Below are 57,671 nucleotides of genomic sequence, written 5' to 3'. Positions count from 1 at the left end.
CTCTATATATTCACTTATTACATACTTAAATTTTATCATTTTATCTTTTCTTAGTTTTTTATTTTCATCATCAATTAAACTAATGTCATCAATATCATAAAGTTCCACCCTTTTAAAATCCTTAATACTACTATCTACATCTCTTGGAAGAGCTAAATCAAAAATTACTAGCTTATTTCCATTACTTTCAATATGCTTTTTTTCTATAATTAAGTGTGGGGCTGAAGTACAAGAAATCACACAATCCATATTATTAATTATATTTCTTCCATCTTCATAATTCATTATTTTAACTCTGTCATCATCTATATAGTCAACTTTTTCAACTTGCCTAACTACTAAATTAATTTCCTCTATATGACTAGAAATAGCATACTTCACTACTAACTTTCCAACTTCACCATATCCTATTACCATAATTCTTTTTGAACCTTTTTGAATTGCTTCATTTATTGAAATAGATGCAGAAGATATTGGTATTTCATAAAATCTTCCTTCTGTTCTAAATCTTTTACCACATGTAATTGCTTCTTGAAATAGTCTTTGAAGATCATGTTTAACTGCCTTAATTTCAAGAGCTAATTGATATGAATCTTTTATTTGTCCAAGTATTTGATCTTCTCCTAATATTTTAGAGTGAAATCCACAGACTACTTCCATTAAATGCCTTACAGTTTCTTTTTCTTTTAAATAAAAACAATATTCTTTTAAGTTTATATCCCATTTTAATATTTCAAAAATCTTTTTTAATCCTTCTTCATCACTTAAAGAACCATTAAAATAAATTTCTGTTCTATTACAAGTACTTAATATAACAACTTCATCAAAATATTGTATTAATTTTTTTGTATATTCCTCTCTCCTTTTAGGAGACAAAGCTAACTTTTCTCTTATTTCCACCTTTGTATTTTTCTTAATTCCTAAAAGCTGAATCATAATACTACTCCTAATTTATTTTAATATCTATTTATCTCTAGTTTTTTATCATACCTTTATTATACTCTTATTACAAACTTTTTTCACACTTGTAATAAAATGCGAAGCATTTTTCAGTTCATAGTTCACAAGGCACAGTTCACAGTTGTTTTGATTTTATATGTAACAGGGAACAGGTATCAGGTAACAAGTACTAAATGTAAACTATAATTAAAAATTAAGAAACATCTAGTTCAAGGTAAGCTTAGGAACAGTAGTTAGTTTTGTGCAGCAAAACAACCTCAATTTTTTCATTCTTGTATTTATAAATTGCTTTGAAGTTTGTATCATAACCTGTTACCTTTTACTTTATTCCAAAAACTATGAATTATAGTGAGAAACTAGAAGTACTTGGTGAAGAAAAAATTGCTATGCCTTAGAGTTGTTGGTTTGTCTGAACGTAGTCGAGTTAACCAAAACTCTTGGCATAGCAATTTTTTGAAGCCTAGTACTTCTTTCGTAGCTATTAGCTTATGGAGCATCTTCTATTATTTTTGACTCTTGTTCAAAGCTTAAAATTATTAATATTTTACTCCGCTCCAATAAATATTTTCTTTAAGAATTGCTTTATCTGAAAGCTGAACTCCCTCAAGAGCCCACTTTTTGAATTCCATAAAACCTGTTCTATCAACGATATATCCTATGTGTTCTTTTCCTTCTGGGGCATCCTTTGCAATATATTCCTTAACGTATTTATAAGTATTTAATATTATTTGTATTATACTTTCTTCATCTACCCATATTATAAAATCTTCTGCTAATCTTGGATTTTTCTTTCCTGTTCTACCCATTATAGCCAATCTATAATATTTTTCTTTACTTCTGCTCCAAGCTCCCGTTGGACAACTAATAACACATTGTCCACATCCTATACATTTGCTATGATCCCTAACAGGTCTATAATTTTCTCCATGTAAAGCTCCTGTTGATTTTTTACTGCAAGCTTTAATACACGCTCCACAAGATACACATCTACTGCTATCGAATTGTGGCTCTGTCATTCCTATTATTCCAAAATCATGCATTCTAGCTTTTATACAATCATTAGGACATCCTGTTAAAGCTATTTTAAAATGTAGATCATTTGGGAATATTGCTTTTTCTATTTTCTTAGCAAAGTTTGTTGTATTATAATTACCAAATGGACATACCTTGTTTCCTATGCATGCTGATACATTTCTTGTTCCTGCTGCTGTATATCCCTTTCCTGGAACTTCTTGATTTATTTCTAATCCTTCTATTATAGGTTGTAACATGATATTAACTTCTGATATATCTTCCATATCTATTCCCGGAATTTCAAAGCCTTGTCTTGTTGTTAAGTGAACTGTTCCATTACCGTATTTATCTGCAATTTCTTGAATTAATCCTAAATATTCAGCCTTTAATAATCCACCAGGAACTCTTACTCTTGAAGCTGTCATTCCTCTTTCCTTTGTAACTCTAAAGGCATTTTTTTTAAGCTTTTTAGTATTGATATCCGTAGTACTTGTATTCATAGCAATTCCCCCTAGTCTATTAAATCTTTTCCTTTTGAATAATTAAACACAGGTCCTTCTAAGCAAATATATGTATCATCTATTTTACAATGTCCGCATTTTCCTATTCCACAACACATTTTTCTTTCTTGTGATATCCATATATTTTCTTCTTTAATTCCTAGCTTTAAAAATTCTAATACAGTAAATTTCATCATCATAGGAGGTCCAACCACAACAACTTGTACACTTTTTATATCTTTTATATCAAGTTCTGGAACATATTTGGTTACGAGCCCAACTTTACCCTGATATCCTTCTTGCGCTCCATCTACTGTTAATATTACATTTATATTCTTTTCCCAGGTTTTTATATCTTCTCTAAATAATATATCTTTAGGAGATTTAAAACCTGAAATTAAAGTGAAACTTTTACAATCATTTGTATTATTTGAAAAATAATCTACAATTCCTTTAACAGGTGAAAGTCCAGTTCCTCCAGCTACTACTATTACTTCCTTATCCTTATAATTATTTATATCGAATCCATTCCCATAGGGTCCTCTTAAAAATAGCTTATCTCCAATATAATTATTGAAAACTTCATCTGTAACTTTACCAACTCTTCTTATTGTTAAATCAACATAATTTTCACCTATTCCGCTTACTGATATAGGTGCTTCACCAAATTTCGGAATTGAAACTTCAAAAAATTGTCCTGGCTTCACATCTCCTTTAAAAGCCATTCTAAAAGTATATTCTATTTCTGTATGTTTAATAACATCTAATATTTCTGATATAAAAGGTAAATATTCATTTTTAGTCATTCTTAGTCACCTCATCCATAGCTTTTTCTAATTTATTTATACAATTTGAGAAGGATATATATTGAGGGCAAATATCGTCACATCTTCCACATCCTACACACATATGATGTCCCCATCTTTTTTTGTAATCATGAACTTTATGAAGAACTTTAAATCTCATTCTTTGACCTTTATCTTTCCTAAAGCTATGTCCTCCTGCCATATCAGTATATCCATCTACATGACATGAAGCCCAAACTCTTCTTCTTTCTCCAACCTTACCATTGTCTTTATAGAATATATCTTGCATAGTAAAGCATGTACATGTCGGGCATACAAAGTTACATCTACCACAAGCTATGCATCTTTCTGAATACTCATCCCACATAGTTGATTTCATAACCCTTAAGTCTAAGTTATCTGGTATGTTAACTTCAATTTCATTATCTTCTACAAAATCTGGAATTACATTTAAAGTTTTATTACTCAATGATTTAAATATATTTTCAAACTCTTCATCTTTTATATCTAAATATACTTCTTCACCAGTTTTCTTAATATAAGTATTATATTCATCTGTTTTATTTGTTCCCATACTTAAACAAAAACAACTCTTAAAGCTTTTTTCACATCCTATTAAAACAAACTTAGCTTTTTCTCTTAGCTTCTTATAATATGGATCTTCAAATTTATTGTTTAAATAGATATTATCTATTCTTTTTAAAGAATGTATATCACAACTTCTTAAAAAAATTAATATTGATTTTTCATCAATTTCTGACTCCTTCACTTCATTTTCTGTAAAGAAAAATAATGTTTGAGTTATTGGAAGCAATACTTCTTTGTATGAAAACTGTGACTTTTTATCAAATTCTATTTCTTCAACTTTTGATATTTCACCATATCTAACTATATCAGTATCTGAAAAGGTTCCTTTTCCTTCAAAAACCTTTGGTGCATATATCTTATACTTTTTTGATAATTCTTGTAATCCCTTATTAAATTCTTCTACTTTAAGCTTATATCCCATCTTAAACACCTCTTAGTTTATTTAATTAGTTGACTTTTTTCTTTCTAGATATTATGTAATAAGGTATTGCCATAAATACAATTCCTCCTACCATATTACCTAATGTTACTATTATAATGTTATATGCATATCCGCCTATGCTTACAGCTGTGCCTGCTGGTGAAAGTAATCCTATTGTTAATAAAGTCATATTGGCTACACTATGCTCAAATCCTGCTGTTATAAACACAAATAAACACCAAAATATCATTATAAGTTTAGATACTTCCTCCTTGCACTTAAAGCTGCACCATACAGCTAAGCAAACTAATATATTACATAATATTCCTCTAAAAAACAAATCACTAACTGGCAAAGACATTTTAGCTGCACTAGTTTTTGCTATAAAATCTCCAACTGGACCATTTGCTAATCCAGCCATAAAAAATAATGTTCCTGCAAGTATTGAACCTATTAAATTTCCAATAAAACTTACTATCCAAACCTTAATTGTTTCTAACCAAGAGACTTCTTTATTTAATGATCCTACAGCCATGATAAAATTGTTCCCTGTAAATAATTCAGAACCTGCAAATATTACTAAACTCAAGGCTACTCCAAATGATAATCCCATAACAATTTTAGTTGCTGATGAATTAGCTGAACTAAGTAATCCTCCAATTGTAAAAATCAACATAATTCCAAGTCCAACATATATTCCAGCAAGCATTGAGCTTATAAAGTAACCAATTCTGTTTTCTTTTAATAATTCTACTTTTGCTTTTGCTGCTGTTGATACTTTATTAAATTCTTCATTAAACATAATTTCCCCCTTATTATTGTGATTATAATCACAATCTCTATAACAAGATTATAAAGCTTAATAAAAATAAAAACTGTGATAATTATCACAGTTTCTCTATTTTTTATATTCTATTTAGTTTCTATTCCCTTGAAAAATTTTACAATTTTATCTTTATCTTTTACTACTATTCTTCTCTTTTCGTATGTTATTAAATTATTTTCTTGAAGAATTTTTAATGCTCTTGATATGGTTTCTCTTGGAGCACCAAACATATCTGCTAGATAAGTTATACTTATATTCAAATCTATTAAAGTACCTTCTTCAATTTCTTTTCCATAATCCTTACATAACTTCCATAGCTTTGCCGCTACTTTTTTTTCAACCTTTAAAGGCGTAGAGTTCTTTAACTGCCTGTACAATCTTCTCACCTTTATGCTTAAAGAAGATATTACTATTTTCGTTAATTCAAAATCTTTTGCCATAATTTCTTGAAATCTCATTCTATCAAAAGATAATATTTCTGATTTTTCAAATACTTCACAGTTTATAGATGCTGGTAAGTCATCTAAAACTACTGCATTAATAATAGTCTCTTTCCCTAATATAAATATTACTTTCTTTTGAGCAGACTCATTTAATTTATATAATGAAACTTTTCCACTACATACTATGTAAATTTTATTAATTTCTTCTTTATCTCTAAATATATGACTTCCCTTTAAGTAACATTTACTCTCGCCTATTTCGGCTAGTTCATATATTGTATTTGTGTCAATATTTTTAAATAAATCCATGTTGCTTAATTGACTTTTTACTAGTTCTTTCATTTTGTTTACCTATTCCTATTGAAATTACTTATCTTTCAAGTATTTACTTAAAAGATATCACATATATTAGCAATAAGTAAAGTGAGTATTGTCATAAAAATAAAAGGAAGTTTTCCTTCCTTTTAATAATTCATCAATGATTCTAAATCTAACCCCATATCTCCAGTTTTATATTTTATTAAAACTTCAATATTGTATTTATTTTTATAATATTCAATTATACTTTCTAGTGATTTTTCAATAGCTGAATATAAGTCCAATGAAATTTTATTTTCATCTTCTAAAGTCTTATTTATAAAATTTATAAATTTAGTACTTCTTGAATCTGTAAGAGCTTCTAAAATTAAAATAACCTCTGAATAGTCTCTATCAATGACTTCTTTAATTTCTGGTTTCTCACTTAAATCTATATTACACAAATTATATATTACCTTCGGTTCTATAGATTTAAGAAACAACTTTAAATGTTCTACGTTCCCATCAAGCCTTATTATAGTAACATCCTTTTCTATTTCCTTTAATATATCACTGTCTTCATTTTTCCTAATAATCAAATATGTTTCAATATTATTTAAAATAAGATATTTAGTAAAATATATTATAAACTTATCCGAACATCCAACTATAACTGCACTATCTTTCATAATATCCTCCAAATATTAAGCTTTCATAAGATTATTATATTATTTAATATAATAAAAGGTGAACATCTATAGCTTTACTCCCTTAATTGCTGCAATTTATTCAATATTTTCAAGTTTAAATGGAGTATTTTGATAAATACAATAATTTAGCCAATTTCCAAAGACTATATTTGCACTTCCTCTCCATCTAACCATTGGAGTTTCTTTTATATCATCCTTAGGAAAATAGTTTTTTGGTATATCAATATCTTTTCCATTATTAATATCTCTTAAATACTCACTTTTCAATGTGTCTCTATCATATTCTAAATGACCGGTTATAAAGATTTGTCTTTTATCTTTTGTAGCAATTATAAACAATCCAGCTTCTTCTGATTCCGATAATATCTCTAGATTCTCATTTTTCTCAATATCTTCTTTTGACGTTGTAGTATGTCTAGAATGTGGTGCATAGAAAATATCATCTAATCCTCTAGTTAAATCCTCATTAATTTTATTTACCCTATGTTGAAATACTCCAAATATTTTCTTTTTTAAAGCTTTTTTACTTATATTGTGATGATAATATAGTGCTGCTTGTGCACCCCAGCATATATGAAGTGTTGAGAAAACATTGCTTTTACTCCATTCCATTATTTCTTCAAGTTCATTCCAATATGTTACATCCTCAAACTCTATAGTTTCAACAGGTGCCCCAGTAATTATTAACCCATCAAACTTTTCATTTTTCACTTCATCAAAATACTTATAAAATTTTTTTAAATGCTCTATTGGTGTATTTTGAGATGTATAAGTTTTAGTTTGTAACAATGTTATTTCTACTTGAAGTGGAGTATTGGATAGATATCTTAGCAATTGATTTTCTGATTGAATTTTTATCGGCATAAGATTTAAAACTGCTATTTGCAAAGGTCTTATATCTTGAGTTTTCGCTCTTTCCATATTCATTACAAAAATATTTTCATCAGACAAGACAGTATAGGCTGGAAGATCTATTGGAATTTTTATTGGCAAGAATACCCCCTCCTTATAAATTATATTAAATCACAAAATATGGTAATTTAAAAGTTCTTTATTTTATTTATATCAGTACTATATATAATGAGATAATTTTTTTTGACAGTTTGGCTATTATTTCATATAATAGATAAAAATAACATTCTTATAAGCCTAATAATATGGTTTAGGCGTATCTACTATACTACCTTAAATAGTATAACTATGAAGTTTTAATCTAGATGAGGTTGTTTATTATTATATTTAAATATACTCTGAGGTGAATTTATGAATAAGAAAGATTTTATATCTCAAATTAAGGCTTCAAGTAAACATGAAATATGTGACTTAGTTATTAATAATATAACTATTGTTGACGTATTCCAAAACAGCTCCTTTGTTGACAACGTTGCTATTAAAAATGGTGTTATTGTTGGGTTTGGTAATTATAAAGGCATAGTTGAAATTGATGGTACTGGTAAATTTATTTGCCCTGGTCTTATAGATGCTCATGCCCATATTGAATCATCCCTTGTAACCCCAAAAGAATACTATAAAGCAGCTTTGTTACATGGAATCACATCTATAATTATTGACCCTCATGAAATTGCTAATGTACTAGGGGATAAAGGTATAAGACTTATTATGGACCTTGCTAAAGATACACCTTTTGATTATTACTTTATGCTTCCTTCATGCGTTCCAGCCACTTCTTTTGAAACTTCTGGTGCTATATTAGAAAGTGGTGACTTATTTCCATTATATAATGAACCTAATGTCCTAGGTCTTGCTGAAGTTATGAATTTTCCTGCTGTTATAAATTGCTCTAATAGTATGCTTAATAAACTTTGGGATGCCAAATCAAATAAGTTTATTATAGATGGGCATTGTGCAGGTTTCACAAATGATATGCTTAATGTATACGCTACTGCAAATGTGCTTACAGATCATGAATGCTGCTCTATAGAAGAAGTTACTCATAGGCTTAGACGTGGTATGTATGTTCATATTAGAGAAGGTTCCGTTGCAAAAAACTTAAATGAATTAATAAAATCTGTTTCTATTTCTAATAGTAGAAGGATATGTTTTTGTACAGACGATAAACATATAGATGACTTAATAAAAAATGGAAGTATAGATAGTTCTATACAAATGGCTATTTCTCATGGCTTATCACCTGAAACTGCTATACAAATGTGCACATTAAACACTTCAGAATGTTATTCACTAAAATACAAAGGAGCTATTGCCCCTGGATATATAGCTGATTTCATAATTTTAGATGACTTATCTAACTTTAAAATTAACTCAGTTTATAAGAAAGGTTCTTTAGTTGTAAAAGATAATAAATTAGTTGCTACTACTTCTAATAAAATCTCTAAATTCCCTAAATTAAATAATATTAATATAAATGAATTTACAGCAAAAGACTTAGAAATAAATTTGCATAATAAAACAAAGCTTAATGTAATTGGAATTAATCCAAATAAACTTGAAAGTGCTCATATAAAAATTGATATAAATACTTTAAAAAATACAAAATCATTTCAATGTGATGTAGATTTAGATTTATTAAAAATAGCTGTAATTGAAAGACATAAAAATACTGGTAATATTGGTCTTGGAGTAATAAAAGGTTTAAACTTAAAATATGGGGCAATTGCCACAACTGTTGCTCATGATTCTCACAACTTAATAACCTGTGGAACATCTGACGAAGATATCATATTTGCAGTTGAAGAGTTGAAAAAAATAAATGGTGGAATTATAGTTGTTAAAAACAAAAAAGTATTAGCATCAATTCAACTAGAAATTGCTGGATTGATAACTTCAAGAAAATCTCAAGAAGTTGTTGATGATTTAGAAAAGCTACATTTAGCTATAAAAGAAGTTGCTCCAGATATTAATTTTAATCCATTCCTGACTTTATCATTCTTATCACTGCCAGTTATTCCTGATTTAAAAATAACTGATAAAGGATTATTTGATGTAAGAAAATTTGAATTTACAGAAAATGCTTATTAATATTCTCTAGGACTTTAAGTAATAAATTATAAAAATAGTCTATAGACTTTTTTGAAGGACAAGTCTATAGACTATTTTTTATTATATTTATTAATTCCTTGAAACTATTAGTTTGTACTTTTCCTTTATAAAAAACAATATGATTTATATTAGATAAATTAAGCTCATTAACTTTAATTTCAACAAGATTTCCTAAATTAATTTCATTTTCAACTAATACCCTAGGTAATACTGTTATCCCTAAATTTTCTTTTGCAGCTTCTATCAAAACTTGAGAATTAACACTTGTCCAACTGGGATTTACTCTTATATCATGTAATAGCATGGCACTATCAAAAATATCTCTAATAGAACTTCCCTTTTCTCTTAATAGTAACTTTTCTTTTACTAACTCACTTAACGTTATAGGTTTTTCTTTTGCAAATTTATGTTTATTAGAACAAGCTACTACTAATTCATAATAAGAAAAAGGTATTCTTTCAAGTTCTTCATTATAAACAACTCCCTCTATTAACCCTAAATCAATTTCATTCTTACATAACATATTTTCAATACTTCTAGCATTATCTACTATAATTTTTGTTGGAGTAGATTTACAAACGCCTTGAAATTTCCCTATTATAGTAGGCAAAATAAAGTTTGCAATAGTTATACAAGATCCTATCTTAATAACAGCATTATCTTCTAATTCTTTAATATTTTTATCTAAATCATCGTATAAGTCTAATAGCTTTGTAACCTTTGTAAGAAATAATTTACCTGTCTCATTTAAATAAACTTTTCTTGAAATTCTATCAAATAAAGATACTCCTAAATAATCCTCTAACTCACTTATAGCATGGGAAACTGCTGGCTGCGTCATAAATAACTTTTCAGATGCCTTAGTGACACTTTCCTCTTCGCATACTGTTTTAAAAATACGTAAATGCCTAATCTTCATTTTCCCCTCCTAATTCATTACTAAATGTTTATATATTATATAAAATTATACTATTATACTTATCCTATGTCCATGCTATATACTTATAAGCATAAGAGTAAATCATAAGGAGTGCATGGCATGAAAATTAAAAGTTTTAAGCTATATTTTTCACTTTTTAAGGTGACATTTTTAGTCAGTTGCTTCAGCTTTGGTGGAGGCTACGTAATTATTCCATTATTAAGAAAGTATTTAGTTGAAGATATGAAACTGATAAATAATGAAGAGCTACTAGATATGGCAGCAATAGCTCAATCGAATCCAGGAGCCATTGCTGTTAATTTATCCTCACTAATAGGATATAACCTTTTAGGTGTAAAAGGAGCTATTATCACATGTATAGGTACGGTTTTACCTCCTTTATTAATATTATCTATTATATCTTTCTTCTACGAAGCATTCAGAAGTAATATGATTATTTCTTCAGTTCTTAAAGGAATGGAAGCCGGTGTTGCAGCTACAATTGTAGATCTAGTTATTGATATGAGCCAAGATGTATTTAAGAAAAAAAATTTATTACTATCACTTTTAGTTCCTCTATCATTTATAGCTAGCTTCTTCTTTAATGTAAATGTACTAGCTATTATTATTTTTGGAGTAATAGTCAGCCTTACTCAAGTATATGTTAAGAAGAAAAAATTAGGAGGACTCAGAAATGATTAATATCCTTATTACCTTATTTTTAAGCTTTTGGCAAATAGGTTCTTTTAGTATTGGTGGTGGCTATGCTATAATGCCTCTAATTCAAGACCAAATGGTAAATAAATATGGTTGGCTTACTATTCAAGAATTTACTGATATTATTACTATATCTCAAATGACACCAGGTCCCTTATCAATTAATGCTTCAACTTTTGTTGGCCTAAGAATAGCTGGAATCCTTGGTGCAATATTAGCTACCTTCGCTTGCGTAATTACTGGTGTAATTATTTCTATTTTCTTATTTAATTTTTTTAAAAAGCATAATGATATCGAAGAAATTGCAAATATTTTAAAAGGTCTTCGTTCAACTTCAATTGGTCTTATTGCATCATCTGCTTCCTCTATAATTTTAATTGCATTTTTAGGTAGAACTACACTAAGTGGAAATTTGAATAACCTTAACATATTTGCTATTATAATTTTTTCTATTTCACTATTTTTACTTAGGAGATATAAGTTTAATCCATTAACAATTATAGCATTAACAGGCTTTTTAGGTTTGTTTATTTATATATAACTATTATAGATATCAATATACATGATTATAAAAATAACCATAATAAGAAATCCTAATACTTATTATGGTTATTTTTTAATTTTACTTATTTTATTAATTTTTCATTTAATTAATTTCTTTTGCTGTTCATATATAAAATATAAAGGAAAGTAGCTTCCTTAAAATTACGTATATCAAATCCAGTTTCCTTTTTAATTTTTTCAATTCTATACATTAATGTATTTCTATGTACATATAGATTTTTAGATGCTTTAGTTAAAGATAAGTCACATTTTAATATTTCTTCAATTGTTTGTATTAATTCATGACTTAAGTTTTTAAATATATCCTTATATTCTTCCTTTAACTCTTGTACATATTTATCTGATAAATTAAAAATAGCCTTTTCTAAATACATTTCTTCAATACAATATATTTCAGGCTTTATTTTGAATTTTCTTCCTATTTCTAAGGTTTGTACAGATTTATTATATGCTTTTTTAAATCCTTCGAATGTATAGTCTAAATTACTTATACATATTTTTATATTTATTCCTAAAGTTTGAATAATTGTTTCCTTTAATGAAAGAGCATATTCTTTTTCATCTTCTAAATTCCCAATTACAATTATTCTATCGTAGATTTCTCCAATATAAACATTATTATCGGAATATGTATCCTTTACTATTTCTAAAACTTCATTTTCTTTAATAGCTTCAATAAGTAACATTTTATTTGCTTTAGTTATTGATGGATCTAACAATACATCCCATTGCTTTTTCCCTTCAAGCAATTCTTCTATTATATTTTCTTCTGTTATACATTTATTTAATATATACTCAATTGCTGGTATTATTCTAATATCATCTTGTTCTAAAATCAATTTATAAATTTTATCTTTTACAGATATTTTTCTCATAACCTTTGATTCCGTTGTTGGTAAATTATCAAAAATTTCATTGTTACTAGAATCTAATAATCTAACCCTAATATTAGTTTTTTCACATACTTCATTTAATAGTTTTACAATTGCTACCATATATTCCTCCTCTTTGAGTTTAAATCCTTCTCATACTTATATTATATATATGTTTCAATTAATAATCTATATGATTAACATAATAAATTAGGTAGTACTTTCTTAATTATACTTAATTTTTAAACAAAAAAGTTATAGGTAGCCCTATAACTTTTTTTCTTCTACAATCTTTTTATTTCCTCTATAACTTTATTAATATTTATTTTTGCAAGATTAATAGATGAATCATCGTTAAACATATCAATATTATCTACTACTATATAGTAATAGCATACCCCATATTTCCTTTTTATGATAAGCTCATAATCTCTATTATCTATTTTCTCATAATCTCTATTTGCTAATATTGTTATTTCCTTTATTTCTGAAATATTTAAACTTCCTAAATTGATAAGTTTATTATATATAAATAGTGAAAAAATATTGTTTTCTTCATATATATCTTTAGTATCAATTATCTCTTCATAGCGTGTTATTATTTCTCTTGATAATATATTGGTTAAATAATCTCGAGTTATTTTTATATCTTTTATATTATTAGAGAATATATAGGCTAAATCATCTAAAGATGCCTCATCTTTCATTTCAATTATCTTATTTATTCTTTCAATATTAACGTAACATTGTTACATTGTAAATAGTTTTTTTATAATTTATAGGAAATTTAAAAATTTTTACTTTTTGTTTCACACTATTAAAAAAAGGAGAAACTAATAGTGTTATCTCCTTTTTCAAATTGTTTAAATTAATATAATTAAAATTTTCTCTTATAATCTATATTTAATTATGCATACACTCTACTTCACTGAATTTACTTATTTTTTTGAATGTATTTTTCTATTTCTTCTGCAACTATTTTGGCATGGGATGCTGCTCTAACCACAGTTTTAGCTCCGGTAACTACATCTCCTGATGCAAAAACTCCGTCTCTTGTTGTATGACCATATTCATCTGTTAATAGAAGCCCCCACTTATTTGTTTCAAGTCCTGTTGTATTTGAAACAATATTATTCTTTGGAGATTGACTTACAGCAATTATTATTGAATCACATTCAAATATTTCTTCTTTTCCTTCAATAACTATAGTGCTGATTTTTCCATCTTCATCTACAACATTTTCTGTTTCTATATATTTAACTCCTTCTTCTGTTAACTCTACAGGAGACTTAAACAACTCAAACTTAATTTCATCTGAAATTGCTCCTTCTAACTCAGCTTTTGTTGCAGGTATATTTTCCATTCCTTTTCTATATAAAATATATACTTCTTTAGCACCATTTCTTTTTGCTGTTCTTGCTGCATCCATCGCAACATCTCCAGCTCCTATTACACATACTTTATTTCCCAAGTTATAAACACTAGGTGATTTTAAATAATCTATTGCATAATGTACATGCCCTAAACTTTCGCCTTTTATATCTAATGTCTTAGGATTCCATACTCCAGTACCTATAAATATAGCTTTATATCCATCAAAGAAAAGTTTATCTAAGGTTAAAACAGGTCCAACTAATGTATTTGGTCTTATTTTAACTCCTAACTCAATTAATCTTTCTTCATAATGATCTATAATACTATTGGGAAGTCTAAATTCTGGTATTCCATATCTTAATACTCCACCTATTTTGTCATGTGAATCAAATATAGTAACTTTATATCCTTTTTGCGCTAATATGAATGCTATAGTTATTCCAGCTGGTCCTCCACCTATTATTGCAATTCTTTCTTCTAATTCTTTTTCTTTTTCAAGCTTTATGTTTTCTAAATAATATTTTGATACATGCTTCTCTATATCACAAAAGCTTACTGGTTCGTCTTTTATTCCTCTAATACAATTTCCTCTACATTGGTCTTCATGAGGGCATACTATAGCACACACTAATGATAGTGGATTATTTTGAAATAAAATTTCCCCAGCCTTTGCTATTTGCCCTTCTTTAAATAATTCTATAACTTCTGGAATAGAAGTATTTATAGGACAGTGTGCTTGGCATCTTGGTTTTTTACACATATAACATCTATTTGCTTCCATTGCTAATTCCTTCATAATTAACACTCCCCCTTTTCTTTAGTTAAATTCAGTCTTTATATTATATCATCATACTTAATATTAAATAAAGATAAACTTCTTTCCAAAATTCCATTTAAATATGCCAGTACAATTCCATAATTAGTTATCGGAACATTTTTTTCTCTACATTGATTTACTCTATTAACTACAGTTTTCCTATTAATCATACATGCTCCACAATGAATTATTAAATCATATTTATCCATATCCTCAGGAAAGTCATGAAAAATACTATAATCATATGTTAATTCTGCTCCAACATAGTTATTTAATAGCTTTGGAATTTTTACTCTTCCAATATCTTCATGAGAAACATTATGAGTACAGCTTTCTGCCATTAATATTCTTGAGTCTTTATTTAATTTTTTAATTTGTAACGCTCCCTTTACAAACTCTTTAAAGTCTCCCTTTTGTCTTGCAAATAGCATTGAAAAACTTGTTAGATTTATATTTTTAGGAACAATCTTGTCAACTTCTTTAAATGCTTGGGAATCTGTTATTACTAAATCTATATCTTTTATATCTTCAAGTGCACCTTTAAGTTCTGTATCTCTAACAACATAACTCTTTATTCCATGATCTAAACAATCTCTTATGCATTGTACCTGTGGTAGTATTATTCTTCCCTTTGGAGCTTCTGAGTCTATTGGAACAACTAAAACTACTTTACTATTATAGTTAAGCAGATCCCCTACTATTGGAAGTTCTTCTTCTTCCTGTTTTAATATGTTTATGAGTTTTTCTTTTAATAACTCTATTCCTTCACCTGTTTGTGATGATAAAAATATTGAATCATTGAATTTACTTTTTAATTCTTCTAATATATTTTCTTTTACACTATCGCATTTATTTATAACAATTATATAAGGTATATTATATTTTTTAAAATTTCTCTTAATTTCTTTAAACTTTTTCAAATCAATATCATTAATATCAAAGATATAAATTGCTACATCTGTTCTTTTAATAATATCTAATGTTTTTTTTATTCTTATTTCCCCAAGTTCACTTTTATCTTCAAACCCTGCTGTATCTATCATCAAAATTGGTCCAACTGGTATAAGCTCCATGGCTTTTTGAACTGGATCTGTTGTTGTCCCTTCCTTTTCTGAAACAAGCGAAATTTCTTGACCTAAAAATTTATTTATTAATGATGATTTTCCTGCATTAGTTTTCCCAAACACTGCAATATGCTTCCTATTTGCATTTGGTGTTGAATTCATGGTAAACTCCCCCTATATATATAAATCTCTTTGTCCTTTTCTTAGTTTTTCTAAGTTACTTTTTAGTACATTTTTTATATCTTCTCTTTTTATATTCTCTATTTCTTTACTTATAACTTTTTCTGATTTTTCTAATATTTCCTTATCACCATAATCTAGAGCAAATTCTAATAATGTAGCCATTGCGTTAGGTTCACACATATTTTGAATTTCTCCACTTTTAGCAAGAGTCATAAATCTTTCTCCAGTTCTTCCTTTTCTATAGCATGCTGTGCAATAACTTGGAATATATCCATCATCTAAAACTCCCTTTAATACTTCAAGAGGAGTTCTTTCATCTGATGTTTTAAATTGAGAAACTTCTTTTCCTTCTTCTCTATCCTTATAGCCTCCAACACCTGTACTTGAACCTGCACTTAATTGTGATACTCCACATTTTAATAATTCTCTTCTCATCTCTGCAGTTTCTCTTGTTGACATTATTATGCCTGTAAATGGTACAGCAATTCTTACTATTGCAACTAATTTTTTGAACATATCATCATCAACTATATGAGGAAATTGCTCTAAAGTCATTCCTTTAGCTGGCTTTAGTCTTGGCATTGAAATGGTATGGAATCCTACTCCAAACTTTTCTTCCAAATGTTTATTATGCATCATAAGACCTATAACTTCAAATTTAGGATCAGATAAACCAAATAAAACTCCTGCTCCAACATCATCTACTCCAGCTTCCATTGCTCTATCAAAAGCTGTTAAATGATAATTGTAGTCTCCTTTAATTGATTTGGGATGCATTTTTTCATAAGTTGGTTTGTGATATGTTTCTTGGAATAAAATATAAGTTCCTATCTTAGCTTCATTTAATTTTTTATAATTCTCAACAGTTGTTGCTGCTATATTAACATTTACTCTCCTTATTTCTCCATTTTCATTTTGAGTTTTATAAATTGTATCTAAACATTCTAATACATACTCTATTGGAGCATTTACAGGGTCTTCTCCAAGTTCTAAAGCAAGTCTTTTGTGTCCCATTTTTTCAAGAATTTTAACTTCTTCTCTTACTTCTTCCATAGTTAATTTTCTTCTTCCAAATTCATTACATCTTTGATATCCACAGTAAACACAATTATTTACACAATAGTCACTTACATATAAAGGAGCAAACATTACAACTCTTTTCCCATAAATTGAGTCTTTAATTTCTCCTGCTAATTTATATATTTCTTTCAAATCTACCTCATCTTCTACTTGAAGTAATACTGCTATATCTTCATATGATAATCCCTCTCTCTTCTTAGCTCTCTCTAAAACAGCATTTATTTCTTCTTTTGTTGCATTCTTAGCTTCTTCTAAAATTTTTTCAATATACTCATGATCAATAAACATATAAAACACTCCTATAACTTATAATTTATTTATTTTAATTTATTATCCTTATATTTTCAGCTCTGATTTTTTCTTGCACAAATTTATATCCATGCTCTTTTTCCCAGGCTACATTATCACCTCTTGTTACTTCAACGTTAAATCCAGCCCTTCTTATCCTTCCTTCGATACACTGCCTACATTCTGCAGCCTCATCTCCAGTGCATATTTTCCCATCATAAAGTGAATATTTTTCCCTTACACTAGTTGGTGATAAATTAGGCATAACTACATTTCCTCCTGCTTTTATGCCTTTTTCTCTACCTGTTGAATCTATACTTCCAAGAGCAGTTGTAGATGGCAATAAAACATTAGGCAATAGCAATCTTACTAATGCTAACATTGTAGTTGTTTTTTCTAGTGTTCCAGCTTTATTATTTTTAAGAGGAGTATCCTTATGGGGAATAAACGGACCAATTCCACACATATGAGGCTCCAACTCTTTTACAAATAGTAAGTCATTAACTAAATCTTTATTAGTTTGTTTTGGAAGCCCAACCATAAAGCCTGCTCCCACTTGATATCCTATTTCCTTTAGATTTTTTAAACACTGCCTTCTTTCTTCAAAACTAGCTCCTGGATGAAGTTCATCATAAAGTTCCTTTGTAGCTGTTTCATGCCTCAATAAATATCTGTCAGCACCGGCCTCAAACATCTTCTTATAAGATTCATAACTTCTTTCTCCTAAAGATAATGTTATTGCATTATTGGGGTATTTTTCCTTAATCATTCTTATTATTTCTATCATTACTTCATCTGTAAAATAATCATCTTCTCCACCTTGAAGAACATATGTCTTATAGCCCAGCCTGTCCCCAATATCAACACATTCCATAATATCTTCTTTTGTTAATCTATATCTATCTGCTTCTGTATTACTTCTTCTTATTCCACAATAAACACAGTTTCTTTTGCAGAAGTTTGTAAACTCAATAAGACCTCTCATATAAACCTTATCCCCATAAGTTTTCATTCTAGTTTCATGAGATTTCTGTATTAAATAAGTTTTATCTTCTTGATTTAGATTATCTAATAAAAAAATAAGTTCATCCCTACTAGCATTATTAAACTTATATAGCTTATCTATAATATTTTTAACTACCATATACACTCCTCCAAAAATCCATTGATAGATACTTTATTATGTTTATTTTTATTATGTACTTATACTTTTTTACTACAGCTCTTTCTTACTAATAGCTGTTTTAACTGTTACTCCTTTAATATTTCCAAGTTTTCCTGTTAAACTATTAATTTCATTTAAGTCACCTGTAACAACTATAGATATAATTGATATTTCATTTTCTAGTGGTATCCCCATCCTACCTTTAATACTTCCTCTAAAGCTTGCAACAACTTCATTAAATTCAGCATTACATTTATTTGGATCTTCTAAAATAGCACTTATAACCCCTATTTTCATAGTTACCTCCTTAATTTTGTAAAGCAAAATAAAAGTCTACTTTCTTAATTCAAAGAAAATAGACTTTTTATATTAACAATAAAATTTATAGCATTATAAAATAAACTAAGCGTATGCTTAATTTATAAACTTTTATTCTTAATAAATTATTTTCTACTATCTTTCAAATTAGATTTCTCTTTTTTGTTAGATGTTATATTTTTATTTAAGTATATAGATAAATATTAAAACAAATGAATAAAGACTTTTTCTCTAAACAAATGAATTTATATTAATCTTATTAATTATATGATAATTATTCCAGTTTATGATGTCAATAGAACTTCATCTTTCATTAATAAATAGATGTTCTCTAAAGACATCACTTCTTGCTATTTATTATAATACATTAAAATTTTATCTTTTTCTCCTGGAGCTAAATTAAAATTATCTAATTCTTCTAAACTTACCCAAGCTCCTTCAACTATATCATTTCCATATGTAACTTGTGTCTTTAGTTCTCCTTGATAAACTGCATATATTTCTTTATTTTCTTCATTTACTATATTATCTATTTTCTCTACATTAAAGACTATAGATTTTAAATCTTCCTTTATAGCACGTGAAATACATTTTTCTTCGGATTCTCTTCCTTTTAATTTTTTCCCTACATTGTACCAAAATTCCTGTTCATTTTTCTTTACTTTCTTTTTTACAATAAATACATTTTTAAAATCATCCTTAATCACTATTGAACAGGAAGTAACCTTAGACATATTATTTCCCCCTTATACCTCGTCTATATTCTTAATTACTTATATTATTTCTTACCTAATCTAATATTCTACAATAATTTTCTTTTACCTTTATATAATTTTATAAATTTATTTTTTTATATCTATTAAATAAGATTTAATTACTGCTAGTAACTCTCTAGAATACATAACTGGAACTAATAAAGGTAATGTGTTGTTTGTATAAAAGCTAACTGTATTATAATTTAGTTTTTTTGCTATCATATTACTTCTAAATGCATGAAAATCTGAAGTTATTATTTTTATATCTAAATCTGATATACTCTTAGATGTCTCATTTTCTAATATATCTTTTGAAAATAATAAATTTTCATTTGTATTTGTAGACTTTTTTTCCATTATTATCAATTCTTCCTTTATTCCATTATCTACTAAATATTTTTTCATTGCTTGCGCCTCTGATATATCTTCACCTGGACCTTGTCCCCCTGATACTATTATCTTAGGTTTCTTGTCTTGATTATTAATATATTTAATTGTTGTATCTAATCTTTGTTTTAATGTAAGGCTCGGCCTTTTTCCTTTAACTCCTGCACCAAGAACTATAACATAATTAGAATAACTATTATCTTTTTTAGGAAATATAACTATTGCACATTCTATAATCATAAAAAACAAAATAATAGCTATTATACAGTATTTACCTATATTAATTATTTTTTTGCTTTTGAATTTCTTATTAAAATATTTTCTCAATTTATTTTTTATATAATGATAAATAATTAAAATAACTCCTAATGCAAAGAAAACTTCACTAAAAGTTATTTTCCCAAATAATAGGTTTATGCTTATAGAATATATAATTATAATTGTTCCTATTATCAAGTCTAATTTCTTACTCATAACCAAGCCCCTTTATATTTATTCTCATTATATATTATCATAATTATACATTTTTATAACAATTTAATATTAACCTTAACTTAATATTAAGAATTAAAAAATAGCTAAAATTATAAAAATATAATCTTAGCTATTTTAAGTTTAAATTATTTTATTGGTTCTCCATCAAAATCTGTATATTCATTTTTATTTTTATCATTTCCAATATTATTTTGATTTTCATGTAACTTTTGTCTTCTTAATCCCTTTTGCATAGGATTTTTACTTTTTGTATTCCTTGACATATAAAACACATCCTTTCAAAAGTATTTTATACCCTAAAAATTTTTTAATACATCATTTATTTACTTTATAAATTACAGTTCAAATTCTTCTACTTCTATAGAATACATACCACAATTTTTACAAACTATTACTGTAACTAAGTAACTCTTATCTACTATACCTTCTCTATTTAGCCTAGTGAAAGATTTTTTATCGTATTGATTATCTATACTGCTTGTAATAAATTTATTATTTTTTCCATAAGCATAAAAATAGAACTCTAAGAAGTCAAAAACTTTCTTTTTTTCTTCTTTTCCTGCCCTACAATTGCTACAACAACTTTCATAATATGCATTTTGAAATTCTGCTTCATTGCTATTTGAAAGTAATTCTAATACCTTTTCAGTATCAAATTCTTGAAGTTCTTCATTTTCATCATTTGCAAAATATTCTAAGTTTTCCTCTTCTAAAATATATTCCTTGTCTTCAAATTTAAATTTATATATCATTTTATCTTCCTTTCAAGATTAGTTATTTTACTTTTATTATTTTAACTAAAGCCTAACTAATATTTCGTTTATCTCTTCACTTACTTTAAGCCTTTCTTCATGTATCCATTTAAAATCAAATTCCAAATTGAATATTTTACAAAATGAATAGTAAATATTTATCCTTTGATAATAGCATTCAAGTTCATCTAAATTTCCCTTAAAACATTGTGGTCTAGTTATTGTTTTATTTTTTATAACAAATAACTCTTCAACATAATCTAAGAATGTATTCATAAGTTCTTCTTTTGATATATCAAATGGTATTTTTAATAGATCCCACTGAACTTCTTCCTTCAACTTATATCTCTTAATACTATCTAATATAACTAAATATTCATTTATATCCATTTTCCTATAATAATCTATAGATTCTTCCCTCGTTGCCCATAAAGCTAATTTTTCATTAAGAGGTAAGCTTTTAATATTTAATATAGCTTCTGAAGGTCCTATCACAGCTGAATTTATGATTTTATCTCTTTCTTCTAGCTTCTCTTTTATAAATTTCTGATTATCTCTTACAGTAGCTACATAGCCAATCTCATATATACCTTTTCTACCGGCTCTACCTGCAACTTGCTTTATTTCTTGTGATGTAAGATACCTTATTTCTTCTCCATCAAATTTTTGTATATCTAAAAATACTATTCTCTTTATTGGAAGGTTAACACCCATACCTATAGCATCAGTAGTTATAAGAACTTTATTTTCTTTGCTTATAAACATATCATATTGTTTTCTTCTAACCTCTGGAGGTAAATCCCCATAAATTATACTAGTTTTTATACCTAAATCCGAATATTGCTGCGCTATTTGTAGAACCTTTTTCTTAGAGAATACAACTATAGCATCTCCCTCTTCTGCATTATTATAGTTGAAATTATTTTCTTGAACTTCTAATGGAATACTTCGTTTATATTCTTTAAATTCATAATCATCATTACAATCAGTTACTATTTTCTCTACTACAGCCTTAGCATTTAAAGCTCCACAAATATGGATTTCATTGCACCTAAGTCCAAGCAAGGCTCTACTCCAAGCTGCTCCCCGTTGAGAGTCATCTATCATTTGAATTTCATCTATAATTGCTATATCATATTCTTTTTTTAAATCTACCTTTTCTATTGTACAAGATGTATGTGTTGCTCCCTCTTTTAATATTTCTTCTTCTCCTGTTAAAAGATTACAAGGAATATTATTATTATTTAATTTTTCATAGTTTTCTAATGCTAGAATTCTTAAAGGTGATAAATAAACACCTTTTTTAGCCACTTTTAATCTTTCCATAGCTGTATAGGTTTTACCTGTATTAGTTTCACCTAGATGTATATAAATCTTTCTCTTTATATTTCTTGCTAATTTGTATTCATCTTTAGGATTACTTGGGAAATTTTCTTCAAACTCTTTAGAAATAAGCTTTGGTATATGTTGCTTTGTTAATACAGACATAAATCCTGAGTTTATAAAACTATTATAATTTCCTCTTATTACTTGATAGAAATCGAAATTTGTATTGTTCTTTTTATTATAATCATCCAGTAATCTTTTAGAGACATATTCCAAAAGTTCTTCATATCTTTCATTTATATCTGAAAACTCTTTAAATCCTTCGCTTTCCATTTCTTTTAATTGTCTTATCTTTTTCCTTAATGAAGATTCTTGTTCAATTAAAGCACCTACTTTTGAATTATGTGCTATTTCTTCTATTTGACCAATCTGTGATTTTAGCTTTTTAAATTCCCTTTGCATTGCATTCTTTTTCAAATAACCACCTCTTGCATTAAATTCCTATTGTAAAAGATCCATTTATAAATTATAATATCTTATTGCTAAGCATATTTCTAGTTTATATTAATTAATCAAATATTATTTATTTTTTATAATTATTATTTATTTAATTATAAAGCTTCATTAATATATCATTGACATAATATATATATATTAACTATTAAATATTTTTAATAAAATTTGTATTTTTTCAGATTTTCTTAAGGATTATTTAAGATTTATAATATATAATCATATCTATAGAATGCTTTTATATTATTATTTATTATTTGGGGGATGATTTTACAATATGAAAAATAAACATATTTACTTAGTGTTTTCAAATACTGGTACGCTACTTTCAAAATGTATTAATTACTACACAAAAGACGAATATGTACATGTTTCCTTGAGTTTTGATGACTCCTTCAAAAAAATGTATTCATTTGGAAGAGTCTTTCCACAAATTCCTTTTATAGGTGGACTTGTAGAAGAAAACTTACAAGATGGTGTATATAAAAGATTTCAAAATAGCAGATGTGTCATTTATAAAATTAGTGTCGATAATAACCAATATAAATTATTAAAAGAAGAACTTAAAAGCTTCCTAAAAGAGCAAAAAAAATATAAATATAGTCTATTAGGATTAATTGGAGTTGCTATAAATAGACCAATGAAAAGGGACAACCATTATTTTTGTTCAGAATTTATTTCACACCTTTTAATTAAAAGTAACATATATGACTCTGATAAAATTCCAGGCCTAACAAAGCCTAGTGATTTATTAAATATTAGTCATAAAGAATTTATATATGAAGGCCTAACTTATGAATATAATAATGTTTATTCAAATTTAATATATTAAAAAACTGAGAGTATCATCTCAGTTTTTTAATTTATAAACCTATGCTGATATCATCTTTTTTATAATGTCTTACTATACTTTTTATAAAGTTATATATTTTAAATAACCTGGGAAACTTTTCTTCTTCTTCTACTTTATTTTTAAATTCTGTCATTTGCATAATTGGCTCTAAAAGAGATATTGTATCTTCGTATCCTTCTCTTATTCTATTTTTTTTAGCTTCTTCATCTAAATTTAATGTTCCATTAATTACACTTTCATTTAAATTTCTTGGATATATCTCTATTATTTTAGTATTGGGATATAACGCTTTATCAACTTTTGCTTCTTTAGATAATAATACTACTATTATAATATCACACCCTTCTCCATAAACGGGTTGTATAGGTGTATTATCACAAATACCTCCATCTATATACTTACATCCAAAAAGCTCTGTAGGCTCATATATTAATGGGAGTGATGCGGATGCTATTATAATTTCTTTTCCCAATTCTTCATTAAAATCATTTACTTTAAAATATTTTACTTTAAAATCAGGCAATTCAGTACAAGCTGCATAACAAACCTTATTGTTTTCCTTCATCATATTAATATTTAAATACTTGTCTACTATATTTCTTGCACCTTCTTTAGATACTGCACCTTCTTCTATTTTTTGATTCATATACTTTTTAGCTATATTTAAATTTCTTCCTCCTAATATAAGACCTACTCCCTTTTTGAATAACTCAAATTTACTAATAGGAATTAATTTATCTATTGTTACTTCTTCCCATAAGGATTCAGCATCTTTTATATTATCTTGAGCAAATAATACAGCATTAAAAGCTCCAATTGATGTTCCTGAAAATACAGTTATGTATTTATGAATATTTAAATATACTAATGCCTTCCAAACTCCAAGTTCATAAGCTCCTTTTCCTCCGCCACCTGATAATACTAATCCTATTTTCACTTTAATCCCCTCTTTTTTTAATCTTTGTAAGTCTTATATATATTATATAACTACCATATAAATTTTGTTAATCAATATATTCATTAACTCTACTAAAATATTATTTTTAAGCTTTAAATTTTTTTATAAAATAAAAACACCTTAAAATATTAACTTTAAGGTGTTTTATAAATAGTATAAACTACTTAATTGAGCTCTTTGCTAATTCTACTAAATCTGCAAATGCTTTTGGATCGTTTATAGCTATTTCTGATAACATTTTTCTATTCATATCTATTCCAGCTAATTTAATTCCATTCATAAATTTTGAGTATGAAAGACCATTCATTCTTGTTGCAGCATTGATTCTTGCTATCCAAAGTCTTCTAAAATCTCTTTTCTTTAATCTTCTTCCAACATAAGCATTTCTTAAAGCTCTTATTACTGATTCGTTAGCAGTTTTAAATAATCTGCTTTTTCCACCATAATATCCTTTTGCAAGCTTTAATACTTTTTTATGATTCTTACGAGCATTTACCGCTCTTTTAACTCTAGCCATGTTTAATCCTCCTAAAAACCTCTATATTATAGGTATGGTAATAATTTCTTCATTGCTTTTTCTTGAGTAGTTGAAACATAAGCAGCTTTTCTTAAGTTTCTCTTTCTCTTAGCACTTTTCTTTGTTAATATATGACTCTTAAAAGCTTTCGCTCTTTTTAACTTTCCAGTTCCAGTTTTCTTAAATCTCTTTGCTGCACCTCTGTGGGTTTTCATTTTTGGCATGATACTTATCTCCTCTCAAGTTACGCTTTTTTAGGGCCTAAAACCATTGTCATGTTTCTACCTTCATGCTTAGCAGGCTTTTCAACAACACAAACGTCTTCTAATTTAGAAACAAAGTTATCTAATATTTTTTGTCCAATATGTCCTAATTGTGCTTCTCTTCCTTTAAATCTAACAGTGATTTTAACTTTATCCCCGTCTAATAAAAACTTTCTAGCATTTTTTGCTTTTATTGCAATATCATTTTCTTCAATAGTAAGACTGCATCTTATTTCCTTAAGAACAGTTACCTTTTGCTTTTTCTTAGCTTCTTTTTCTTTCTTTGATTGCTCATAAATATACTTACCTAAATCCATAATCCTACACACTGGTGGATTAGCATTTGGAGAAATCATAACTAAATCTAATTCTTTCTCTTCCGCAATTTTTTGAGCTTCCTTTGTTTGAAGTACACCTAATTGATTACCTTCTGAATCAATCACTCTAACTTCTTTAACTCTTATAGCTTCATTACAAGTAAAATCCTTACTTATACCAAGTCACCTCCAAAATTTTAAATAAAAACACAACAAAAATAGAGGACATATTATGCCGCCCTCTAGTATCTTATAAAAACCTAACTAAACTTATAGCTAGAAATTAATACAAAATTACATACCCTACTAAGCATTGCCGTAAGGTGAGAAACGGCTGTTTCTTCTTAAATACATCATTCATTGTATCATTGTTTTTTTGTTGTGTCAATCTTTTTACATAATTATTATTTACAAATATAGCATATATTATACCAATATATTTTATTCTATAGCTCCTGTATAATCTAAGATTCCGCCTCTTAAATTATATAATTTTTTAAAACCTTCTTCTTCCAACATAGCGCATGCTACACTACTTTTGGCTCCTACTTTACAATATACTAAAATAGGCTTATCTTTAAAATCTTCTAGTTCCTCTAGTTCCCATTCTAATTCATCTACAGGTATATTTTTAGAGTTAACTATTCTTGACTTTTTGAATTCACTAAATTTTCTTACATCTATTATTAATAATTCTTTACTATCTTTAATTAACTTCTGAGCTTGTTCATTATTAATTAATTTTATGATACTCATTTTTTCACCTCTTGATTTATTATTATAATACTTTAAATTTATATATACAACTTTCAATATAAAAATAAGAGGCACTATCGCATAGACAGTCCTCTCTTAATTTATAACTTATACTAATTAAATTCTTCCATTCTTATTATATTGTTAATTTTATAAACTGAATTTAACTTGCAAACACTATCTATTGAATTTAAAATATTGCCCTCTTTTGTGTAGTGTGTTACTAAAACTAACGTCACTTTATTTTCATTTTCTATATCTCTACCTCTTTGAATTACAGAAAGCAATCCAACATTCATTGAACCGAAAACTGATGTTATTTCACCTAAGACCCCTGGTCTATCTTCTACTGTTAACCTTATATAATATTTGCTTATGACCTCTTCTATATTATATAACTCTTTATCCCATAAATTGTTTTTTACCACTGTATTAATATTATCTATATCAATATTACTTCTTAATATTGATACTATATCTGATATAACTGCACTACCTGTTGGTAAATCGCCAGCACCTCTTCCATAAAACATCAAATCTCCAACTGCATTCCCTTTTATGAATACAGCGTTAAATGAATCATAAACATTGGCTAATGGATGATTTTCAGGTATCATAGTTGGATGAACTCTAAGCTCTAATTTTCCAGCATTATCTTTAACTATTGCTAATAGCTTTATAACTTTTTTAAATTCTCTTGCATACTGTATATCTATTGATTCAATTTTACTTATACCTTCTCTATATACATTTTCAACTTTAATTTTAGTTCCAAATGCTAATGAAGAAAGGATAGCTAACTTATATTGAGCGTCAAACCCTTCAATATCTGATGTTGGGTCTGTTTCGGCATATCCCATTTCTTGAGCTTGCTTCAAAGCTTCATTAAAACTTAAGTTTTCAAATTCCATTTTAGTTAATATATAATTAGTTGTTCCATTAACTATTCCATATAACTTTTCTATTTTATTAGCTGTTAAACTTTCGTTTATACCATTAATTATTGGAATTCCGCCTGCTACACTAGCTTCATAATTAAACATAACTCCTTGACTATCAGCTTTTTGAAATAATTCATCTCCACCTGTTGCTAGAAGCATTTTATTTGCCGTAACTATATGTTTTCTTTTATTCATAGATTCTAGCATATATTCTCTAGCAGGTTCAATCCCTCCCATTACTTCTACTACAATTTTAATAGAATCATCATTGATGATATCATTAAAATCTGTTGTTAAAAGCTCGCTAGGAACTTCTACCCCTCTTTCTTTTTTTAGATCTCTAACTAGAATTTTACTTACTTCAACTTCGTAGCCTGATCTTTTCATAATTTCTTCTTTGTTCGAATTTAGTATCATCCAAACTCCACGCCCAACATTGCCTAGCCCCAATAAAGCAATTTTAACTTTTTTCATCTTTACTCCCCCTTATACTACTTATTGCTATTATTGATATTATACTAATTAATATATTTTTTTACCATATATAAATATTTTTTCATCAATATTTTTATAAGTTATTATTTTAATTGCACCTTTTTGATGAAATCTGAATTATATAAGATTTATAATTATCAACTTTCAACTACAAATATACGCTCTTCCATAATTAAAAGCTGAAAGTTAATTCTCTTTTAACTTTCAGCTTTTAAAAATTTCTTTATCATTATTCCTTATTCAAAATTAACGAATTTAAATCAACTTTATCTTCATCATTTTTTGAAATTTCATATTTGTCTTTATTACTCATAACATCCTGAAGTTCTACATAAGAATTTGTAATTTTTGATGAGTATTCATCAAAAATTATATCTTCATTCGAAGTATCATCATTTATTTTTAATTTATCAACATCTTTGTTTATTCTCAAAGATGAATTTGTTTGAAAATTATGTTGTGATAAATTTTCTGAGTTTTTAAGCATCAATTCATCTAATATTCCTTTAATCATCAATAACACCTCCATATTTCTATAAAAGTATTATTAGTAACTTCTCATTAATTTATTAAACTATTTGTAAATCATCCTTGTATAGTTTTTTTAATAAACAGTAGTTATAAATTAAAACCCTCAACACTTTTATTTTTTGAGGGTTTTATTATTTCATTTATATAATTATGCTGCTTCTACATCACTTTCATCTATAACTTCTATTTCTGGCTTGTCCTCTTTTAAAACTACATTTAGTATTAATGCTACTATAGTTCCAGTTGATATTCCTGATGAAAAAATCATTTTTAATCCTTCTGGTAATTGTGAAATAAATTCTGGTCTAAAAGTTACACCAAGTCCTAACCCAATAGATGTAGCTATTATTAATAAATTACGTTCATTTATTTTTACTTTACTTAATGTTTTTATTCCTGCTGCTGCAACTGTTCCAAACATTACTATGCCAACACCACCTAAAACAGGTTGTGGAATACTATTAACTATTGCTGCAAGTTTAGGTAAAAACCCTAAAATAACTAATATAATTCCTGCCATAACTGCTACGTATCTACTAGCAACTTTAGTTAACGGTATTAAACCAACATTTTGACTAAAGGTTGTATTTGGAAATGCACCTACAAATCCAGCTATCATGCTTCCAATTCCATCTGCTAAAACTCCTGCTCCAACTCTTTTTTCCTTAAGATCTACTTGTGAAACTTCTCCAATGGCTTTTAAGCATCCTACAGTTCCAATTGATGCTACAAAATATGCTGGAACAAATGCAATGACTGCTTTTAAATCAAAAGCAACTCCATATTCCAGTATTTTAGGAAGTGAAATCCAGCTTGCTTCCTTAACTGCAGTAAAATCTACTAATCCAAGTGGAATACACGCAATATATCCAATTAACATTCCTATAAGTATTGATGCACCACTAAGCATCCCTTTTCCATAATGATTTAATAATAATGTACCAGTAAGTACAAGCATTGAAATAACTATATTTTTTATACTTCCATAATCTATTGCACCACTTCCACCTGCGGCCCAATCTATTGATACTGGTAATAATGTTAGTCCAATTAAACATACAACCGTTCCAGTAACCAAAGGTGGAAATAACTTCATTAGGGGTTTTATAAAATAGCTAAGAATCACTTCGAAAAAAGATCCCAAAATTGTTGCTCCTATTATTCCAGGAAGTCCTAAAACAGATCCAACTGTAATAGATGGAGATACAAATGTAAAGTCAGTACCCATTATGCAAGCTACCTTAGAACCTACTGGTCCCACTCCCCTAGCTTGTATTATAGTTGCAATTCCTGCTGAAAGTATTGATGCACTTATTAATGCTGTTGATGTTTTAGAATCAAACCCTAAGGCACTAGATATAACTAGTGGAACAACTATTATGCCACCAAATGCAGCAAATATATGCTGAATTCCAAATAATATTTTTTCTAGTATTGTTGGATTATCATCAACCCCATACAATAAGTTAATTTTATCTGTTGTTTTTGAATTATTCATTCCTTCATCTCCTATCGTTTTAAATAAAAAAACACCTCGTAATCGAGGTGCTGTATTTAAAATTAAAAAGGTATCTATAAATTCATTCAAAATCTACGATAATTTTATCTATTTCAAATCCAATACCTCGTAGTCTGCAAATTTACGGTTAGCAGGTAGAAACTTTCGATCCATATTATCGATGATATACGAGTTTTTTTCTAATTTATATTGTATTATACACAAGCATTAAAATTATTTCAACATTTAATTGTTTATTAAATCAACAGTACTACTCTTTTCTTTAACTTGATTCTCTCTTATATTAAATAAAATTTTTGCAATTATTAATATTAAAGAGCAAGCCCATATTGATTTAACACCTATTACTACAGTTAAGATTCCTCCTAATGATGCTCCAATTAAAAATGAAAATATTATTATTGAATATCTAATTGATTTTATATAAGCATCTTTATTTTTTTCTACTATTGCCAAATAAGCTGACTGACAGGCTATTCTTAAATTACCTGTACACATTGTTGTGCTATATGGAGAATCTACCAATTTTCTAAAGGATGATATTTGTACTGATGAAACAAAAGATATAGTAACCGTTACAAATATATGTGGAACATCCTTTGGTACAAATCCAACTATGAATAATACCATTGCTTCAACAATTAAAATAACTTTTTCGCCCTTAGATGATTCTAAATAATTTTCTGTAGCCTTCTTCTTTATTGCTTCTGCAACAAAAACACCTATTATAAATGATAAAATAGGAAGTGCTGCCATAAATACATCGTTATAATTTCTATTAGTAATACCTAAAGCTACTAATACCATATTGCCAGTTTCAGCATTAGCAAATACGCCTCCCCTACATATAAATGTATAGGCATCTAAAAACCCTCCTACTATTGCAAGAAATATTCCTAAGGTCACTGATTCAACTGTATTTTTATTACTTGGTAAATTTTTTCTTATGTCTATAATTATTTCTTTTGCTCTAAGTTCTTTTATGTCCACCTAATGCCCCCTTAACTCCTATAATAATTATTGTAATTAAGTTACATTTAATTTTATCTTTATTATACTCCAACTATATTTTTAAGCCATTTCTTTTGTTTATATCTTCTAAATCCTAATATAAATTTATATACTTCTTCTAACGTTATCATTGCATAAACATAATAAATAGGTAGTCCTAGAACTATTCCTCCTAAGAAGGCAAATGGAATGCCAACACACCATACTCCAGTCATATCTAAAAGAAGAGATGCCTTTGTATCTCCTCCACTTCTAAGAACTCCTACAATATTAACTAAATTAAAAGTTCTAAATGGTAGATAACATACGAATACAGTTAAACATTTAGTTATATCCCTTGCTACATTATTTGGAACAGAAAATAACCTAATTAATGGAGTTCTTATTAAAATACATATTATTCCCATTACTAAGGCTAACATTAATTGTAATGTAAAAAAACTCTTTGCATGCTTTTCTGCATTATTTAATTTACTTGCACCAAGCTCATTTCCTAATATAACTGCTGTAGCTGAACTTAGCCCTTGAAATAAAACCACACAAATTTGTTCAACATTTTGTGTTATTGTTATTGATGCAACTGCCTCATCACCCATTCTTCCATAAACTAATGAATACATAGTGACTCCAAGTCCCCATATAAATTCATTTGCTATAACAGGTGATACTGTAACAAAGTATCTTTTTATAAATTCTTTATCAAAATCTATAAGTTCTTTTATTTTAGCTGCTGCTGCACCTTTATCAATATAAACAACAGATAAAATAGAAATAGCTTCTACTAATCTTGCAATAACAGTTGCAATTGCAGCTCCTCTAACCCCTAGCTCTGGTGCACCAAAATTTCCAAATATAAATGTATAATTTAATATTACATTAACTCCAATAGATACTATACTTATGAAAACTGGAGCTTTAACTTTATTCGTTGCTCTTAAAAGTGCTATATAGCAGTTTGTAACCGCAGTAAGTGGATAACTTAAAGCTACTATAAATAAATAAGATGACCCAACTGCTATTGTGCTTTCACTTGGTGTAAAAATTCTCATAACTATATTTGGTATAAACAATCCTGCAGCCATAAAAATTACTGATGCAGTAACTCCAATTATAAGCGAGACTCCAAGAACTCTTCTTATATTTTTCACATCTCTTTTTCCCCAGTATTGAGCGGTTAATATGGACGATCCGCTAACAACTCCAAATAATAATAATGTAAAAACAAAAAATACTTTATTAGCAAGTCCAACAGCAGCTATAGCACTTTCTCCTAAACTGCCAATCATCATTGTATCTACAAGATTTAAGGTTGTGTTAAGAAGTGCTTGCATAGCTATTGGAATACCAATAGTTATAGTTTTTCTTAAAAATTTTTTATCCTCGAATAAGTCATTTAAATATGACAATATCATTTATCCTAATCCCCCTATCTCTATATTTTATATTATTTTCTTATTTCATTAATTTTTCAATTATAAAAAGCGTATCTTTCGATACACCTTCTATAAGAATTGCTAATATTTATATATAAAATATATTTAAATTCTAGTTTAAGTATTATCTTTATTTTTCTTAAAATGTTTTTCTTTTATTTCATGCAATTTTTCTCTTTTATTATACTAATTATATCATGATATATATGTTACTATCAGTTATGTTATTATTTCTACTACGGTTTCATTATAAGTAACCTGTCCACCTATATCTGATATTCCTGAATTAGTTAAATAATTTGGATTTCCATGTTTAGTCCACCATCCAGCATACATTAATACTACAAAATCAGCAACAGAATTGTCTATCTTTAGCTTTGCTTTTATTTCACCATTTTTATTTTTCAATGATATGATTTCATTTGCCTTTATAAATAATTCATTTGCCATTTTTTCATTCATATGTACAAACGAAATTTCATCATTATCCATTATATGTTGACTTGATAAAGTATCTCTACTATGGTTAGTTAACAACCTAAATTTTCTTATATCTTCATTTTCTTTTTTGTAATTTTTATATAATTTATTATTAAAAAAGATCTCAAATTTGCCTGATTTAGTATCAAATTTTTTATCTTCCCACGCTATAGGATTATGAATAGTAAAATGATTATCTTTTAAAAACTCTATATCAACTTCACTATTAAAAGCTTTTAATGGCTCTAAAACCTTGGATAAGTATTCCTTTTTACTTACATAAGGATAGTTTCTTAAGTTAATTCTTTTTGCAAGTTCTTTAAAGAATTCATATTCATCCATCAATAGTTCCTTTGGTTCAACAGCTTTCTCATTATAAACTATATATGGATTATTCATTGAACTATAAATTAAGTCTTCACTTTCTAAAGTACTAGTTGTTGGAATAAATAAATCACATTCCTTAGCTGTATCTGTCATAAACATATCAAAACAAACTTTAAATTCTATATTTGAAAAAGCTTCTTTCAAATTATTTAGATCCGCCAATTGGTTTATCATATTACTTTTTGTTATTACAGCCATTTTTATTGGTTCATTAAATATATTAGCATCTATTCTTAAGTTATCATCTTTTATGTATATTTTTTCTTCATCATAATAATCTTTTCCAACTAATGAGTCATTTATAAAATCTGCTATATGACTTACATAAAAAAATCTATTTTCACAATTTTCTTCACTGTTATATGGATCAGAGTTAATTACATTAGGATAAACCTTATTCGCATAGTTAATTCCTCCACCGCTAAAGCCAATTTGCCCTGTTATTGCTCCTAAAATATCTACTAAGCTTATAGTATTTCCTCCGTTCTTATATTTTTGCATACCATACCCAAGTAGTATAGTAGAATACTTCTTAGTATATAATGTAACTAACTCTTCTATATCTTCCTTACTTACACCACAAATTTCTATTAAAATTTCAAGACTTAAGCTTTCTAAATAATTTTTGTAGTCATTAAAATTATTTACATAAGCTTCTATATAATTTTCATCATGTAAATTCTTATCAAGTATTATTTTTCCCATTGCTAGAGCTAATGCTCCATCTCCACCAGGTTTAATTCTTACATACTTATCAGCCAGTTCAGCTGTCTTTGTATAAATTGGGTCAATAACTACTATTTTACTTCCATTATTCTTTGCCCTTTTTATACTTTGCATTGTATGTATACTAGTAAATGCCGGATTTTTTCCCCATACAAATATTGTTTTACTATTCAGCATATCATCTAATGAATGACTTTTCACATATCCAAAATTAATTGTTTGTGCTTTAATCCCTGCACTCCAACAAGGGCCTCCCTTGGATTTACTAACACCTCCATAAAAGTTAAAAAATAAATCTCCTACACTTTTAAGTAATGCACCATTTCCATATTGCTCATAATATAATATTGCCCTTGAAGAATAATTGTTTTTATAATATTCAAGTTTTTCAGTCATAATATTTAGAGCTTCATCAAAAGAAATACTCTGCCATTCATTATTAACTTTTATCATTGGAGAATATATTCTGTTTTTATGATTTAATCGATCTAAATGTGCCAACCCTTTTTTACATATAAAGCCTTTTGTATACGGGTGACTTTTATCACCCTCTATCTTCACAATTTTGTTTTCTTCAGTATATATATTGAATTTACAACAATCAAAGCAATCAAGTGTACATCCATGACTAAATTTCTTCATAAAGCACCTCTATCTAAATTTATATATTTTTATAATTTTATCATACTTTTGAATTTTTTTCTTAACTTTCTACTTTAGAATCATAACTTTTTTATTTCTTACTATAATAGTATTTTAATTTATAAAACAATAAAAATTGATTGACTTCACATATATTACTTTAATTCCATTATATTATTACCTTTTTTTGTAAATTATTACCTTTTGCTACTATAATTTACTATATTATTAAAACTTCTGGATTTTCAGGACCAAATTTCTGTATATAATTATCTTGAAAATTTAAATCTATAGTGTTATTATATATTCACACTATAGATTTTAAATCTTAAATAGTAAATTTAATAAATTCTGAAATATGCGTTAAGCTCCTATTTTGAACCTACATTTATTTTACGGGAGTTCAATATTTAGATATAGAAATGTACTTTCTTATGAGTCCCTTAGACGGCATTGAAGGCGATTGAAATATCTGTGCGGACACCCACCTATCTGAGGATAGGGATCAAAATTGGAGTACCGGTATTTTGGATTTTATATGTAATTTAAAAAGCCAATATTTTTCTATATGAAAACTATTGGCTTTTTTTATTGATTTTGATTTTAATAAATCTTTAAATTATATTAAGTATGTACTATACTTTAAATTTATTTATTCTACTCATTAAATGTTTTGTCATATTATTTATCCTTTGAGCTGTAGATGCAACTTCTTCAGTAGAAGCGTACATTTCTTCTGATGAAGCCATAATTTCCTCTGACAAAGCTGAAATTTCTTCTGCTGATGCAGATGTCTGTTCAATCTTCATTAATATAGAATTTTTATCAGAGTCAATACTGTTTACAGATTTATTTACCATTTTAATTTTAGGTACTATACTATTTATCCCATCAATAATTTTATCAAAAGAATTTATTGCATAATTAACTATATCTGTCTGATTATTTAACTCTTTGCTCATAATTTCAGTTGTTTTAAGCATAGAATCTTTATCTCTTTTTGTATCACTAACCAAATTATCTATGGTAATAGAGGATATTCTACATTGCTCTGCCAGATTTCTTATTTCTTCTGCAACTACGGCAAATCCACGCCCTTGCTCTCCTGCTCTTGCTGCTTCAATAGATGCGTTTAATGCTAATAGATTCGTTTGTTCTGCAATGTCATTTATTAAATTTGTCATATCACTTATTTTACTAATATTTTCACCTAAATTGCTGAATTTAATTAATACATTATTAAATGATTCTCTTATTTCATTTATTGATTTTACTAAGTTTTGCATACCACTATTACTATTAACAGCCATAGTGCCAATGCCTTCTGAGAATAACTTAACATCTTCTATTAGGTGTACAATACTATCAATTTGTTCTCCAAAGTTAGTTATTATAATATTCATATCTACTAAATCTTCACTTTGAGAAGTAGTTCCCTTAGTTACTTCTTCTATTGCAGCCGTAACATTTCCTGAAGCTACAGACATTTCACCTGCAGTACCAGATAATCCCCCTGCTTGTGTATCTAAAGCATCTGATGCCTTCTTAACAGCTTTGATGATCCCTGATATTTCACTTATCATTTTTGATAAAGTTCTTTTCATTGTACCAAACTCATTGTTTTTATTATCTTCTAAATTAATAGTGAAATCTCCCGTTGCTAAGATCTCTAATCTCTCATTCATATCTTTTGATTCAGTTTTTATCATTTTAACCAATTTATAAGAAAGAGTTGAAAGTATTATTATTGTCAATAATATAATAGCAATAAATACTCGTCTTGAATTAATATAAATGGTATTACCTTCGCTATTTAAATCATAAGCTTTTTCTATATTGTGAGTCTTTAAATCAAATAATGCTTCTTCCGCTTTTATTGCTACATCTGATAATTTATTATAATCATCATCTAATACCTTTTTTCCATTACTTAAATCTTCATTTATTTTCTTCCAGACCTCTAAATAAACTTCATAATTGGATTGAAATTCATCCAAGTCTTTTAAATCCTGGCCATCTTTATTCACATCGCTAATTTGTCTTAAATAACTTTGAATCTTTTCATTATGCTTATCTATGCTATCATTATATTCAAAGTTATATTTAAGCATTTCTTTATTAGCTTCTATTCTCATATTAGCAAATTCTCCTCTAATTCCAGCACCAATAGATAAAGGCTGTACACTATTATTATACATAATCCCTATATTTTCATTAATTTTACTGATACTAAAATATCCGACAATACCTATTATAATTGTAAATATGATTGCTAATAATGATGTTATAAAAACACCTTTTGATAATTTTAAATCTAATAGCTTCTTTATCAATTTTTCTTCCTCCTATTATTAATAAATAACTTATTTTAAATATATACACTAATATTATTTATTAATTAATAATAATTATTTTTTATTATGTACTATTGTACCATAAAATCTTAATATTTCTATATTTTTTTATTTCATAATTTATATAAATCTCCTTTAAATAGAAAAAGTACTAGTTGCATTATATTTTACATATCTATGATCTAACTTTTATGATAAACTCATATAAATAATAAAAGCGTTCGATAAAATCTATAAGAGGTGATTTAATGTACAATTATAATACTTTAGAAAATACATCTATTAATATCTTGTATCAAACATTTTTATCTTCATTTTCAGACTATCAAGTAAAATTTAATATTTCACTTTCTGATTTTGAAAGCATGTTAATTAAACGAGGATATACACCTAAATTCTCAATTGGGGCATTCAAAAACGATGAATTAGTTGGATTTATATATAATGGGCTAAGAATCTGGAAGGGCAAGAAAACTATTTATGACACAGGAACTGGAGTTATAAAAAACTATAGAAAACAAGGTATAACTACATTAATGTTTAATTACTTAATAAAAGATTTAGTAAAAACCGATGTGGAATGCTATTTACTTGAAGTGTTAAAGTCTAATATATCAGCTTTTAACTTGTATAAAAATCAAGGATTTGAAATTGTAAGAGAATTGGAATGTTTTAAAATGAAGAAATCTAAATATAAAATATCATCAAAGGTCAATACAGAAAGTAAATATGCTTTAACTGATGAAGAGTGGAGTCAAATAATTGAATTTTGGGATATAAAACCTTCTTGGCAAAATTCTATTGATTCTATAAAGTCAGCTATTAATAACTTTATATTTTTATTAGTGAAAGATAAATCCAATATTATTGGCTATGGAATTATCGATAAAAATACTGGTGATATTCCTCAATTTGCAGTTCATCACAAATATAGAAATAAAGGAATTGGAACAAGTATAGTAACTAATTTAATTAAAAATACACAATCAGATACAATATCTATTCTTAATATAGATAAAAGCTATACTCCTATAATAAAAATGTTATTATCTCTTGGATTCGAAAATTTTGTTGGCCAGTACGAAATGTTATTAAATTTGAAATAAAGATTTTCTTAGTTTATATAATGAATGTTATAATATTACTATAACGTTGAAAGGAGCTAAAATTTTGATTAATGTATTAACTCTTGTATTATCTTCTATTATAGCCACTATAATTTTCAATTACTTCTTTAAATATTTAATAGGAAGTGGAAAAATTCCATTTAAATCTGCAAAAACAACTAAGGGCAAAATAATTTGGCTAATCATTTGCTTTTCAATTTATATAGTTGGTTATGTCTTTTTAGATTTTTTAAATTTAAATGTGATAGGCTTTAACATAGGCAGAGGAATATTACTTGCTCTATTTGTGACAATGCTATTATTTGACTCTTATAAGAAAGGAAACAAATGATGGAAAAATATATTTCAAATATAAAATCACCTAAAATTAGTATTGCTCCAATGGTGGATAAATCTCATAGACATTTTAGATATTTTTCAAGACTTTTAACTAAAGATGCTCTACTTTATACAGAAATGGTAACTGCTCAATCTATTATTAATGGCGATAGAAATAAAATTCTTTATTTTAGGGAAGACGAAGGTGCTGTTGCTCTTCAAATAGCAGCCTCTAATGCAGAAGATGCTTATAAAGCTGTTAAATTAGCTAATGATTATAACTATACTGAAATTAATTTAAATTGTGGATGTCCTTCTGATAGGGTTTCAGGGAACTTAATGGGAGCTGCTTTAATGTCTTCTAAAGAATTAGTTTATGATATTTTATGTGCCATGAAAGAAGCAACAAATAAACCTGTAACTATAAAGCATAGAATAGGTATAGATGGTACAGGAGTTTTAGAAAGCGAAAAAACTAAAATTATAATGGATGGGTATGATGATTTACTAGATTTTTTAGATACTGTATCAAAAGCAAGACCGGATAGATACATTATTCATGCAAGAACTGCCATATTAAAAGGCCTAAGTCCAAAAGATAATAGAGAAATTCCTCCTCTTAATTATGATATGGTTTATAAGTTAAAAGAAGAATTTGACTACTTAAACATAGAGATTAATGGTGGTTTTAGAACATTAGATTCTATTAAAGAAGCTCTTAATAAGGTAGATGGAGTAATGATTGGAAGAGCCTCTTATGAGGATTGCTATCTTCTATCTCAACTATATAAACTTAATGAAAATAGCGAAGTTGTAGCTCCTACTTCAAGGGGCGAAGTAATAAAAGCTTATATTCCATATGTAATAGAGGAAATGAATAATGGAAGTAGTGTTCACTCGTTAATTGCACCTCTTCAAAGTTTATTTCAAGGACAAAAGGGAAGTAGAAAATATAAACAATTATTATCATCTTCTAATATAAAAAAAGAAAATCTATTAGAGATATTTGATAGCATTTTTGAATTAATGCCATCATCAATTTTATGGGAAAACAATTAATTTGTATTATTATCTAATAAAAATAACCATTACATCTTAATATCTTTTATATGAAAAGTATATTATTTATTTTATTATATCTATATAATAGTATATAAGTTCTAAAACAAATCACTAAGGGGGAGAATATTATGGTTAGTTTTAAAGAAATTGAACCTAAAGATTTAAATCAAAGTACATTTCAATTAATAGGTCATGACTGGATGCTTATTACTGCTGCTAAAGAGGATAAAATAAATACAATGACAGCTTCTTGGGGAAGCTTTGGTATTATGTGGGGAAAAAATGTGGTTTCTATAGTGGTAAGACCTCAAAGATTTACTAAGGAATTTATAGATTTTTCTTCAACTTTTTCACTTACATTTTTTGATAAGTCTTATAAAAAAGATTTAGGGTATTTAGGATCAGTATCTGGTAGAGACGAAGATAAACTTTCTAAAACTAATTTAACAGCTACTTATATTGATAATACTCCATCTTTTGAAGAAGCAAAGCTTACAATCATTTGTTCAAAATTATATTCTCAAGAGCTTAAACCTGAATGCTTTATCGATACCTCTTTAGATAAGCAATTTTATCCTGAAAAGGATTATCACACTTTATATATAGCGGAAGTAAAAAAAGTATTAATAAAAGAATAAAATAAAGAATCCTGATTTTCAGGATTCCTTATTTAGGGGTTATTAACAAATTAAATTGATTTATGAGAAAAATGTTATATATTAAATTAATATATACTAATTTATGTTGTATATGAAGTCATATAATAAACTATTATTGTGCCTAATTAATAAGCTTGGCTATTTGTTTTCCGTAATCTTTACATCTCTCTGCTTCTTCACCTTCTGGGGTATAATTAACTATTAATGAATCTAACGGTAAAGTTGCTCCTACTTCTCTAACTCTATCTTCAAACTTTTCCATCCATTCACCAGATCCCCATCCATATGAACCAAATAAAGCTACATTTTTGCCATTTAGATCACCTTCTATAGATTCTAGAAAAGGTAAAAATTCTCCTTCTTCTAACTCTTCATCTCCCATAGACGGACAACCTAATACAAGTAAATCCTCATTAGCAAATGACCTAACCTCTGTAGATGATATATTTACTAATTCTCCTTCTTTTCCTGAATCCTTAATACCTTCTAAAATTAAGTTTGCCATTGCTTCAGTATTTCCTGTACCACTCCAATAAATAATTTTCATATATCCTCCTTTTTCATTCTCTTTTCTTTGAGAATGATTATCAATGCTATTGTGATATAATAGTACATGTTTGTTAAAGTAAAGTCAATATATTTTTTCCAATAATTCATAAATTTATATAATTCATTATTTTATTAATGATATAATAATCCAAAAGTATATAAAAAAGGCATAGTAATTCATTGCTACCATGCCTTTATTGTTTATCTCTCCACCCTATACTTAAACATAAATATTAAAATTCAATAAGATTTAATCCTATATTTTCATTAAACTTTCTTCCCATAGATCCATTTATTTTTGTTATTATTATTTCTGCTGTAGCGCTTATAATTGCTTTATTTAAATGACCACCTATACATTTACCTTCGAAGTTTGCAAAAGTTCCATGTATATGTAAATATACTTCATTGTTCATTCTTGATATATTTCCAGTTAAATTCGTAATTTCAAAATCTTCCTCATATGTATTTGAATAATATTTCTTTTCATCAATTTTGAATAATCCTACAACCACATGATTTGAAGCTCCTAAACCTGATATAGATCCCAATTCTATATTTTCTTTTTCACACAAACTTTTAATAGACTCTATAACTTCTTCTCCTTTTTCTAATCTTAATACTATTGAATCATCGAACACTCTATAATCCATATCTACCACTCCATCTCTAATAAAAATTTATTATCTTTATATTTTGATTTTATCATAAAAGTAAATATAATATTAGCTATAATCCTAACTTTTAGATATTACTTGTATTTCTCTTTTAGATAATAGTAGCTTTCTACTAAAATATTAAAGAAGCATACTACTTTTCATAATTTATAACATTTATATAAAATCTTTATAACATAAAAAATCCCTTAGAAAAATTCTAAGGGATTTATATAATTAAAAGCATTTAGCCATTTTTATTATTCTTTCACCTAATAGTACTTTATCAAATACTTTATCGTAATCTAATTTTTCATAAAACTTACTTACTTTTTCATCTTTTGCTAGTAATGATATACCATCATACTCTTCTTTTTTAGCAACTTGCTCTGCATACTTCATTAATTTTTTGCCTATTCCCATACCTCTTGCTTTTTCATTAGTCGCAATATTAGATATATACAAGTTACCCTTCCTACACTCTCTGAATATCATATATTTTATTCTTGTGATTAAGTAATAAAATTTTTCACTTAAACCTTCCATCTTAGGAATTTGCTTAAAATCAGTCTTCATACTTAACCTATCTAATTCATCATAAGGTATTAATATTACTGCACCTAATATCTTATCATTCAATTCTGCTACTGTTATATATTCAGTGCTATACCTTGAACCTTTTGTTTTTATTAGTGATTTTAGGTTATCTAAACTTTCTTGTTTAGATTCTCCCCCTCAAACGTAATCAGGATGAACTTCTGTGCAATAGATTAAATCAGCTATTACATCAATATCTGGATTTGTTGCTTTTCTAATTTTAATATCATTTTTTCCCATTTTTATTACCTCCTATACAGAAAGTTAATTTACTGTATAGTTCTATTATATATACTAACTACTAAATTATCATTGCTATATGTGCTGCAATAATGATACTAATATGCTTAACTAACATTTATGTTAAAATGATTAATCATATAAAAATATCAAAAAAAGCCATATATAAAGATAAGATATAAATTTCTTCTCTTTATAATGACTTTTTTACTTGTTTTATAATTTTCATTTTACTTAATAGAAATTTCTTTTGATAATACTTCTTCTTTTATTTCATTTGCTATTGCTTCATCTTTTATTTCTTTCCTAAGACCTTTAAGAGACTTTTCTCTTCTTTGATTTCTTTCTTCTAAATCTTTAATTGTCTTTTGATCATCTGTTTTAGACATCATTTCATTTGCCAAATTAATATTTTCTAAAGTACTATTAATATTCCTTTGAATTCTTTCTACATTATCACTTCTATCATCAGGATTATTTTTCATATTACTTCCTCCTTATATTGAACTACATTTATATGATGTTCAATATATAAGTTTATACGCAAGTAATTTCTACCAACCTATCCTTCTTTATTTTCCTTTTTTATCAAAGTCATAATTCCTGCAATTAAAAATAATATAGCCGGTATTATTCCAAATAGTGAAATAGATATAAAAATTCCAACTGCCGAAACAATTAATCCCCATCCAGCTAGTTTAGGCTTTGAAGATACTAAAATTGCAGTTACAATTCCTAAAATCGAAAACACAAAAGCTAGTATCCCCAATCCCCCTAGTCCACCTGAATCTCCATTAATAGCTGTACCTACACCTCCTAAGAACAAAGCAAATATTCCACCGAACATTCCTAAAATACCACCAATAATCCCCAACACTTTTTCGGTTGTTCTTGATATATTTTGGCTCATAAAAAAATTCCCCTTTCTTCTTTTATTCATAAAAGTAATTTATACTTTACTATATGAGTACAAATATATATTATAGAACTTATAATAATTCTTTGTATTTGTATTTTTATTTCATCTATATTCATTTATATACATTAAATTTATATATCATAATTGTTTATAAAAATAAAGTGAAGAGCATAAATTTATACTCTTCACTTTATAAGTAATTGAAATTCATCACAAGAAATAGGTTTACTAAAATAATATCCTTGTACTTTATCACATCCCATTTCTTTTAATATATCAAATTGCTCTTTTAATTCTACACCCTCTGCAACTACAATTATATTCATTTCATGTGCAAGGCTAATTATACATTTAACTATTGTTCTATCATGACTACTTAAATGTATATTGTCTATAAATGATTTATCAAGCTTAAGTTTGTTAATTGGAAGTACTCTTAGATAACTTAATGATGAATATCCTGTTCCAAAATCATCTAGGGCAATTTTAGCTCCGATATCCTTTATTTTATTAAGAATCTTCAAATTTTCTTCTATATTACTCATAACTATACTTTCTGTTATTTCTATTTCTAAACATTCTGCAGGTAATTTAGTTCTTTCCAGTATATTCTTTAGCTCATATAAAAAATCATCTTGATGAAGTTGTGCTACTGAAACATTCACAGCTATTGTTATTGGATATAGTCCCATGTCTATCCATTTCTTACTTTGTGTGCAAGTATTCATTAATACCCATTTTCCTATAGATATTATTAATTCTGTTTGTTCTGCTAAAGGTATGAATTCTCCTGGAGAAACATTGCCAAATTCATCACTATTCCATCTTAGTAAAACCTCGGCATTTTCAACTCTACCATCACTTAAGTTTACTTGTGGTTGATAAAGCAACTTGAATTCTGATTTATCAATAGCTCTTCTAAGACCATCTATTAATTGTGATTTTCTTATTATTTCCTTAGACATATCCTCATTATAAAATAAATATCTATTATTTCCCTTTTCTTTTGCTTTATATTTTGCTATATCTGAATTCATAAGAAGCTCATTTTTTGTAAAAGCATCTTTTAAAAAAATACTAATTCCTATACTTACCGTTATAAATATATTTTTTTCTTTTACACTTATTGGCTTTTTAAATAAATCAAGAATATTTAAAGCAAATTTATCTATATCTTCTCTACTTTTTACTCCCAATCTTAATATAAGAAATTCATCAGCATCTAGCTTACATATAAATTCATCAGTATTTAATGTATTTAAAAACATTTTAGAAATATATTTTAATACTTCGTCACCATAATCGTGTCCTAATGTATCATTTATAGATTTAAAATTATCGATATCTACTAAAAACACTACTCCTTTATATCCTTCTTGTAAGTTTACAAGAAGTGCATCGTCAACTTTATCTAAAAACATTTGTTTATTAGGTAATCCTGTTAATTGATCATAAAAAGCTAAGAACTTATTTTTTTCTTCTATATTCTTTCTATCTGTAATATCTGTGATAGATCCAGACATTTTTATTGGAGTATTTTTATCATTTATTAATGCTTTTCCTCTTATTAGAACCCACTTAATTTCATTAAAATTGTTTTTTACTCTACATTCAACTTTAAAATACTCAGATCTCCTATTTAAATGTTCATCAAATAAAGTTGTAACCCTATCTAAATCTTCTTCAATTATTAACTTTTTAAAAGTAACCATTAGATTTTCATTATAAGTTAATTTATATCCAAATAAATCTTCAAACTTATCTGAAATATAATGTTCTTTAGTTATAAAATCATATTCCCATATTATGTCGTTTGAACCATCAACAGCAAGCTTATATCTTTCCTCACTTGCTTGTACCTCATTATATTGCATCTCTAATGATTCCTCTATAGCTGCAAGTTCTTCATAAACAACATTTAACTCATCATAGTTCCTATTTAATTCTTTCTCTGTTATAATACGTCTCTTTATATTTGCAATAAGAATTCCTATTAATATTAATAAAAATATTATTACTCCTATTATTATATGTATTTGCATTTTATAAGAATCATAAAGTGAAAATGGCTTATTTATTATTTTATAATCACTTGGTAATTCCTCTATATTAATTCCATACTTTATTAGAGCATTATAATTAAATATAAATTCACTAATATCTTCCTCTTTAACTTGTATATCCTCAATCTTTTGCCCATCTAATATTTTAATAACCATATCTGCTGCCGACTGTCCTTGGTCATATCCCTTTATGACTTTTCCGCCTATCACTTCTTCGTTTAATAAAAAATCCCAACACACATAAATTGGTACATTAAATTGCGATATGAAATTTTTATTTTTTTCATATGGAATATATTTTCCATCATCAGTTTTAAATTGCCCAATTACTAATATTGCAGTAGTATTATTATCTAATATATATATTTCATCTAATAATTCTTTTGGCTGCATATCTTTATAAAAATAAAAATTGATATCATGCTCTAAATCTACTATTGAATTTCTTACTAATTCTTCATTTATTTTTCCTGTAGTATTATTATCATATACTACTACTACATTTTTAATATCCTTTTGTAAATACATCATACTTAATATTGTTTCTTTTACATTTATTTCTTCCACGATTCCAGTATAATTAGTCTTTCCTTTAAGGATATCTTTGGTAAAGTTATTTACTCCGCAAAATATAACAGGCGTTTTTCCAAATAAGTCTTCTCCATATTTCACCATAAATTCTAATGCATCATTATCCGTACAAATTATCATTTCAAATTTAGTATTTTTATATTTCTCTTTATAAAAATCATATAGCATGTCTATATACATATCACCATTATTATTCTTTAAATCCATATATTCATAATATAAAAATACTTCATTTTTATATTGTAATACATCTTCTATTCCTTCTTGTATATCTTTAACCCACTGTAATTCCTCGCTATAAGAATTTAAAATTAATATTTTTTTATGTGAATCTGCTCTTACCGTCATCTTAAAATAAAAAAACGTACTTAAAAATATTATAAAAATAATAATTCCTTTTTTCAACTTTTCCTCCATAACATCCCCCCTCTCATAATTTTTTTAATTCTAATCTTTCAAAACCCTTTTCCATTCTCATACTTATTTTCTGTTTTTTTCTACAATAAAAAACAGAAAAACTTATGCTTTTACTGATATTTTATTATAATTTTAAATTATTTACTAGTTATAAAATCAAATTATTTATTATGTAATTATTTTATTCTTGTTTTTATTCTAAATATATAAAAATTATTATTCTAATACTCTTAATGTTATTATCATATATAATATTTTCTAAGATTTCATAATAACAGAGAAATATGAAAAATATATGAAGAATAAAAAATCGTAGCTTTCAATAAAATGAATGCTACGATTTTATTCTTAATAAGTTCTTTTCCAAATTGACTTACTAAACATAATTAACATAGGATATATCTCTAATCTACCTGCAAGCATGCAAAAAGATAAAACAATTTTACTTAACTTTGAGAAATTAGAAAAGTTCCCCATTGGTCCTACCATCTCTAGACCAGGTCCTACATTACTTATGGCAGTCAATACTGATGTAATATTAGTAACTAAATCAAAACCATCAAATGAAACTATAAATAAAGCTATTAGATATATTACGCTATACGCTGCTATAAATAATAATACACCTGATATTGTTTCTTCATCTACTACTTTACCATCTATTTTTACACTTTGTATTCTTTTTGGATGAAGTATTTTATCTATTCCACGTCTTACAGCTTTTAGCATTATTACTAATCTTATAGTCTTTATTCCACCAGCTGTTGAACCAGCCATTGCTCCCACTATCATAAGTATCATTATTATAGTTTTACTTAGAGATGGCCACAAATTAAAATCTGTTGTTGCATATCCAGTTGTTGAAATAATAGATGCAACTTGGAATGATGATTGCCTTATTGACAATCCTATATTTCCATTATTAAAATCTATTATGTTTATTGCTATAAACACGATAGATACTAAAACTATTAGCAAGTAATACTTTAATTCTTCATTTTTAAAGAATCCCTTGATATTTCCTTTTATTAATTGAAAATACAGTGAAAAGTTCACTCCAAATATTATCATAAATATTGTAATAATCCATTCAGCTGCTGGATTATTAAAAGCTCCAACACTTAAATTCATATTAGAAAAGCCTCCAGTTCCAGCTGTTCCTAATGCATGTATTACAGAATCATATACTGATAAACCCGATAGTATTAACAGTATAGTTTGAATAATAGTTAACACCAAGTATATAATATATAGTATTTTAGCTGTTTCCCTTATCTTTGGAACAATTTTTCCTGGATTAGGTCCTGGACTTTCCGCTTTTAATAAATGAATACTATTAGATCCAATAGTTGGCACTAATGCTAATACAAAAATCAGAAAACCCATTCCACCTATCCAATGAGTTAAACTTCTCCAAAATAATATTCCCTTTGGCAAAGATTCTACTTCAGTAAGTATAGTTGCTCCTGTTGTAGTAAATCCTGATACAGTTTCAAAAAAGGCGTCTATGTATGATGGAATTGATCCACTAATTACAAATGGTAAGGCACCAAATGCTGCAATAGCTATCCATGCTAGTCCAACTGTCAAAAAGCCTTCCTTTGCGTACATACTTTTATCTTTAATTTTTATATTACGTAACACTAAAGCTACAATTAGTGTAATTGCAATTGTTATTAAAAATGAATTAGCATCTTCACCTGAATAGGTTAAAGCTATTGCAAATGGAAGTAATAAAAGTAATGCTTCATATACTAATACATTACCTATAATTTTTAGAACTATTTTATAGTTCATACCATTTATCACCTCCAGAGAAGATATCATCAATATTTAAAACCTTCATATTCTTAGTTATTATGATAACTCTATCGTTAACTTTTAAATAATCATCTCCAGTTGGAATAATTATTTTATTATTCCTAACAATTGTTGCAACCAATGTATCTTTTCCAAATTTAATATCTTTAAATTTTTCTCCTATATTTTTAGTATCACTATTTACTATAAATTCTATTGCTTCTGCTTTATCATTACATATCCTATATATATTTTCTATGAAACTTTTTTTCTTATTTTTTAAAGCTCTTACGTATCTTAAAATCTTATATGCAGTAACTAACTTTGGATTTACTATAGAATTTATTCCTACAGCTTTTCCTATATCCTTATAATTATCTCTTGTTATTTTTGTTATTACATTATCAACTGATTTATTATAAGCTAAAAGTGATGCTATTATATTGTCTTCATCTCGTCCAGTTAAAGTTATAAAACTATCAACTTCAAGTAAGTTTTCTGATAATAATAACTCCTCATCCATACCATCACCATTTATTATTATAGAATTTGGTAGTAGATCATTAAGTTGTTCACATATTTTAACATCTCTTTCTATTATCTTACAATTCACCCCAGCTTCAGTTATGATTTTTGCAAGATAATATCCTATTTTGCTTCCGCCTACAATCATAGCTCTTTTTACTTTTTTCTTATATTTCCCAAGCTTATTAAAGAAATTTTGTATATCCTTATGTTCTCCTATGACGTATACCTTATCATCCTTTTCAAATATATAATCGCCTCTCGGCATTATGAACTCATCATTTTTCTCAATTCCACAAAAAAGAACATTTCCTCTTATAAATCTTATATCACTTATTTGTTTTCCTTCAAGATCACTATCATCTGATACTTTAAATCCAACCAAGTTAACTTTTCCATCTGAAAAATCATCTATACTACAAACTGATGGATATTTTATTAATTTTGCTATTTCTACTGCTGCAGCCTTTTCAGGATTTATAACTAAATCTATGCCTACTGCTGCTGTTAGTAGCGTTATATCTTCATCATATCCCGGAGTTCTCACTCTTGCTATGGTATGTTTGACTCCTAACTTTTTTGATGCAAGGGAACAAAGCATATTCAACTCATCACTCTCAGTTACAGAAATTAATAAATCTGTTTCTCTTATCCCCGCCTCATTAAGTACTTTAAGACTTGTACAGTTGCCTTTAACACACATTACATCCAAACTATTATTAATATGTTCTAACGCCATATCTTTATTGTCTATAATAGTTATATTGTCCCCGTCTATAGATAGATATTTAGCTAAAGTATATCCTACCTTACCAGCACCAACTATAATGATATTCATTTTATTTCTCCCTTGTAATTCTTATAATATTATTTATAATGTATAATATCACAATTATACATTATAAATAATATTTATCAAGATATTAAAAAATATTATTAGAATCTATTTTTATGTATTTTTATATAAATAGTAAAATATAGTTTCATTTAATAAAGAAAGGTATTTAAAATCTCAATTTATCAAAAGTAAATTTATAAAAATATGAAAATATGAAACTTTTTACAAGCTATAAATTATATAGTTTGTTGTATTAAAAATCCTAGCAAATTATTGCTAGGATTTTTGGGTGATTTATTAGTAATATATACAGTTTTATTTTCTAAATATCCATAGTTTGTTCATCTTTAGTATTAATAAAAATAGAATCATTAAGATAGTTCCTATTGTTGCGATTACATTTATAACTTTGTCTACCTTAACACTGTTTTTCAATATTTTTTCAATACCTATATATATCAATACTCCAATTATTCCACCTAAAGTGTTGTTAATTATATCCGTAATATCAGAAGCCCCAACATTCAATATAAATTGAAATACTTCACATATCAAACTAATTAAGAAAAACAAGAAAATTTTCTTTGCAGTACTCCATCTTTTAAACAAAATTCCTGCATATATACCAAACGGTACAAAAATTACTATATTCATAATAATTTCGCTAAAAGCAAGTTTACCATTTAATATTAAAGGTTCACTAAATGGAATTAAGTTTATACTTCTCATATTTCTTAAAGGAGGTAATTGTACATTAAATTTAAATACTATAATCCAAAATAATGCAATCAAATAAATTATAAATAGTATATTAGTTAACTTATTTATTTTATTATTATCTTTCATATTGTCCTCCATCCTTATACCTCTTGTACTTTTGTTGGTAATCTAACTTCAAATATAGTTTTATAATCATCACTATATGCAGATATAGTTCCATTATGAAGCTCTATAATATTTTTTGTTATTGATAAGCCTAATCCAGAGCCTCCTATATTACTATTTCTTGATTTTTCTATTCTATAAAATCTATCAAATATATAAGGTAACTCTACTGATGGTATAGATTGCCCATAATTTATAATTTGAATTATAGCCATCTCTTTTTCAGCCATTGTAACTATATCAACATAATGTCCATCATGACCATATTTAATTGCATTAGTAAGCAAGTTTTCAAATGCTCTAACTAATTTTTCTCCATCTGCATTAACTATTAACTTATCATTTGAAAAGTCAACTCTTGATTCCATATTTGAATTTTTAAATTGCCACTCAAAATAAGCCACCGCTTGACCTAACAGCTCAACTAAATTAATATCACTTTTATCTAGTTTAATGGTATTATTTTGCATTTTAGTAAGTTCAAACAAATCGTTTATAAGTAAATTTAAGCTTTTTGACTTTTCATATGCTATATTAGCATAATATCTAAGCCTGAGCTCATCTCCATATTTATCACTATCTATAATCTCTAAATATCCCATTATTGAAGTTAATGGTGTTCTTAAGTCGTGTGAAACATTTGTTATTAAGTCGTTTTTAGTTTTTTGTGCTATTCTTTCTTCTACAGTTCTATTTTTTAACTTAGTTGAAATACTATTTATATTTTCCGCTAATACTTTCATATCTCCTTTAAAATTAACTTCTATTGACTTATCTAAGTCTCCTTTGGCTATTATTTCAGTCTGCTCTATTATGTCTACTAAACTTTTAGTTTTTTTATACGTTATTAATAAATAAAAAATTATAAATATTGACACTCCTATGATTATAGCTATAAATCCATCAAAAACCCTATACTTTATAAACCTCCAAAAGGCCCAAATATATTGTACAAATTCATATTCAGTATTTTTATATAGATAATTTAATATTATTTTCAAGATAAAAAACGTTAAGGCAGTTAGGATTAAAGAAATTATTATATCAGCTACTGAAGATAGTATTACTCTATATATCTTATTATTTTTCAATTTTATAACCAACTCCCCATACAGTGTGAATTATTTTATTTCCTTCCATATATTGCTCTAACTTATCTCTAAGCCTACTCATATGTACCATTACAGTATTGTTAGATTGATAATATCTTTCTTTCCATACCTTTTCAAATATTTCTTCTGTACTAAAAACCCTTCCCCTATTTATTGCTAATAAATATAAAATTTCAAATTCTCTTGCTGTTAAAGATACTTCATTATCATCTATTGTTACCTTATGCTTACTTTTATCTATAACCATTGATTCGATTCTTATTATATTCTCCAAGTTTTGAATCTTAGTATTTAAAAAGTATGCTCGTCTAAGCAATGCTTTTATCCTAACTGTAAGTTCTAAATGATTAAATGGCTTACATACATAATCATCAGCACCTGTCATAATTCCTTGTATTTTATCCATATCTTCTGTTTTAGCGCTTAACATAAGTATTGGTATATTATACTTTTGCCTTACTTTCCTACAAACTTCTAACCCATCCATTCCTGGCATCATTATATCTAGAACCATTAAATGAATTTCCTCTTTATCTAATATTTCTAAAGCTATTTCTCCACTACTTGCTTTAAAAACTTCATAACCTTCATTCTTAAGATTTATTTCTAATAAATCTCTTATTTCCTTTTCATCATCTATTACTAAAATATTATTATTCATTTATCCTCCATATTAAATAATTACTTTTCTAAATATTCCTCTAAAGTAATTTTATTTTCATATATATATTTAGCAGCCTCTTCCCCTACATATCTTATGTGCCAAGGCTCATACTCAATCCCTGTTATATCTTCCTTTCCTAAAGGATATCTTATAATAAATCCAAATCTATGACAATTATTTTCAAGCCAATCTCCTTCTTTAGTTCCTTGAATTAAAAATTCATTTTCATTTGTAATATCAATACATAACCCAGTTTGATGCTCACTGAATCCTGGTTTAGCTACATATGATTCAGCATTTTCTAATCCTTGAGATTTTACTCTATTATTAAAAAGATTCTTTTGTGAGTTATATGACCTATATCCAGAATTACCTAATAATATTATACCTTCATTCTTAGCTTCATTCACTAAGTTTTCTAATGGTTTAATAATAACTTCTGAAACATGCTTTTCTTCATTATTTACTAAATTGGTAAATTTTATATTAGGAATAGTTAAATTTTCAGGTTTATAATTTTTACTTAACCCATAATTTTTATTTACTAATAGTAAATAATCATTTGTATTAGCATAATTATTTGTATTAATATTATTTCCATCAAAAAGTAAATCCTTTATAGATAAAATATCATTTTTTGATAAATATAACACTCCAAAACTTATTAAAATAAATATTAGAAATCTCTTTAATTTCCTTTTCATATTTCGCACTCCTCTTCTAACCTTATGGTGCTAATTTTAAATTACACACCTTACAACTCTTATAAAAATTTCTTACGAAACCTTAAGTTTTGTAAAAGATTATTTTGAGGAGTGATTTTTTACAAAATAATAACTGGAGATATCATCTTACAAAAGATAACTTCCAGTTATTATTAGTCCTTTTACTATTAATTAATAATCCTTCAAGAGCCTTTATCCAATAAGTATTTTATCTAGTAATAAGGATAGTATGGATATGGAGGTGCATAGAAAGGATATGCTAATAATGATAATGCTGCTAAATTACCAAGAGGAAATCTTCTTCTCCTAAAACGCCTATATCTCCTTCTAGGACGTCTATAGAAATCTCTTTGTTGATTGTTATGTTCATTATCATCTTGCTCCATAACATCTTCGCCCACTAGAACCACAATACTATCATTATCAACATCTTCAATTATTCCATCCACCACACTCCCATCTGTCATTGTTAGAATACTATGATAATATAAATTTTTTTTACATTGATCATATAAAGGTTGTAAGTCTCTATAGTAATCAATTCTTTCTAAAGTCACTTTTTAACCAACTCCTTTCGTATTTATAGTATTCATTTATAAGATTAACTGTCCCATATAGTAATAAAATATTTTAAAAAATGACTAATACCCTTATCTAATTAATAAGTTTACTAGTCATTTTTATAACATTATATTTATCTATTTACTACCTTACCCTGTAATCCTTCTATTACATCTAAAGTCTTTTCATGTAATGATTCATTAAAGCTAGCACAAAGACTTCCATCAACTACTATCTCTACATTTCTAAATTGTGACTGAAACATAACCACTAATAACTTTTTCATCTCAAACTCCTTCCTAATACTATAAGCTTTATTATTTTCAAGTATTGTATATACCATTGATATTTCTTTAATAATATTATCTTATTATAATAAATTTATAATAAATATATTTATTATAATAATGAAGATAGTTACATAAAATTTCAACTAATAAGAACTTTAAGCAAACATTTTACATATTATAAATTATAATAAAACAACTTTATTCAAGAGGTGCTTAATATGAAAACAACAAAATTCTTCTATAATGTAAATAGAATTGTCGTTAGACCTGGACTTGAATCTTCTTATATAGATTTTAGTAAATCATTAAATAGATATCTTCTAAAGGAATATCCTAGATATTATGCAGGATTACAACTTTATCAGGATAATTCTATCAGTAATATATTTTATGTTGTTGCGTCTTACTACGATGTACCTGGAGTATATAAAGCTGCAAAGTTAATTGGTGATGATATAAGCTGTATTTATGATAAGAAATGGGGTTCTTCTGTTGAACGAACTTCTCTTTTTTCATTCCTCAACTGCAAAAGAATATTCTAAGATAAATTACGAAAATATAGGGCGATTAATCGCCCTTCTTATATTTTGCAAAGAAAAATAGTTAGAGGTAAATCTTTATCTACTTTAAACTATTGATAATCCTCCATCTACCACAATATGTTGTCCTGTAACATAACTGGATGCGTCAGAAGAAAAATATAAAATAGTTCCATTTAATTCACCCTTTTTAGCAGGTCTAGATGCTGGACAAAGCATATTATAGCTCTTTAAAAATTCTTGAGATTTAAATAATGTATCTTCTGTCATTTCTGATTCAAATAAACCTGGACAGATAGAATTTACTGTTATTCCAAATTTCGCATAAGATGCAGCCATACCTTTTGATAATCCTAAAACGGCTGCTTTAGATGCATTATAAGAGTGTCTAATAAATATATCACTTTTATCTGCTAATAACGCATTAATAGAACTTATATTAACTACTTTACCGTAATTTTGATTTTTCATAATTGGAATAACATACTTACTAACTAAATAAATACCTTTTACATTAGTATCCATACTCTTATCCCAATCTTCTTCACTAAGAGTATCTACACCACCACGTACAGCTATTCCTGCATTATTCAGTAAAATATCAATTCTTCCAAACCTATTAATAATAGCTTCTACTGCTGTTTTAATTTCTTCTTCCTTAGTAACATCACATTTAAGAGCAATAGCCTTTACTCCTAAACTTTCAATTTCTTTAGCTAAGTCCTCTATTTTCTCAGCTCTTCTTGCTAATAAACATACATTAGCCCCTTCTTTAGCATATGCAATTGCTGCATCCTTTCCAAGCCCACTTGAAGCTCCCGTAACAACTGCAATTTTCCCCTTTAATTCGAACACATTTATACCTCCCATAATTTTAATTTATTCGTACATTATATTATATATTTGCTTCTTGCAAAAAAGTCTTAATTATAGTTTGTATCAATATTTCTTTTTTTATAAATAATCTTTTCTTTTTACATATATATTATATAATATTAGCATGATATCTTTTGAGGGGGGTAATTTTATGAATAATACATTAACTGAGGAAAACATAAAAAAGCTAAGAGAAGAATTAGAATATAGAATGACAGTGAAAAGAGCTGAAATTGCAAAGGAAAAGGCAATAGCAGCTGCACATGGAGATAGATCAGAAAATGCTGAATATAAGGAAGCTTGTGCAAATTATAGAGAAAATGATAATAGAATCCAATACTTATTAAATATGATTTCAACAGCAACTGTTGTAGATGATGAAAAATTTGATAAATGTGCTTTAGGAATTAATAGTAAAGCTAAAATTAAATTTGTTGAAGATGATTTTGAAGATGTTATAACTTTAGTTACTGTTATGGACTCAGACCCTGAAAATATGTGCATAAGCATAGAGTCAGATTTAGGCTTAGCTCTAAAAGGCAGAAAAGTTGGAGACATTGTTGAAGTTGCTGCTCCTGAAGACAAATATACTGTTGAAATATTAGAAATTTTATAATACAGAAAAGTACCTATAGCACAATAGTTTTAAATTGCGAAGCAATTTATATAGTTCACAGCGCACAGTTCACAGTTCACAGTTTTTGGAATAAAGTAACAGGGAACAGGTTATGATATAAATTGCAAAGCAATTTATAAATGAAAGAATGAAAAAATTAAAACAACTGTGCACTGTGCCTTGTGAACTGTGAACTGAAAAATGCTTCGCAATTTATTACAATTATTCTTCATAGATCATCTTTTTAGTCATTCCGCCATCTACAATTATATTGGCACCATTTATAAAATCACTATCTTCTTCACATAAAAATAAACACGTTCTTAATATATCACTTGGCTTTCCTACCCTTCCTGATGGATGCTGCTTATGATCTATTTCTCTAAGGTATTCATAATTATCTACTTGTATCCATCCTGGACTTATAGTATTTACAGTTATAGGTGTATTTGATAAAGATATAACTAGACTATTTGTTAATGAAACAATTCCACCTTTTGAGGCTCCGTATGCTTCCCAATCAGCTTCATTTTGATTATATCTAGTTGAAGCTATATTTATAATTCGCCCAAAATTCTCTCCCTTATTTGCTTTTACAAATTCTTTACAACAAATAAAGCTACCTCTTAAATTGGTATTTATAACATTATCAAATTCTCCTACATTTATATCAAATATAGATTTACTATATGAGCTTATTGCTCCATTATTTATCAATATATGAATAGACCCATATCTTTCAATAGCCTTAGAAAAAACATCTTTTACTTCACTTTCATTTTTTAAATCAGCTCTATAAAAATCAATGTTTTCATCATTGTATTTAACATCTAAAATATCAATTGCAATTACTTTATAGCCTTTATCAGCAAAACCTTTTGCTAAGTGGTATCCTATTCCCTTTGCAGCTCCAGTAATTAATGTAACTTTCATATACCAATACACCGCCCTATTAGTTTCATAACTTTATAGTACTAAATCAAAATATAAGCATATTCATCTAGACCAATACTATTAAATTTAAAGTCAAAATATATTTAATATAATAAATTTAACTCTCTCTCTACAATGATTATCTTACTTTAAATTCTTTATTCCTTCTTCCAATATCCTTAATTGTAGTAGTGTTTGTTCATCTGTTATAGTTTTATTTTTATTATTTACTATTGCTTCATATAAATCATCATATACTCTTCCATAATCACCTTTAACAGATTTAACTTTTTCCTCATGAATTGTTCCTTCATCATCTATATATGTTAATGTTCCATAATGATTAAAAGAATCTACTCCAAAGTCCTTATTTGTTGGCATATAAAACATCTTTAAATGCTCTTCTTGACGATCCTTAGTTTCTTTTACAAAACATCCTTTTTTCCCATATAAAACAAAACTAGGTCTTTCTTTTATTCTAAAATAACTAGATTTTACAGATATTTTTAATTGCCCATAATATAAATCTAAATCAAAATAATCGTTCATTCTGCCTGTTCCTAATAATTGTCTAACATCATAATTAATTTTATCAGGCTCACCGAAATAGCTTATAACTTGATCTAATGTATGACAAGCATGACCATACAAATATGAATCATATGGTGAAAAACTATTAGTTGATTCTGGTACCTCTGGGCGATAATAATCAAAATGCATTTCAAGTTCTAGTAATTCTCCAAGTTTTCCT

Annotated in this window: 59 protein-coding genes, 1 other RNA gene, 1 pseudogene and 2 riboswitches (2 of these 63 cut by a window edge); of the genes and pseudogenes, 11 read left to right on the top strand and 50 right to left on the bottom strand. The window is 26.9% G+C overall.

Features of this window, described 5'->3' with window-relative positions; genetic code table 11:
- From hemA to metA, 8 genes are all read right to left on the bottom strand, one after another.
- Positions 1 to 936 carry the 5' portion of a glutamyl-tRNA reductase gene (hemA, locus tag AAT22_RS05795; RefSeq protein WP_047000553.1) on the bottom strand. Its footprint begins 270 nt before the window's first position, so only the first 936 of its 1,206 coding nucleotides appear in the window; its start codon is at positions 934 to 936; its stop codon lies off the left edge, out of view.
- A gap of 560 nt (positions 937 to 1,496) precedes the next feature.
- On the bottom strand, positions 1,497 to 2,474 hold the full coding sequence (asrC, locus tag AAT22_RS05790; RefSeq protein ID WP_016208550.1) for a sulfite reductase subunit C: 978 nt from the start codon (positions 2,472 to 2,474) through the stop codon (positions 1,497 to 1,499).
- 11 nt (positions 2,475 to 2,485) lie between these two features.
- Positions 2,486 to 3,280, bottom strand: coding sequence for an anaerobic sulfite reductase subunit AsrB (gene asrB, locus AAT22_RS05785; protein WP_047000552.1), 795 nt, complete (start codon positions 3,278 to 3,280; stop codon positions 2,486 to 2,488).
- Entirely contained in the window at positions 3,273 to 4,289 is a 1,017-nt protein-coding gene (gene asrA, locus AAT22_RS05780) for an anaerobic sulfite reductase subunit AsrA (protein WP_047000551.1), read from the bottom strand. Before asrA ends, asrB begins: the two co-directional genes overlap by 8 nt.
- A gap of 25 nt (positions 4,290 to 4,314) precedes the next feature.
- Positions 4,315 to 5,091 carry a formate/nitrite transporter family protein gene (locus AAT22_RS05775; protein ID WP_047000550.1) on the bottom strand — a complete coding sequence of 259 codons (777 nt, stop codon included), beginning with the start codon at positions 5,089 to 5,091 and terminating at the stop codon, positions 4,315 to 4,317.
- A 110-nt stretch (positions 5,092 to 5,201) separates the two neighbouring features.
- Positions 5,202 to 5,900: a Crp/Fnr family transcriptional regulator gene (locus AAT22_RS05770; protein ID WP_047000549.1), complete on the bottom strand. Its 699-nt coding sequence runs from the start codon at positions 5,898 to 5,900 to the stop codon at positions 5,202 to 5,204.
- 122 nt (positions 5,901 to 6,022) lie between these two features.
- Complete coding sequence (locus tag AAT22_RS05765) at positions 6,023 to 6,544, bottom strand: hypothetical protein (RefSeq protein WP_047000548.1); 522 nt, start codon at positions 6,542 to 6,544, stop codon at positions 6,023 to 6,025.
- Between the two features lie 96 nt (positions 6,545 to 6,640).
- A complete protein-coding gene (gene metA / locus AAT22_RS05760; RefSeq protein WP_047000547.1) occupies positions 6,641 to 7,558 on the bottom strand; it encodes a homoserine O-succinyltransferase in 918 nt (305 codons plus the stop codon).
- A gap of 126 nt (positions 7,559 to 7,684) precedes the next feature.
- Positions 7,685 to 7,786: riboswitch (purine riboswitch) on the top strand.
- Positions 7,787 to 7,828: 42 nt separating this feature from the next.
- On the opposite strand from metA, the gene ade reads away from it, so the two are divergent.
- The gene (gene ade / locus AAT22_RS05755) at positions 7,829 to 9,565 is read left to right on the top strand and encodes an adenine deaminase (RefSeq protein WP_047000546.1); all 1,737 of its coding nucleotides are present in this window, start codon (positions 7,829 to 7,831) and stop codon (positions 9,563 to 9,565) included.
- 64 nt (positions 9,566 to 9,629) lie between these two features.
- Here ade and AAT22_RS05750 read toward each other — a convergent pair whose 3' ends face one another.
- The gene (locus AAT22_RS05750; protein ID WP_047000545.1) at positions 9,630 to 10,505 is read right to left on the bottom strand and encodes a LysR family transcriptional regulator; all 876 of its coding nucleotides are present in this window, start codon (positions 10,503 to 10,505) and stop codon (positions 9,630 to 9,632) included.
- Between the two features lie 120 nt (positions 10,506 to 10,625).
- Here AAT22_RS05750 and AAT22_RS05745 point away from each other — a divergent pair, with 120 nt between their 5' ends.
- The gene (locus tag AAT22_RS05745; RefSeq protein WP_047000544.1) at positions 10,626 to 11,207 is read left to right on the top strand and encodes a chromate transporter; all 582 of its coding nucleotides are present in this window, start codon (positions 10,626 to 10,628) and stop codon (positions 11,205 to 11,207) included.
- A complete protein-coding gene (locus AAT22_RS05740; RefSeq protein ID WP_016208560.1) occupies positions 11,200 to 11,763 on the top strand; it encodes a chromate transporter in 564 nt (187 codons plus the stop codon). Before AAT22_RS05745 ends, AAT22_RS05740 begins: the two co-directional genes overlap by 8 nt.
- A gap of 109 nt (positions 11,764 to 11,872) precedes the next feature.
- On the opposite strand, the gene AAT22_RS05735 is transcribed toward AAT22_RS05740, so the two are convergent.
- The 12 genes from AAT22_RS05735 to AAT22_RS05685 form a co-directional block, all read right to left on the bottom strand.
- Positions 11,873 to 12,781, bottom strand: coding sequence for a helix-turn-helix domain-containing protein (locus tag AAT22_RS05735; protein ID WP_016208561.1), 909 nt, complete (start codon positions 12,779 to 12,781; stop codon positions 11,873 to 11,875).
- Positions 12,782 to 12,942: 161 nt separating this feature from the next.
- The gene (locus AAT22_RS05730) at positions 12,943 to 13,383 is read right to left on the bottom strand and encodes a DUF4004 family protein (protein ID WP_278279797.1); all 441 of its coding nucleotides are present in this window, start codon (positions 13,381 to 13,383) and stop codon (positions 12,943 to 12,945) included.
- 209 nt (positions 13,384 to 13,592) lie between these two features.
- Positions 13,593 to 14,828 (bottom strand): NAD(P)-dependent oxidoreductase, encoded by a 1,236-nt coding sequence (locus AAT22_RS05725; RefSeq protein WP_047000543.1) that lies wholly within the window; start codon positions 14,826 to 14,828, stop codon positions 13,593 to 13,595.
- Positions 14,829 to 14,866: 38 nt separating this feature from the next.
- Positions 14,867 to 16,075, bottom strand: a complete 1,209-nt coding sequence (gene hydF / locus AAT22_RS05720; RefSeq protein ID WP_047000542.1) for a [FeFe] hydrogenase H-cluster maturation GTPase HydF — start codon at positions 16,073 to 16,075, stop codon at positions 14,867 to 14,869.
- Positions 16,076 to 16,087: 12 nt separating this feature from the next.
- Complete coding sequence (gene hydG, locus AAT22_RS05715) at positions 16,088 to 17,464, bottom strand: [FeFe] hydrogenase H-cluster radical SAM maturase HydG (protein ID WP_047000541.1); 1,377 nt, start codon at positions 17,462 to 17,464, stop codon at positions 16,088 to 16,090.
- 34 nt (positions 17,465 to 17,498) lie between these two features.
- Entirely contained in the window at positions 17,499 to 18,608 is a 1,110-nt protein-coding gene (gene hydE / locus AAT22_RS05710) for a [FeFe] hydrogenase H-cluster radical SAM maturase HydE (RefSeq protein WP_047000540.1), read from the bottom strand.
- Between the two features lie 72 nt (positions 18,609 to 18,680).
- Positions 18,681 to 18,926, bottom strand: coding sequence for a TM1266 family iron-only hydrogenase system putative regulator (locus AAT22_RS05705; protein WP_016208566.1), 246 nt, complete (start codon positions 18,924 to 18,926; stop codon positions 18,681 to 18,683).
- Positions 18,927 to 19,297: 371 nt separating this feature from the next.
- Complete coding sequence (locus AAT22_RS05700; RefSeq protein ID WP_047000539.1) at positions 19,298 to 19,681, bottom strand: NUDIX domain-containing protein; 384 nt, start codon at positions 19,679 to 19,681, stop codon at positions 19,298 to 19,300.
- A gap of 108 nt (positions 19,682 to 19,789) precedes the next feature.
- The gene (locus tag AAT22_RS05695) at positions 19,790 to 20,563 is read right to left on the bottom strand and encodes a YdcF family protein (protein ID WP_047000538.1); all 774 of its coding nucleotides are present in this window, start codon (positions 20,561 to 20,563) and stop codon (positions 19,790 to 19,792) included.
- 146 nt (positions 20,564 to 20,709) lie between these two features.
- The gene (locus tag AAT22_RS19270; protein WP_016208569.1) at positions 20,710 to 20,847 is read right to left on the bottom strand and encodes a clostri-philic family protein; all 138 of its coding nucleotides are present in this window, start codon (positions 20,845 to 20,847) and stop codon (positions 20,710 to 20,712) included.
- Between the two features lie 72 nt (positions 20,848 to 20,919).
- Positions 20,920 to 21,336 carry a DUF3785 family protein gene (locus AAT22_RS05690; protein WP_052953915.1) on the bottom strand — a complete coding sequence of 139 codons (417 nt, stop codon included), beginning with the start codon at positions 21,334 to 21,336 and terminating at the stop codon, positions 20,920 to 20,922.
- Between the two features lie 45 nt (positions 21,337 to 21,381).
- Positions 21,382 to 23,139: a helicase-related protein gene (locus AAT22_RS05685; RefSeq protein WP_047000537.1), complete on the bottom strand. Its 1,758-nt coding sequence runs from the start codon at positions 23,137 to 23,139 to the stop codon at positions 21,382 to 21,384.
- Positions 23,140 to 23,452: 313 nt separating this feature from the next.
- Here AAT22_RS05685 and AAT22_RS05680 point away from each other — a divergent pair, with 313 nt between their 5' ends.
- On the top strand, positions 23,453 to 24,007 hold the full coding sequence (locus AAT22_RS05680; protein ID WP_016208572.1) for a hypothetical protein: 555 nt from the start codon (positions 23,453 to 23,455) through the stop codon (positions 24,005 to 24,007).
- Positions 24,008 to 24,038: 31 nt separating this feature from the next.
- On the opposite strand, the gene AAT22_RS05675 is transcribed toward AAT22_RS05680, so the two are convergent.
- The 11 genes from AAT22_RS05675 to AAT22_RS05625 all read right to left on the bottom strand — a co-directional run bounded on the left by AAT22_RS05675 (position 24,039) and on the right by AAT22_RS05625 (position 35,004).
- Complete coding sequence (locus AAT22_RS05675; protein WP_016208573.1) at positions 24,039 to 24,965, bottom strand: patatin-like phospholipase family protein; 927 nt, start codon at positions 24,963 to 24,965, stop codon at positions 24,039 to 24,041.
- 181 nt (positions 24,966 to 25,146) lie between these two features.
- Positions 25,147 to 25,503 (bottom strand): 50S ribosomal protein L20, encoded by a 357-nt coding sequence (gene rplT / locus AAT22_RS05670; protein ID WP_016208574.1) that lies wholly within the window; start codon positions 25,501 to 25,503, stop codon positions 25,147 to 25,149.
- A 26-nt stretch (positions 25,504 to 25,529) separates the two neighbouring features.
- Positions 25,530 to 25,727 carry a 50S ribosomal protein L35 gene (rpmI, locus tag AAT22_RS05665; protein ID WP_005211352.1) on the bottom strand — a complete coding sequence of 66 codons (198 nt, stop codon included), beginning with the start codon at positions 25,725 to 25,727 and terminating at the stop codon, positions 25,530 to 25,532.
- A gap of 20 nt (positions 25,728 to 25,747) precedes the next feature.
- Complete coding sequence (gene infC / locus AAT22_RS05660) at positions 25,748 to 26,260, bottom strand: translation initiation factor IF-3 (RefSeq protein WP_040437019.1); 513 nt, start codon at positions 26,258 to 26,260, stop codon at positions 25,748 to 25,750.
- 264 nt (positions 26,261 to 26,524) lie between these two features.
- The gene (locus AAT22_RS05655) at positions 26,525 to 26,839 is read right to left on the bottom strand and encodes a rhodanese-like domain-containing protein (RefSeq protein ID WP_051993180.1); all 315 of its coding nucleotides are present in this window, start codon (positions 26,837 to 26,839) and stop codon (positions 26,525 to 26,527) included.
- A gap of 113 nt (positions 26,840 to 26,952) precedes the next feature.
- Complete coding sequence (locus AAT22_RS05650) at positions 26,953 to 28,254, bottom strand: homoserine dehydrogenase (RefSeq protein ID WP_016208577.1); 1,302 nt, start codon at positions 28,252 to 28,254, stop codon at positions 26,953 to 26,955.
- Between the two features lie 250 nt (positions 28,255 to 28,504).
- Positions 28,505 to 28,789, bottom strand: a complete 285-nt coding sequence (locus AAT22_RS05645; RefSeq protein WP_047000536.1) for a hypothetical protein — start codon at positions 28,787 to 28,789, stop codon at positions 28,505 to 28,507.
- A 165-nt stretch (positions 28,790 to 28,954) separates the two neighbouring features.
- Complete coding sequence (locus AAT22_RS05640; protein ID WP_047000535.1) at positions 28,955 to 30,304, bottom strand: nucleobase:cation symporter-2 family protein; 1,350 nt, start codon at positions 30,302 to 30,304, stop codon at positions 28,955 to 28,957.
- Between the two features lie 110 nt (positions 30,305 to 30,414).
- Positions 30,415 to 30,516, bottom strand: a riboswitch (purine riboswitch).
- Between the two features lie 34 nt (positions 30,517 to 30,550).
- Positions 30,551 to 31,315, bottom strand: a complete 765-nt coding sequence (locus tag AAT22_RS05635; protein ID WP_052953914.1) for a YoaK family protein — start codon at positions 31,313 to 31,315, stop codon at positions 30,551 to 30,553.
- Positions 31,316 to 31,377: 62 nt separating this feature from the next.
- Positions 31,378 to 32,748 carry an MATE family efflux transporter gene (locus tag AAT22_RS05630; RefSeq protein WP_047000534.1) on the bottom strand — a complete coding sequence of 457 codons (1,371 nt, stop codon included), beginning with the start codon at positions 32,746 to 32,748 and terminating at the stop codon, positions 31,378 to 31,380.
- A 240-nt stretch (positions 32,749 to 32,988) separates the two neighbouring features.
- Positions 32,989 to 35,004, bottom strand: coding sequence for a molybdopterin-dependent oxidoreductase (locus tag AAT22_RS05625; protein WP_047000533.1), 2,016 nt, complete (start codon positions 35,002 to 35,004; stop codon positions 32,989 to 32,991).
- A 345-nt stretch (positions 35,005 to 35,349) separates the two neighbouring features.
- Between AAT22_RS05625 and ssrS the strand changes: the two genes are divergently transcribed.
- Positions 35,350 to 35,542, top strand: a non-coding RNA gene (ssrS, locus tag AAT22_RS18750) — 6S RNA.
- A 97-nt stretch (positions 35,543 to 35,639) separates the two neighbouring features.
- On the opposite strand, the gene AAT22_RS05620 is transcribed toward ssrS, so the two are convergent.
- A complete protein-coding gene (locus tag AAT22_RS05620; protein ID WP_047000532.1) occupies positions 35,640 to 37,337 on the bottom strand; it encodes a methyl-accepting chemotaxis protein in 1,698 nt (565 codons plus the stop codon).
- Positions 37,338 to 37,606: 269 nt separating this feature from the next.
- Between AAT22_RS05620 and AAT22_RS05615 the strand changes: the two genes are divergently transcribed.
- The 4 genes from AAT22_RS05615 to AAT22_RS05600 all read left to right on the top strand — a co-directional run bounded on the left by AAT22_RS05615 (position 37,607) and on the right by AAT22_RS05600 (position 40,503).
- On the top strand, positions 37,607 to 38,464 hold the full coding sequence (locus tag AAT22_RS05615) for a GNAT family N-acetyltransferase (RefSeq protein ID WP_047000531.1): 858 nt from the start codon (positions 37,607 to 37,609) through the stop codon (positions 38,462 to 38,464).
- 64 nt (positions 38,465 to 38,528) lie between these two features.
- Positions 38,529 to 38,816 (top strand): hypothetical protein, encoded by a 288-nt coding sequence (locus AAT22_RS05610; protein WP_047000530.1) that lies wholly within the window; start codon positions 38,529 to 38,531, stop codon positions 38,814 to 38,816.
- On the top strand, positions 38,813 to 39,862 hold the full coding sequence (gene dusA / locus AAT22_RS05605; RefSeq protein WP_047000529.1) for a tRNA dihydrouridine(20/20a) synthase DusA: 1,050 nt from the start codon (positions 38,813 to 38,815) through the stop codon (positions 39,860 to 39,862). Before AAT22_RS05610 ends, dusA begins: the two co-directional genes overlap by 4 nt.
- Positions 39,863 to 39,993: 131 nt before the next feature.
- Positions 39,994 to 40,503 (top strand): flavin reductase, encoded by a 510-nt coding sequence (locus AAT22_RS05600; RefSeq protein ID WP_016208587.1) that lies wholly within the window; start codon positions 39,994 to 39,996, stop codon positions 40,501 to 40,503.
- Positions 40,504 to 40,645: 142 nt separating this feature from the next.
- Here the strand turns inward: AAT22_RS05600 and AAT22_RS05595 are convergent, their stop codons facing one another.
- The 14 genes and pseudogenes from AAT22_RS05595 to AAT22_RS05530 all read right to left on the bottom strand — a co-directional run.
- The gene (locus tag AAT22_RS05595) at positions 40,646 to 41,071 is read right to left on the bottom strand and encodes a flavodoxin (protein ID WP_016208588.1); all 426 of its coding nucleotides are present in this window, start codon (positions 41,069 to 41,071) and stop codon (positions 40,646 to 40,648) included.
- Between the two features lie 235 nt (positions 41,072 to 41,306).
- Positions 41,307 to 41,726 (bottom strand): PPC domain-containing DNA-binding protein, encoded by a 420-nt coding sequence (locus AAT22_RS05590; RefSeq protein WP_016208589.1) that lies wholly within the window; start codon positions 41,724 to 41,726, stop codon positions 41,307 to 41,309.
- Between the two features lie 240 nt (positions 41,727 to 41,966).
- Entirely contained in the window at positions 41,967 to 42,383 is a 417-nt protein-coding gene (locus AAT22_RS05585) for a GNAT family N-acetyltransferase (protein ID WP_347456890.1), read from the bottom strand.
- A gap of 413 nt (positions 42,384 to 42,796) precedes the next feature.
- Positions 42,797 to 43,051 carry a small acid-soluble spore protein Tlp gene (gene tlp, locus AAT22_RS05580; protein ID WP_047000528.1) on the bottom strand — a complete coding sequence of 85 codons (255 nt, stop codon included), beginning with the start codon at positions 43,049 to 43,051 and terminating at the stop codon, positions 42,797 to 42,799.
- 77 nt (positions 43,052 to 43,128) lie between these two features.
- Positions 43,129 to 43,476 (bottom strand): DUF4064 domain-containing protein, encoded by a 348-nt coding sequence (locus tag AAT22_RS05575; protein ID WP_047000527.1) that lies wholly within the window; start codon positions 43,474 to 43,476, stop codon positions 43,129 to 43,131.
- A 194-nt stretch (positions 43,477 to 43,670) separates the two neighbouring features.
- Positions 43,671 to 46,556 carry an ABC transporter substrate binding protein gene (locus tag AAT22_RS05570; protein ID WP_047000526.1) on the bottom strand — a complete coding sequence of 962 codons (2,886 nt, stop codon included), beginning with the start codon at positions 46,554 to 46,556 and terminating at the stop codon, positions 43,671 to 43,673.
- A 348-nt stretch (positions 46,557 to 46,904) separates the two neighbouring features.
- Positions 46,905 to 48,353, bottom strand: a complete 1,449-nt coding sequence (locus AAT22_RS05565; RefSeq protein WP_016208593.1) for a TrkH family potassium uptake protein — start codon at positions 48,351 to 48,353, stop codon at positions 46,905 to 46,907.
- Positions 48,343 to 49,719, bottom strand: a complete 1,377-nt coding sequence (gene trkA / locus AAT22_RS05560) for a Trk system potassium transporter TrkA (protein ID WP_016208594.1) — start codon at positions 49,717 to 49,719, stop codon at positions 48,343 to 48,345. Before trkA ends, AAT22_RS05565 begins: the two co-directional genes overlap by 11 nt.
- A 315-nt stretch (positions 49,720 to 50,034) precedes the next feature.
- Entirely contained in the window at positions 50,035 to 50,565 is a 531-nt protein-coding gene (locus AAT22_RS05555) for a VanZ family protein (protein ID WP_047000563.1), read from the bottom strand.
- Between the two features lie 14 nt (positions 50,566 to 50,579).
- The gene (locus AAT22_RS05550) at positions 50,580 to 51,695 is read right to left on the bottom strand and encodes a HAMP domain-containing sensor histidine kinase (protein WP_016208596.1); all 1,116 of its coding nucleotides are present in this window, start codon (positions 51,693 to 51,695) and stop codon (positions 50,580 to 50,582) included.
- Positions 51,685 to 52,377, bottom strand: a complete 693-nt coding sequence (locus AAT22_RS05545) for a response regulator transcription factor (RefSeq protein ID WP_016208597.1) — start codon at positions 52,375 to 52,377, stop codon at positions 51,685 to 51,687. Before AAT22_RS05545 ends, AAT22_RS05550 begins: the two co-directional genes overlap by 11 nt.
- A 20-nt stretch (positions 52,378 to 52,397) precedes the next feature.
- Positions 52,398 to 53,084 carry a M15 family metallopeptidase gene (locus AAT22_RS05540; protein ID WP_047000525.1) on the bottom strand — a complete coding sequence of 229 codons (687 nt, stop codon included), beginning with the start codon at positions 53,082 to 53,084 and terminating at the stop codon, positions 52,398 to 52,400.
- 233 nt (positions 53,085 to 53,317) lie between these two features.
- Entirely contained in the window at positions 53,318 to 53,662 is a 345-nt protein-coding gene (locus tag AAT22_RS05535) for a hypothetical protein (protein ID WP_047000524.1), read from the bottom strand.
- Between the two features lie 137 nt (positions 53,663 to 53,799).
- Positions 53,800 to 53,937, bottom strand: a pseudogene (locus tag AAT22_RS05530) (cysteine hydrolase); the annotation flags it as partial.
- 237 nt (positions 53,938 to 54,174) lie between these two features.
- On the opposite strand from AAT22_RS05530, the gene AAT22_RS05525 reads away from it, so the two are divergent.
- Positions 54,175 to 54,498, top strand: a complete 324-nt coding sequence (locus tag AAT22_RS05525; RefSeq protein WP_016208601.1) for a hypothetical protein — start codon at positions 54,175 to 54,177, stop codon at positions 54,496 to 54,498.
- Positions 54,499 to 54,582: 84 nt separating this feature from the next.
- Here AAT22_RS05525 and AAT22_RS05520 read toward each other — a convergent pair whose 3' ends face one another.
- On the bottom strand, positions 54,583 to 55,350 hold the full coding sequence (locus tag AAT22_RS05520) for a glucose 1-dehydrogenase (RefSeq protein WP_047000523.1): 768 nt from the start codon (positions 55,348 to 55,350) through the stop codon (positions 54,583 to 54,585).
- Positions 55,351 to 55,522: 172 nt separating this feature from the next.
- Here AAT22_RS05520 and AAT22_RS05515 point away from each other — a divergent pair, with 172 nt between their 5' ends.
- Positions 55,523 to 55,987: a GreA/GreB family elongation factor gene (locus tag AAT22_RS05515; protein WP_047000522.1), complete on the top strand. Its 465-nt coding sequence runs from the start codon at positions 55,523 to 55,525 to the stop codon at positions 55,985 to 55,987.
- Positions 55,988 to 56,209: 222 nt separating this feature from the next.
- Here the strand turns inward: AAT22_RS05515 and AAT22_RS05510 are convergent, their stop codons facing one another.
- Together AAT22_RS05510 and AAT22_RS05505 are read right to left on the bottom strand one after the other, a co-directional pair.
- Positions 56,210 to 56,920 (bottom strand): SDR family oxidoreductase, encoded by a 711-nt coding sequence (locus tag AAT22_RS05510; protein ID WP_047000521.1) that lies wholly within the window; start codon positions 56,918 to 56,920, stop codon positions 56,210 to 56,212.
- Between the two features lie 144 nt (positions 56,921 to 57,064).
- A protein-coding gene (locus AAT22_RS05505) for an oxidoreductase (RefSeq protein WP_047000520.1) crosses the window boundary here: on the bottom strand, positions 57,065 to 57,671 show its 3' portion. 410 nt of this gene lie beyond the right edge of the window; only the last 607 of its 1,017 coding nucleotides appear in the window; its start codon lies beyond the right edge, outside the window — the gene reads right to left on this strand; its stop codon occupies positions 57,065 to 57,067.

The organism is Clostridium sp. C8 (assembly GCF_001010885.1).
Taxonomy (GTDB): Bacteria; Bacillota; Clostridia; order Clostridiales; family Clostridiaceae; genus Clostridium; species Clostridium sartagoforme.
Note: the sequence above shows the minus strand (reverse complement) of the source record. Positions and strands in the feature narration are given on the sequence as shown.

Excerpts from the sequence above, each read along its gene's own strand:
- AAT22_RS05705 (WP_016208566.1), bottom strand. The coding sequence starts at position 18,926 with ATGAAAATAGGGGTTATAAGTGCTATTTTAGAAGATCCAAATAAATGT.
- tlp (WP_047000528.1), bottom strand. The coding sequence starts at position 43,051 with ATGAAAAATAATCCTGATGATAGAAGTGATAATGTAGAAAGAATTCAA.
- AAT22_RS05765 (WP_047000548.1), bottom strand. The coding sequence starts at position 6,544 with ATGAAAGATAGTGCAGTTATAGTTGGATGTTCGGATAAGTTTATAATA.
- AAT22_RS05700 (WP_047000539.1), bottom strand. The coding sequence starts at position 19,681 with ATGTCTAAGGTTACTTCCTGTTCAATAGTGATTAAGGATGATTTTAAA.
- AAT22_RS05775 (WP_047000550.1), bottom strand. The coding sequence starts at position 5,091 with ATGTTTAATGAAGAATTTAATAAAGTATCAACAGCAGCAAAAGCAAAA.
- AAT22_RS05690 (WP_052953915.1), bottom strand. The coding sequence starts at position 21,336 with ATGATATATAAATTTAAATTTGAAGACAAGGAATATATTTTAGAAGAG.
- rplT (WP_016208574.1), bottom strand. The coding sequence starts at position 25,503 with ATGGCTAGAGTTAAAAGAGCGGTAAATGCTCGTAAGAATCATAAAAAA.
- AAT22_RS05770 (WP_047000549.1), bottom strand. The coding sequence starts at position 5,900 with ATGAAAGAACTAGTAAAAAGTCAATTAAGCAACATGGATTTATTTAAA.
- hydE (WP_047000540.1), bottom strand. The coding sequence starts at position 18,608 with ATGGTAGTTAAAAATATTATAGATAAGCTATATAAGTTTAATAATGCT.
- AAT22_RS05525 (WP_016208601.1), top strand. The coding sequence starts at position 54,175 with ATGAAAACAACAAAATTCTTCTATAATGTAAATAGAATTGTCGTTAGA.
- AAT22_RS05545 (WP_016208597.1), bottom strand. The coding sequence starts at position 52,377 with ATGAATAATAATATTTTAGTAATAGATGATGAAAAGGAAATAAGAGAT.
- AAT22_RS05695 (WP_047000538.1), bottom strand. The coding sequence starts at position 20,563 with ATGAGTAAGAAATTAGACTTGATAATAGGAACAATTATAATTATATAT.
- AAT22_RS05735 (WP_016208561.1), bottom strand. The coding sequence starts at position 12,781 with ATGGTAGCAATTGTAAAACTATTAAATGAAGTATGTGAAAAAACTAAT.
- AAT22_RS05575 (WP_047000527.1), bottom strand. The coding sequence starts at position 43,476 with ATGAGCCAAAATATATCAAGAACAACCGAAAAAGTGTTGGGGATTATT.
- AAT22_RS05540 (WP_047000525.1), bottom strand. The coding sequence starts at position 53,084 with ATGAAAAGGAAATTAAAGAGATTTCTAATATTTATTTTAATAAGTTTT.
- asrB (WP_047000552.1), bottom strand. The coding sequence starts at position 3,280 with ATGACTAAAAATGAATATTTACCTTTTATATCAGAAATATTAGATGTT.
- AAT22_RS05600 (WP_016208587.1), top strand. The coding sequence starts at position 39,994 with ATGGTTAGTTTTAAAGAAATTGAACCTAAAGATTTAAATCAAAGTACA.
- AAT22_RS05565 (WP_016208593.1), bottom strand. The coding sequence starts at position 48,353 with ATGAACTATAAAATAGTTCTAAAAATTATAGGTAATGTATTAGTATAT.
- AAT22_RS05725 (WP_047000543.1), bottom strand. The coding sequence starts at position 14,828 with ATGAAGGAATTAGCAATGGAAGCAAATAGATGTTATATGTGTAAAAAA.
- asrA (WP_047000551.1), bottom strand. The coding sequence starts at position 4,289 with ATGGGATATAAGCTTAAAGTAGAAGAATTTAATAAGGGATTACAAGAA.
- AAT22_RS05745 (WP_047000544.1), top strand. The coding sequence starts at position 10,626 with ATGAAAATTAAAAGTTTTAAGCTATATTTTTCACTTTTTAAGGTGACA.
- AAT22_RS05595 (WP_016208588.1), bottom strand. The coding sequence starts at position 41,071 with ATGAAAATTATTTATTGGAGTGGTACAGGAAATACTGAAGCAATGGCA.
- AAT22_RS05680 (WP_016208572.1), top strand. The coding sequence starts at position 23,453 with ATGAAAAATAAACATATTTACTTAGTGTTTTCAAATACTGGTACGCTA.
- AAT22_RS05740 (WP_016208560.1), top strand. The coding sequence starts at position 11,200 with ATGATTAATATCCTTATTACCTTATTTTTAAGCTTTTGGCAAATAGGT.
- AAT22_RS05625 (WP_047000533.1), bottom strand. The coding sequence starts at position 35,004 with ATGAAGAAATTTAGTCATGGATGTACACTTGATTGCTTTGATTGTTGT.
- dusA (WP_047000529.1), top strand. The coding sequence starts at position 38,813 with ATGATGGAAAAATATATTTCAAATATAAAATCACCTAAAATTAGTATT.
- AAT22_RS05645 (WP_047000536.1), bottom strand. The coding sequence starts at position 28,789 with ATGATTAAAGGAATATTAGATGAATTGATGCTTAAAAACTCAGAAAAT.
- rpmI (WP_005211352.1), bottom strand. The coding sequence starts at position 25,727 with ATGCCAAAAATGAAAACCCACAGAGGTGCAGCAAAGAGATTTAAGAAA.
- trkA (WP_016208594.1), bottom strand. The coding sequence starts at position 49,719 with ATGAATATCATTATAGTTGGTGCTGGTAAGGTAGGATATACTTTAGCT.
- AAT22_RS05650 (WP_016208577.1), bottom strand. The coding sequence starts at position 28,254 with ATGAAAAAAGTTAAAATTGCTTTATTGGGGCTAGGCAATGTTGGGCGT.
- AAT22_RS05640 (WP_047000535.1), bottom strand. The coding sequence starts at position 30,304 with ATGAATAATTCAAAAACAACAGATAAAATTAACTTATTGTATGGGGTT.
- AAT22_RS05750 (WP_047000545.1), bottom strand. The coding sequence starts at position 10,505 with ATGAAGATTAGGCATTTACGTATTTTTAAAACAGTATGCGAAGAGGAA.
- AAT22_RS05615 (WP_047000531.1), top strand. The coding sequence starts at position 37,607 with ATGTACAATTATAATACTTTAGAAAATACATCTATTAATATCTTGTAT.
- ade (WP_047000546.1), top strand. The coding sequence starts at position 7,829 with ATGAATAAGAAAGATTTTATATCTCAAATTAAGGCTTCAAGTAAACAT.
- AAT22_RS19270 (WP_016208569.1), bottom strand. The coding sequence starts at position 20,847 with ATGTCAAGGAATACAAAAAGTAAAAATCCTATGCAAAAGGGATTAAGA.
- asrC (WP_016208550.1), bottom strand. The coding sequence starts at position 2,474 with ATGAATACAAGTACTACGGATATCAATACTAAAAAGCTTAAAAAAAAT.
- AAT22_RS05590 (WP_016208589.1), bottom strand. The coding sequence starts at position 41,726 with ATGGATTATAGAGTGTTCGATGATTCAATAGTATTAAGATTAGAAAAA.
- AAT22_RS05630 (WP_047000534.1), bottom strand. The coding sequence starts at position 32,748 with ATGATATTGTCATATTTAAATGACTTATTCGAGGATAAAAAATTTTTA.
- AAT22_RS05515 (WP_047000522.1), top strand. The coding sequence starts at position 55,523 with ATGAATAATACATTAACTGAGGAAAACATAAAAAAGCTAAGAGAAGAA.
- AAT22_RS05555 (WP_047000563.1), bottom strand. The coding sequence starts at position 50,565 with ATGAAAGATAATAATAAAATAAATAAGTTAACTAATATACTATTTATA.
- hydG (WP_047000541.1), bottom strand. The coding sequence starts at position 17,464 with ATGTTTATTGATCATGAGTATATTGAAAAAATTTTAGAAGAAGCTAAG.
- AAT22_RS05570 (WP_047000526.1), bottom strand. The coding sequence starts at position 46,556 with ATGGAGGAAAAGTTGAAAAAAGGAATTATTATTTTTATAATATTTTTA.
- AAT22_RS05510 (WP_047000521.1), bottom strand. The coding sequence starts at position 56,920 with ATGAAAGTTACATTAATTACTGGAGCTGCAAAGGGAATAGGATACCAC.
- hydF (WP_047000542.1), bottom strand. The coding sequence starts at position 16,075 with ATGAATTCAACACCAAATGCAAATAGGAAGCATATTGCAGTGTTTGGG.
- AAT22_RS05655 (WP_051993180.1), bottom strand. The coding sequence starts at position 26,839 with ATGAGTATCATAAAATTAATTAATAATGAACAAGCTCAGAAGTTAATT.